The organism is Bacillus sp. SD075 (genome assembly GCF_017355165.1).
Lineage (GTDB): Bacteria > Bacillota > Bacilli > Bacillales > DSM-1321 > Peribacillus.
Genome location: NZ_JADILK010000023.1, coordinates 1 through 57,671, shown reverse-complemented (window position 1 = coordinate 57,671; position 57,671 = coordinate 1). Strand labels below are relative to the sequence as shown.

43 protein-coding genes (1 of these 43 running past the window's edge) are annotated in these 57,671 nt (G+C 42.1%); 30 read left to right on the top strand and 13 right to left on the bottom strand.

Annotation, left to right across the window (positions count from 1 at the left end; genetic code table 11):
* The 8 genes from IOC57_RS15770 to IOC57_RS15735 all read left to right on the top strand — a co-directional run.
* On the top strand, nt 1-1,422 hold the 3' portion of the coding sequence (locus IOC57_RS15770; protein ID WP_207439616.1) for a Na+/H+ antiporter. The gene continues 615 nt to the left of window position 1, outside the view; the window shows 1,422 of its 2,037 coding nt (coding positions 616-2,037); its start codon lies beyond the left edge, outside the window; it ends in the stop codon at nt 1,420-1,422.
* Nucleotides 1,423-1,993: 571 nt separating this feature from the next.
* Complete coding sequence (locus tag IOC57_RS15765) at nt 1,994-3,379, top strand: protoporphyrinogen oxidase (protein ID WP_207439615.1); 1,386 nt, start codon at nt 1,994-1,996, stop codon at nt 3,377-3,379.
* Nucleotides 3,380-3,548: 169 nt separating this feature from the next.
* A complete protein-coding gene (locus IOC57_RS15760) occupies nt 3,549-4,091 on the top strand; it encodes a helix-turn-helix domain-containing protein (protein WP_207439614.1) in 543 nt (180 codons plus the stop codon).
* A gap of 63 nt (nt 4,092-4,154) precedes the next feature.
* A complete protein-coding gene (locus IOC57_RS15755; RefSeq protein WP_207439613.1) occupies nt 4,155-5,264 on the top strand; it encodes an ABC transporter ATP-binding protein in 1,110 nt (369 codons plus the stop codon).
* Entirely contained in the window at nt 5,254-6,057 is an 804-nt protein-coding gene (locus tag IOC57_RS15750) for an ABC transporter permease (protein WP_207439612.1), read from the top strand. Before IOC57_RS15755 ends, IOC57_RS15750 begins: the two co-directional genes overlap by 11 nt.
* 1 nt (nt 6,058) lies before the next feature.
* Nucleotides 6,059-6,862, top strand: coding sequence for an ABC transporter permease (locus IOC57_RS15745; protein ID WP_207439611.1), 804 nt, complete (start codon nt 6,059-6,061; stop codon nt 6,860-6,862).
* A complete protein-coding gene (locus IOC57_RS15740; protein WP_207439610.1) occupies nt 6,859-7,932 on the top strand; it encodes an ABC transporter substrate-binding protein in 1,074 nt (357 codons plus the stop codon). The genes IOC57_RS15745 and IOC57_RS15740 overlap by 4 nt, the downstream gene beginning before the upstream one ends.
* Nucleotides 7,933-8,232: 300 nt before the next feature.
* Nucleotides 8,233-9,123: a peptidylprolyl isomerase gene (locus tag IOC57_RS15735; protein ID WP_207439609.1), complete on the top strand. Its 891-nt coding sequence runs from the start codon at nt 8,233-8,235 to the stop codon at nt 9,121-9,123.
* 68 nt (nt 9,124-9,191) lie between these two features.
* On the opposite strand, the gene IOC57_RS15730 is transcribed toward IOC57_RS15735, so the two are convergent.
* Nucleotides 9,192-9,716 (bottom strand): YtxH domain-containing protein, encoded by a 525-nt coding sequence (locus IOC57_RS15730; protein WP_207439608.1) that lies wholly within the window; start codon nt 9,714-9,716, stop codon nt 9,192-9,194.
* Nucleotides 9,717-9,887: 171 nt separating this feature from the next.
* Here IOC57_RS15730 and IOC57_RS15725 point away from each other — a divergent pair, with 171 nt between their 5' ends.
* A complete protein-coding gene (locus IOC57_RS15725) occupies nt 9,888-10,352 on the top strand; it encodes a MarR family winged helix-turn-helix transcriptional regulator (protein ID WP_207439607.1) in 465 nt (154 codons plus the stop codon).
* Nucleotides 10,353-13,469 (top strand): MMPL family transporter, encoded by a 3,117-nt coding sequence (locus IOC57_RS15720; protein WP_207439606.1) that lies wholly within the window; start codon nt 10,353-10,355, stop codon nt 13,467-13,469. It abuts the gene before it with no gap.
* A gap of 118 nt (nt 13,470-13,587) precedes the next feature.
* Here IOC57_RS15720 and IOC57_RS15715 read toward each other — a convergent pair whose 3' ends face one another.
* From IOC57_RS15715 to nagA, 4 genes are all read right to left on the bottom strand, one after another.
* The gene (locus tag IOC57_RS15715; protein WP_207439605.1) at nt 13,588-14,310 is read right to left on the bottom strand and encodes an SIS domain-containing protein; all 723 of its coding nucleotides are present in this window, start codon (nt 14,308-14,310) and stop codon (nt 13,588-13,590) included.
* Between the two features lie 63 nt (nt 14,311-14,373).
* Entirely contained in the window at nt 14,374-15,096 is a 723-nt protein-coding gene (locus IOC57_RS15710) for a GntR family transcriptional regulator (RefSeq protein ID WP_207439604.1), read from the bottom strand.
* Between the two features lie 15 nt (nt 15,097-15,111).
* Nucleotides 15,112-15,846 carry a glucosamine-6-phosphate deaminase gene (nagB, locus tag IOC57_RS15705; protein ID WP_207439603.1) on the bottom strand — a complete coding sequence of 245 codons (735 nt, stop codon included), beginning with the start codon at nt 15,844-15,846 and terminating at the stop codon, nt 15,112-15,114.
* Nucleotides 15,843-17,024, bottom strand: coding sequence for an N-acetylglucosamine-6-phosphate deacetylase (gene nagA / locus IOC57_RS15700; RefSeq protein ID WP_207439602.1), 1,182 nt, complete (start codon nt 17,022-17,024; stop codon nt 15,843-15,845). Before nagA ends, nagB begins: the two co-directional genes overlap by 4 nt.
* A gap of 311 nt (nt 17,025-17,335) precedes the next feature.
* On the opposite strand from nagA, the gene nagE reads away from it, so the two are divergent.
* A complete protein-coding gene (gene nagE / locus IOC57_RS15695) occupies nt 17,336-19,246 on the top strand; it encodes an N-acetylglucosamine-specific PTS transporter subunit IIBC (RefSeq protein WP_207439601.1) in 1,911 nt (636 codons plus the stop codon).
* A gap of 203 nt (nt 19,247-19,449) precedes the next feature.
* Here nagE and IOC57_RS15690 read toward each other — a convergent pair whose 3' ends face one another.
* From IOC57_RS15690 to IOC57_RS15675, 4 genes are read right to left on the bottom strand one after another with little or no spacing between them, the layout of a single operon-like run.
* Complete coding sequence (locus IOC57_RS15690) at nt 19,450-20,271, bottom strand: ABC transporter ATP-binding protein (protein ID WP_207439600.1); 822 nt, start codon at nt 20,269-20,271, stop codon at nt 19,450-19,452.
* A 15-nt stretch (nt 20,272-20,286) separates the two neighbouring features.
* Nucleotides 20,287-21,309: a FecCD family ABC transporter permease gene (locus tag IOC57_RS15685; protein ID WP_207439599.1), complete on the bottom strand. Its 1,023-nt coding sequence runs from the start codon at nt 21,307-21,309 to the stop codon at nt 20,287-20,289.
* Nucleotides 21,302-22,309: a FecCD family ABC transporter permease gene (locus tag IOC57_RS15680; RefSeq protein ID WP_207439598.1), complete on the bottom strand. Its 1,008-nt coding sequence runs from the start codon at nt 22,307-22,309 to the stop codon at nt 21,302-21,304. Before IOC57_RS15680 ends, IOC57_RS15685 begins: the two co-directional genes overlap by 8 nt.
* Nucleotides 22,310-22,331: 22 nt before the next feature.
* Nucleotides 22,332-23,300: an iron-hydroxamate ABC transporter substrate-binding protein gene (locus IOC57_RS15675; RefSeq protein WP_207439597.1), complete on the bottom strand. Its 969-nt coding sequence runs from the start codon at nt 23,298-23,300 to the stop codon at nt 22,332-22,334.
* Between the two features lie 474 nt (nt 23,301-23,774).
* Between IOC57_RS15675 and IOC57_RS15670 the strand changes: the two genes are divergently transcribed.
* From IOC57_RS15670 to IOC57_RS15625, 10 genes are all read left to right on the top strand, one after another.
* Nucleotides 23,775-24,629 (top strand): alpha/beta hydrolase, encoded by an 855-nt coding sequence (locus IOC57_RS15670; RefSeq protein ID WP_396020840.1) that lies wholly within the window; start codon nt 23,775-23,777, stop codon nt 24,627-24,629.
* Nucleotides 24,630-24,843: 214 nt separating this feature from the next.
* Entirely contained in the window at nt 24,844-25,629 is a 786-nt protein-coding gene (locus IOC57_RS15665; protein ID WP_207439595.1) for a 2,3-dihydro-2,3-dihydroxybenzoate dehydrogenase, read from the top strand.
* Between the two features lie 54 nt (nt 25,630-25,683).
* Nucleotides 25,684-26,907: an isochorismate synthase DhbC gene (gene dhbC / locus IOC57_RS15660; RefSeq protein WP_396020837.1), complete on the top strand. Its 1,224-nt coding sequence runs from the start codon at nt 25,684-25,686 to the stop codon at nt 26,905-26,907.
* A gap of 19 nt (nt 26,908-26,926) precedes the next feature.
* Nucleotides 26,927-28,552 carry a (2,3-dihydroxybenzoyl)adenylate synthase gene (locus IOC57_RS15655; RefSeq protein ID WP_207439594.1) on the top strand — a complete coding sequence of 542 codons (1,626 nt, stop codon included), beginning with the start codon at nt 26,927-26,929 and terminating at the stop codon, nt 28,550-28,552.
* Between the two features lie 28 nt (nt 28,553-28,580).
* The gene (locus IOC57_RS15650; RefSeq protein ID WP_207439593.1) at nt 28,581-29,495 is read left to right on the top strand and encodes an isochorismatase; all 915 of its coding nucleotides are present in this window, start codon (nt 28,581-28,583) and stop codon (nt 29,493-29,495) included.
* Nucleotides 29,496-29,525: 30 nt separating this feature from the next.
* Nucleotides 29,526-36,722 (top strand): amino acid adenylation domain-containing protein, encoded by a 7,197-nt coding sequence (locus tag IOC57_RS15645; RefSeq protein ID WP_396020836.1) that lies wholly within the window; start codon nt 29,526-29,528, stop codon nt 36,720-36,722.
* The gene (locus tag IOC57_RS15640) at nt 36,722-36,943 is read left to right on the top strand and encodes an MbtH family protein (protein WP_207439592.1); all 222 of its coding nucleotides are present in this window, start codon (nt 36,722-36,724) and stop codon (nt 36,941-36,943) included. Before IOC57_RS15645 ends, IOC57_RS15640 begins: the two co-directional genes overlap by 1 nt.
* Nucleotides 36,940-38,391, top strand: a complete 1,452-nt coding sequence (locus tag IOC57_RS15635) for a DHA2 family efflux MFS transporter permease subunit (protein WP_309487715.1) — start codon at nt 36,940-36,942, stop codon at nt 38,389-38,391. The genes IOC57_RS15640 and IOC57_RS15635 overlap by 4 nt, the downstream gene beginning before the upstream one ends.
* Nucleotides 38,392-38,493: 102 nt before the next feature.
* On the top strand, nt 38,494-39,207 hold the full coding sequence (locus IOC57_RS15630; protein WP_207439591.1) for a 4'-phosphopantetheinyl transferase family protein: 714 nt from the start codon (nt 38,494-38,496) through the stop codon (nt 39,205-39,207).
* Nucleotides 39,208-39,314: 107 nt separating this feature from the next.
* Nucleotides 39,315-40,667: an MFS transporter gene (locus IOC57_RS15625; RefSeq protein ID WP_207439590.1), complete on the top strand. Its 1,353-nt coding sequence runs from the start codon at nt 39,315-39,317 to the stop codon at nt 40,665-40,667.
* A 417-nt stretch (nt 40,668-41,084) separates the two neighbouring features.
* On the opposite strand, the gene IOC57_RS15620 is transcribed toward IOC57_RS15625, so the two are convergent.
* A complete protein-coding gene (locus IOC57_RS15620; protein ID WP_207439589.1) occupies nt 41,085-42,818 on the bottom strand; it encodes an AAA family ATPase in 1,734 nt (577 codons plus the stop codon).
* A gap of 242 nt (nt 42,819-43,060) precedes the next feature.
* On the opposite strand from IOC57_RS15620, the gene def reads away from it, so the two are divergent.
* Entirely contained in the window at nt 43,061-43,639 is a 579-nt protein-coding gene (gene def / locus IOC57_RS15615; protein ID WP_207439588.1) for a peptide deformylase, read from the top strand.
* A 42-nt stretch (nt 43,640-43,681) separates the two neighbouring features.
* Here def and IOC57_RS15610 read toward each other — a convergent pair whose 3' ends face one another.
* Together IOC57_RS15610 and IOC57_RS15605 are read right to left on the bottom strand one after the other, a co-directional pair.
* Nucleotides 43,682-44,383, bottom strand: coding sequence for an SGNH/GDSL hydrolase family protein (locus IOC57_RS15610; RefSeq protein ID WP_207439587.1), 702 nt, complete (start codon nt 44,381-44,383; stop codon nt 43,682-43,684).
* A gap of 135 nt (nt 44,384-44,518) precedes the next feature.
* Nucleotides 44,519-46,033: an MDR family MFS transporter gene (locus IOC57_RS15605; protein WP_207439586.1), complete on the bottom strand. Its 1,515-nt coding sequence runs from the start codon at nt 46,031-46,033 to the stop codon at nt 44,519-44,521.
* Between the two features lie 130 nt (nt 46,034-46,163).
* Here IOC57_RS15605 and IOC57_RS15600 point away from each other — a divergent pair, with 130 nt between their 5' ends.
* The 4 genes from IOC57_RS15600 (at nt 46,164) to IOC57_RS15585 (ending at nt 50,804) form a co-directional block, all read left to right on the top strand.
* Nucleotides 46,164-46,643, top strand: a complete 480-nt coding sequence (locus IOC57_RS15600) for a MarR family winged helix-turn-helix transcriptional regulator (RefSeq protein WP_207439585.1) — start codon at nt 46,164-46,166, stop codon at nt 46,641-46,643.
* Between the two features lie 184 nt (nt 46,644-46,827).
* Entirely contained in the window at nt 46,828-47,676 is an 849-nt protein-coding gene (gene efeO / locus IOC57_RS15595; RefSeq protein ID WP_207439584.1) for an iron uptake system protein EfeO, read from the top strand.
* Nucleotides 47,677-48,963 (top strand): iron uptake transporter deferrochelatase/peroxidase subunit, encoded by a 1,287-nt coding sequence (gene efeB / locus IOC57_RS15590; protein ID WP_207439583.1) that lies wholly within the window; start codon nt 47,677-47,679, stop codon nt 48,961-48,963.
* A gap of 86 nt (nt 48,964-49,049) precedes the next feature.
* On the top strand, nt 49,050-50,804 hold the full coding sequence (locus IOC57_RS15585) for an FTR1 family iron permease (protein ID WP_207439582.1): 1,755 nt from the start codon (nt 49,050-49,052) through the stop codon (nt 50,802-50,804).
* Nucleotides 50,805-50,846: 42 nt separating this feature from the next.
* Here IOC57_RS15585 and IOC57_RS15580 read toward each other — a convergent pair whose 3' ends face one another.
* Nucleotides 50,847-51,272 (bottom strand): DUF4395 domain-containing protein, encoded by a 426-nt coding sequence (locus IOC57_RS15580; RefSeq protein ID WP_207439581.1) that lies wholly within the window; start codon nt 51,270-51,272, stop codon nt 50,847-50,849.
* A 485-nt stretch (nt 51,273-51,757) separates the two neighbouring features.
* Here IOC57_RS15580 and IOC57_RS15575 point away from each other — a divergent pair, with 485 nt between their 5' ends.
* The 4 genes from IOC57_RS15575 to IOC57_RS15560 all read left to right on the top strand — a co-directional run bounded on the left by IOC57_RS15575 (nt 51,758) and on the right by IOC57_RS15560 (nt 57,651).
* Nucleotides 51,758-52,192, top strand: a complete 435-nt coding sequence (locus IOC57_RS15575) for a MerR family transcriptional regulator (RefSeq protein ID WP_396020839.1) — start codon at nt 51,758-51,760, stop codon at nt 52,190-52,192.
* Nucleotides 52,193-52,337: 145 nt separating this feature from the next.
* Complete coding sequence (locus tag IOC57_RS15570) at nt 52,338-53,681, top strand: hemolysin family protein (RefSeq protein WP_396020834.1); 1,344 nt, start codon at nt 52,338-52,340, stop codon at nt 53,679-53,681.
* A gap of 307 nt (nt 53,682-53,988) precedes the next feature.
* Nucleotides 53,989-56,790: a response regulator gene (locus IOC57_RS15565; protein WP_207439580.1), complete on the top strand. Its 2,802-nt coding sequence runs from the start codon at nt 53,989-53,991 to the stop codon at nt 56,788-56,790.
* Between the two features lie 27 nt (nt 56,791-56,817).
* Entirely contained in the window at nt 56,818-57,651 is an 834-nt protein-coding gene (locus IOC57_RS15560; RefSeq protein ID WP_207439579.1) for a CheR family methyltransferase, read from the top strand.
* Nucleotides 57,652-57,671 lie beyond the last annotated feature (20 nt).

Sequence of the window (57,671 nt, the reverse complement as noted above, 5' to 3'; positions counted from 1 at the left end):
TTATTTCTTCGCCGTTTAGGGATGGAAGACGTCACGATGCATATGCTGATCCAAATCCTAACTCCTTTTATTATTTTCCTCGCTGTGGAACATTTCCACCTTTCTGGGATTTTAGCGGTCGTGGCCGGGGGAATCGTCCATGCCATTGAACGGGATCGGGAAATATCACCAACTGTAGAACTTCAAGTCGTTTCGAAGAGTACATGGTCCGTCATTTTATATGTATTGAATGGCCTCGTTTTCGTTTTGCTTGGCTTGCAAATCCCAAGCGTTGCGAAAACGATCTTTCAGGATCCAGCCTTCAATAATGGACAAGTGATCCTTTATATTGTGATCATTACACTTTTCCTCTTCGCTTTACGATTCATTTGGCTTACGGCTGCCTGGTCGATTGGCTGGGTGATGAGAAAAGCAGGCGCCCAAAAACCAGACCTCAAAGCGGCCGGAATCATTACCATTTCCGGTGTTCGCGGAGCTGTAACGTTAGCGGGTTCGTTCTCGATTCCGTATGTGTTGGCAGATGGAAGTCCTTTTCCTGAACGTTCGTTAATCATCTTCATTGCAGCAGGTGTCATATTGCTGACCTTGATTGTTGCGAGTGTGTTTCTGCCAATCGTGGCACGTTCGGAAGAAGAGGAAGTACTGGACAATCAGGCTGATAAAACGAAAGCTGCTGCCATTCACTCCCATCAAGCGGCGATTCGGGTGATTGAGTCCCAAATGACAGATGAAAACCGGGAAGCGGCTTTATCGATCATTTCTAGGTACTGTAACAAGATCAATGATTTGTCCTATGTAGAGCAGGAGAAAGAACCGGCTGCATTAAGGGAAGAAGAGAAGGACCTTCGCTTCAAGGCCCTTGAAGCAGAGCAAAGATTCCTGGATAAGCTAATTAAGGATGAAAAAGTGGACCGGGAAACGGCGTATATATGCAAGGAATACATCCAGCGGATGGAAGGTGCCGTAACAAATCGACTGAAGTTCCGTTTTTTCAGGTCTGTAACGCTTTTCAGAAGAAGTATGCTGAGGGTTTTAAAATTATTTTTCCCTAATAAAAGAGAAATAAGAAAAATCAATCTTGAGAGATTGGAAAAGGTCAGGGACCTTAAAATCAGGATGTATAAAGCTGCCATCCAAGAGATACAAGCCGGTATTACACCTGATAATCATGCGACATCCTCGATGATCATAGAAGAGTATAAAGTGTTGATTTTAAAATGCAAACGTGAAAATGGAGGCCGTATCCCTAGTAAAATGGTCGATTATGAAAGAGAGTTGTTCTTTAAAGCGATCCAGGCAGAACGGGATGAAGTGCAGGATATGTTTGAAAAACGACAAATTTCCCGTGATGTTGCCAACATACTTCGTCGGCAAATCAATTTACGAGAAGCACTAACAATCAATGAAAATACACATGGATAACTTAAGGAGCACTGCCGATATATTCGGCAGTGCTCCTCCCGGTTTGTGAAGGGAATATCGGACGGTTGGCTTTTTCGTCCTACACATCGGTGAGAACATCACCTTCTTCACCATCTATAAAAAAGCGATATTACTCCGTGGCTTTTTTGTTGATCAAAAGCATCAAGGTAAAAAGGGTGCGAAGAAAGCCTTGCAAGTCCTTCAGGCATTCGCAAAGGGGATTTTTCGGATTCGATCATTCTGGCAGTGGTCGTCATGAGCGGGATTGCCAAAATGCTTTATACGAAATCGGGATCAGGATACAGGGATTCAGAAGGTAGGCAGAAGCTGGTTGATGGAGATAATGGAATATAGATTAGATACGATGAACAAGGATATGGAATAAGGAAGTAAATAACAAATTCTATATGATGGCTTGTGGATTTTTCGAACGGGGGAGGTCTTTTTTTTGTCTAATTTGTTACAGGCTGCATTATGAAACCAATGATTTAGAAGGGCCGCTTTTAATAATGCCGCTGCCTTATGGTACACTTTACTTAATGCAAAATTCGTTAATCGAGGTGTAGTCCTAATGAAAACAGTCGTAGTCATAGGTGGAGGCATTACCGGTTTATCAACCATGTATTTTTTACAAAAATCAGTTAAAGCGAGGAGCCTTTCCGTACGATTAGTATTAATAGAAGGAAAGGAGGAACTTGGCGGTAAAATAAGGACAGTGCACAATGGTCCTTTTAAAATTGAAGCGGGTGCCGATTCGATTGTCGCCAGAAAACAAAATATAAAACCATTTCTTAAGGAATTGAACCTAGATGATCAAGTTGTCTATAATGCCACGGGAAAATCATTTATCCATACAGATGGGATGCTGAAGGGAATCCCGGAAGATACCCTATTCGGAATCCCGATGAGTCTGGAGTCGCTGGTGAAAAGTGATCTGGTTTCCGCCCAAGGGAAGGTTGACGCCTTAAAGGATTTCTATACAAAAAATGAGACGTTTACAAAGAATGATTCAATCGGTTTATTTCTTGAAAGCTTCTTAGGTAAGGAATTGGTGCAAAAGCAGATATCGCCTGTCCTATCGGGTGTTTACTCAGGAAATTTGAATGAATTGACCATTGCCAAAACACTGCCAGAGATGCTGGATTATAAAAATGAATATGGCAGTATAATACGCGGTCTGAATGAAAATAAGCAGAAATACCAAAGCAAGGGAAATAAGAAGTTTCTTTCGTTTAAAAATGGCTTATCAACCTTGGTTGAACGAATTGAGGAAAGCCTCGATAAGGTGGAGATTTTAAAAGGGGTCAGTGTAGGTGAAATTAGAAGAAATGATGAGGGGTATATCCTTTCATTGGCAAACGGTGAAATGCTGGAAACGGACTTTATCGTATTGAGTACACCGCATACTGTTGCCCAGAAATTATTGGGTGATCGGGAGTTGGATGAGGACTTCGACGGCTTGATCAATAGTTCGATGATTAGCGTTTATCTTGGATTCGATATCCCGGACAGCATGCTTCCAAAAGACGGGACAGGTTTCATTGCAGGTGATAATAGTGATTTGATCTGCAATGCATGTACCTGGACAAGCCGGAAATGGGAGCATACTTCTGAAAACAGTCAGCTTTTGGTAAGGCTTTTTTATAAAAGCTCAAATTCGGACTATGAACGATTACGGTCCCTTACAAAACAGGAATTGATCCAGGTGGCATTACGCGACATTAAAAACAGTCTAAGCATTTCCGGGAATCCAATTACGAGTGAAGTGACGAATTGGCATGAAAATATGCCGAACTACCATATTAAACATCCTCAAATCGTCCAATCACTTGAGGAGAAAATCTCTGAGAATTATCCGAATGTTTTACTTGCGGGCTGTTCATATAATGGTGTCGGAATACCGGATTGTATTGCTGATGGGGAGAAGAAAGCGCAAGAGATATATCTGAAGTTGTAAAAGGGGGACTGCCAGGTGGCGGTCCTTCCTTTATGCATGCCGGAAATTCCGTTTGAAGTTTCCGGCAATTCATGTATAATGATATTCGTAAAATTAAACTGAAAGTTTACTTATATAAAACTTTATCTACTGTGGGTTTACTATAAGTAAACCGATTGAGGGTAATGGGATGCAAATTGGAAAAAAAATAAAGAACCTTCGCTTGAAAAAAGGATTGACCCAGGAAGAATTGGGGGAAAGAACGGATTTAAGCAAAGGATATATTTCACAGTTGGAAAGGGATCTTAGTTCCCCTTCAATTGAAACTCTTTTCAATATTTTAGAAGTACTCGGGTGCAAGCCGAAGCATTTCTTCGATGAAGAGGACCAGGTCCAAAAAGTGGTGTATGAAGAAGAAGCACAAACATTTTTCATCGATGAAGAACGCGGGTATCAAATTCAGTGGCTCGTGCCTGAGTCGAATGAGAAGGAAATGGAACCTATTCGACTGACTCTCCAGGAAAAAGGGGAGTTCAAACAATTTGAACCATCCCTGTCGGAAACATTCGGTTATGTATTAAGCGGAAGAGTCATTGTAAAGCTTGGTACACATACGTATTTCGTCAAGGCAGGGGAATCGATTTATTTTCATGCTTCAGATGAACATCAAATCATCAATGATTTTGAAGGTCAGTCCGAGTTATTACTCGTGGTGACGGAATCATACTTATAGAATTCAAAACAAATGCAATCGTTGAAGATTGATGAGTAAGGTAATGGAAAGAGGGAAGAAGCTATGGCAAACGGGAATATAATACGCTTCGATCAGGTTACGAAGCAATTTGATGATGAAACGGTAGTTCTCGATAATGTTAGTTTTGAAATCGAGAGAGGGAAGTTCTATACGCTTTTGGGTCCTTCCGGATGTGGGAAGACCACCATCCTTCGCTTGATTGCTGGATTTACGGAAGCCTCCAAAGGTGATATTTACTTTGAAGGAAAAAAGATCAATGATGTGCCAGCCAATAAAAGGCAAGTGAATACGGTATTTCAGGATTATGCACTTTTTCCGCATTTAAATGTGTTTGAAAATGTGGCATTTGGTCTTCGGATTAAAAAAATGAAGAATTCGGAAGTGGAAATCAAAGTGAAGGAAGCCCTAAGCTTTGTTAACTTGGAGGGATATGAAAAACGGGAAATCAGGGAAATGTCCGGCGGTCAGCGGCAACGGGTAGCGATTGCCAGGGCGATTGTTAATGAACCTGAAGTCATCCTTCTGGATGAACCGCTATCTGCCCTCGATTTGAAATTACGTACAGAAATGCAATATGAATTGCGGGAACTGCAACAGAGACTTGGAATCACGTTTATCTTCGTCACTCACGACCAAGAGGAAGCATTAGCGATGTCAGATGAGATTTTTGTCCTTAACAAAGGGAAAATTCAGCAAAGTGGGACCCCTACGGATATTTATGATGAACCGCTGAATCGGTTCGTTGCTGATTTCATCGGTGAATCTAATATTGTAAAAGGAAAAATGATTGAAGATTACCGTGTGGAATTCGTCGGCAGACAGTTTGAATGTGTCGACCAAGGGTTGAACCGTAATGAAGCTGTCGATATTGTCATCCGCCCGGAAGATTTAGAGATCACTTCCGTCGAACGTGGAAAGCTGCAAGTTCGGGTGGACTCACAGCTATTTCGCGGTGTTCATTATGAAATCAGCTGTTATGACCATGATGGAAATGAGTGGCTTGTCCAATCAACGAAAAAAGTGGCAGTTGGAGATGAAATAGGTCTTTATTTCGATCCAGAATCGATTCATGTCATGAGATTGGGTGAAACTGAAGAAGAATTCGATAAGCGTCTGGAAGCGTATCATGATGGGGAAAGTCATGAAGAATAAAATATCCCGGAATATTTACTTCATACCTTATGTCTTATGGATTGCTTTATTTGTGATCGCACCCATTTTGTTAATCCTTTACTATTCCTTCTTTGACATTGAAGGCAATCTATCTTTGATAAACTATCAAAAGTTTTTTACGCAAGTATATTTAAAAATGACTTTAAGCTCATTTTGGTATGCTTTCCTGATAACGGGAATATCCCTTTTAGTCGCCTACCCGACCGCATATTTGTTAACGAAAACCAAGCATAAGCAGTTGTGGCTTTTGCTGATTATCGTGCCTTCCTGGATCAATTTACTTTTGAAGGCTTATGCCTTCATTGGTATTTTTGGCACGTATGGTGTGGCGAATGGTTTTCTAGAGGCTGTAGGAATCGGAAAGCAGCAGATTCTCTTTACGGATTTCAGCTTCATATTCGTTTCGGTTTATATTTTCATCCCGTTTATGATCTTACCGATATTCAATGCGCTTGATAAAATGAGTCCAACCCTTTTGGATGCGGCCAATGACTTGGGAGCGTCCCGCTGGATGACATTCCGCCGTGTCATTTTTCCATTGACGTTAAATGGTGTAAAGACGGGATGCCAGGTGGTCTTCATCCCGGCACTTTCATTGTTCATGCTTACAAGACTGATTGCCGGTAACCGCGTGATTACGCTTGGTACAGCTATCGAGCAGCATTTCCTTGTGACACAGGATTGGGGAATGGGTTCAACAATCGCGGTATTTTTGATTATTATAATGTTCCTGATTATGTTTGTAACGGGAAACCGAAAGCAGGGTGTGTAAATTGGGCAATAAATTATCACCAATATCAAAAGCGTTTCTCGTTTTGATTTTTCTCATACTCTATGCACCGATTTTCTTTTTAGTCTTTTACTCTTTTAACAGCGGCGGAACGATGTATGACTTTAAAGGGTTCACGATGGAGTGGTACAAGGAGCTGTTCCAAAATACAAGGCTGTTGATCATTGTATTGAATACACTCGTGATTGCTTTATTATCTGCACTGATCGCAACGATCATAGGGGTGATAGGGGCGATTGGAATTCGGACCTTTACGAGCAGTAAAGCTAAGAATACGGTATTGTCATTAAATAATGTATTGATCGTCAGTCCCGATGTGATCATCGGTGCTTCCTTCCTGATTTTATTCACAATGGCCGGGATCAAGCTTGGATTCTATTCGGTATTGTTGTCGCATATCGCCTTCAGTATCCCGATCGTTGTGCTGTTGGTCCTTCCGAAACTTCAGGAAATGAGCCCTACTTTAATTGATGCGGCCCGAGATTTAGGTGCAAGCCGGTGGGATGTATTGACGAAGGTCATCCTTCCATACATCTTACCAGGTATCTTTGCTGGTTTTTTTATGGCATTGACTTATTCACTTGATGATTTTGCGGTTACGTTCTTTGTGACCGGTAATGGCTTCTCCACTCTTTCTGTGGAAATCTATTCCTTGGCCCGCCGAGGGATTTCATTGAATATCAATGCACTATCGACATTGCTGTTCGTCGTGACGCTGCTGCTGGTTATCGTATATTACTTTATAACCCAACGTGTAAGGCAAATGGGAATGGGGGGGAAACGATGAAAAGGCTTGTCCAAATGTTATTGATCATTTCCCTCGTATCCGCTTTGCTGCTATATGCGATTTCAAGATTGAATTCATCGCAGGGGTTTACGAGCAGCAATACGCTTACCATCTATAATTGGGGCGATTACATCGATACGGATCTCATCGAACGTTTTGAAGAAGAAACAGGAATAAAGGTCATTTATGAGACGTTCGATTCGAATGAGGCAATGATGACTAAAATCGAACAGGGCGGTACGACTTATGATATTGCCATTCCGTCTGAGTATATGATCGATAAGATGAGGCAAGAAGACTTATTGGTTCCCTTGGATCATTCCAAGCTACCGAATTTGAAAAATATCGATGAGCGATTCATCGATCTGCCATTCGATCCGGAGAATAAATATTCCGTGCCATATTTCTGGGGAACGGTTGGAATTGTTTACAATTCCAAGATGCTCGGTGGCAAAGAAATAACAGCCTGGGCGGATTTATGGGATAAAGATTTAAAAAATGAAATCCTTTTGACGGATGGGGCGAGAGAAGTGATGGGCATGGGTCTGAACTCTTTGAATTATTCATTGAATGACATGGATGAAGACCACCTTCAAGAGGCAAAATCCAAACTTGATGCCCTCACCCCGAATATTAAAGCGATAGTAGGAGATGAAAGCCGCATGCTATTGGAGGCCCAGGAAGCGGCGATTGGCCTTGTTTGGTCGGGAGTTGCTTCTGAAATCATGGCTGAAAATGAAGATCTCGAATACGTTGTTCCAAAAGAGGGTTCCAATTTATGGTTTGATAACATGGTCATTCCGAAAACAACCAAAAATGTCGATGCGGCTCACCAGTTCATCAACTTCATGCTTGACCCGAAAGTTGCGGCACAGAATGCTGAATATGTAAGTTACTCGACACCTAATAAAGAAGCACTGAAATATATGCCTGAAGAAGTGGTGAAGGATGAACGTTTCTATCCATCACCGGAACTGACAAAGAAATTGGAAGTGTACGAAAACCTTGGGAAGAAAAACTTGGCCCATTACAATGAACTCTTCCTTGAATTCAAGATGCATCGTAAATAACACAATAAAAAAGCATGGTGGAGGAATTCCCTCTGTATACCATGCTTTTTTTATTGTGTTTTTGGCCCTCTGTTACTTATATATCAAAAGTCGATATAACGGTATAATTTCATCCTTTGGAATGATCAATCAAAATCACAATGTGATTTGGTAAAGGAATGAAATAATCTAAATATCTGCAGGGATATAAATATGTTAGTATAATGATAGGGTTAGTACATATTAAAGGTTACAGTAAAATCTTAAGGATTAATTAATATTTCCAAGCTATCATAATAGAAAAATTAAGGGAGAGTATTCATGAAACTATTAAGAAGCACGAAAGCATATATTTGGGCAGGGAGCATTTTAATCATTTCCGGGATCATGGCATTTGCGATGGTTTCGTCCACGGATAAGACCATGGCCAGTATAGATGGCGAGAAAATCAATAAGGATGAGCTGTATGACGCGCTTGTTACGGGATACGGGGCAGATACTTTAGACCTGTTAATCACCAATAAATTGGTGGAATTGGAAGCGGAAAAAGCAGCAATTAAAATTAAGGATGAAGAAATCCAGAAAGAAATCGATACCATGGTTGAGTCCTATGGCGATGAAAAGTCGTTAAAAGAGCAATTGGAAGCAAGCGGTTCTTCCATGGAAGCCTTAAAAAAGGACATCGTGGTTTATCTGCAAACGAAAAAACTGGTCGAACCGAGAATAACCGTGACGGAAGATGAAATCAGCACGTATTTTGAAGATAATAAAGATACTTTTGCTCAAGCGGAACAAGTGGAAGCTAGTCATATTTTAGTCGAAGACGAAAAAACGGCTAAAAAAGTCGCGAAAGAAATCGCAGAGGGCGGTGATTTCGCTAAATTGGCAGCGGAATATTCCACAGATTCTGAAACGGCCGATAACGGTGGGAGCCTAGGGTATTTTGGGAAAGGTGATATGGTCGATGAGTTTGAAGATGTTGCCTTTGATCTTGATATAAATAAAGTCAGTGATCCAGTCAAATCCGATTATGGATACCATATCATAAAAGTAACCGGTAAGAAGGAAGCAAAAAAAGCTGATTTAGATGACAGTAAAGATGTAATTAAAGAAACGCTTCTTTCTGAAAGATTACAAGAGGAATATCCCGTTTGGTTAGCTGAAGTAAAAAAAGAGCATGAGATAACGAATAGATTAGAGAGTTCTAACTAAGGTTATCAAGTGAAGTGATATAAGGTACAAAAAAAAGCTGAGGCATAATGTCTCAGCTTTTTTATATATTAGAAGTTGGATGAAATGGATTTTTGGTTGGATAATCCTGATTTTTTAACGATTTCATCACTCTCTTTTTTCCCTTTATTATTATCGGATTTCAATGATTGTGATGGTGTTTCTTTCAGTTGTTTACCGGCAACAACCACTTTTGAACTGATGTCTTTCAATTCACTTGTTGCGTCTTTAGCTGTACCAAGGGCATCAGTGGAGATATCCTTTACCTCGGATACTTTACCCACCACGTCTTCATTGACGGTTTCATATAGTGTTTCAACGTCATTGATTGCCTCTTTAATCGTCTCCGTTGCCCCTTTGACTCCTGATATCATCTGTTCCTTCATTTCGCCGGGATTTTCCTTGACCTGTTCAATCATATTCATGGAGTTGTCTTTTAAAAGGACGGCTGAACGCTTTACTTTATTTCTTGTGTTGGAGTCAAGCAAGGTCAACACACCACCAACAAGCCCCCCGATTAGAATCCCTTTTAAAAGCTTGCTATTCGATTGAGTTTCGATAGTTGATTGAGTCATTTATATTTCCTCCTTTAGAATAGTAGATTGTTTGCTTACTTTGGGTTTTCCCTTATTTACCATAAGTTAAACTGGAAATAATAAACTGTCGGGGGATTGACATAATAAATAGAACAATAGTAATCTACATATAGTTAAATGACTGAACTACTTTTTTTGGGAGGTGCAACGATGGCTAATGAAAAAGTTTCTGGATTGATTGATCGATATATGAAGGTTTCCTTCTATGTCAATAAGATGGGGGAGCTTTTAATAAAAGATCAGATTTGTAATGTGCTGACGAACGAACAATACTATACCTTACGGTTCATTCAACAACAGCGGTTGTGTACATCGACGGAAATAAGTGATGCCTTTTATATTAATAAGAGTGCCGTCACGTCCAACATCAACAGGCTGGAGGGCAAAGGATTGATAGAACGGGAGCAGGACCTGGTTGACCGAAGGGTCTTTCACTTGAAGCTTTCCATAGAGGGGGAAGCATTGTTGCAGGAAACGGAAAATAAGATTCATAAATTGGTAGAGAGCGTCATGACGAAATTCGATTATGAAGAGATTGTTAAATTCCTTGATACATATGAGAGGCTTTCACAAATTTTCATTCAAATGAAGAATGAGGGAAGGGAGGAAATATAAATGAGGGGGGTCATAAAGGGAAGATGGCTGGTCATTATCGCTTGGTTTGCAATTACGGCAGGTTTATTGTTCGCGGCACCTAATATGGCGGACCTTGTCCGGAATAAGGGACAGCTGGATGTACCGGCAGAGTATTCATCTGGGATGGCCAATGAGCTAATGAAAGAGATCCAGAACGAAGATGAGTCACAAGTGGCTCTTGTATTTCACGGTGATAAGAAGTTGTCTTCCTTAGAATTGAAAGAGATTGAGATAGCGATCCAAAAGCTTGACAAGAATAAGTCAGAGCTTGGCATCAAAGAGATCATGACCCATTTTAAAGAGCCCTCGCTTAAGGAACAGTTGGTCTCGGAGAATGAATCAACCGTTTTGACATCCATCACGATGGTTAAGGGGGACCGGGAAGCTAAGGAAGTGATCGATGCCCTTTATAAAGAGTTGGAAAAAGTGGATGTCGAGCATTATTACACAAGCAGCTGGATGATCGATGAAGATCTTAATACCAATTCCCAAGAGGGGCTGAAGAAAACTGAAGGCATCACGCTTGTCTTCATTCTGGCTGTATTGCTGATAGTCTTCCGTTCAGTGGTGACACCGGTCATTCCGTTAGTAACAGTAGGCTTCACTTATTTATGTTCACAATCCATCGTCTCATTCCTGGTGGATAAATGGGACTTTCCGATTTCGTCTTACACCCAAATATTCCTGGTAGGCATTTTATTTGGAATCGGGACGGATTATTGCATCCTGCTGCTAAGTCGTTTCAAGGAGGAACTATCGTCACAAGAGTCCTTGCCTGAAGCCATCGTGGAGACATACCGAACCGCTGGTAAGACGGTCTTCTTCAGTGGGCTGACCGTAATGATTGGCTTTGCGGCAATTGGTTTTAGCACATTTAAGCTCTATCAATCTGCGGCTGCCGTTGCCATAGGGGTTTTCATTTTAATCATCGCCCTCTATACAATCGTTCCATTTTTCATGGCGGTTCTTGGCAAGAAACTATTCTGGCCGGCAAAAGGCAAGCTTAGGCATAGTGACAGTAAACTATGGGGAATTCTGGGTAACTTCTCCATGAACCGCCCATTGTTGGCGCTAATGATCGTTGCAGTCGTCTGTGTTCCCTTTTTGTTTATGTATGATGGGAAGATTTCTTATAACTCTCTTGAAGAAGCGGGTGATGATGTTCCTTCCATCATGGCATTTAATATCATTTCCGATGAATTTGGCCCGGGACAATCCATGCCAACACAGATTGTCATAAAAAATGACGAACGTATGGATTCGGAAGATTACATCGCACTTGCTGAAAAAATCAGTCAGGAAGTCGTCAAGGTGGATGAAGTCGATGTAGTTCGATCGATGACCCGTCCGACAGGTGAACCCATTAAGGACTTATTTGTCTCCAACCAAGCCGAAACTTTGGAAAAGGGAATAGGGGAAGGAAATGAAGGCATTAAACAAATCAGTGATGGATTAAAAATGGCAGGCAGTGAGCTTTCCGATTCAGGACCGCGCTTGAAGCAGGCAACGGACGGAATAGGGGGTCTCATTTCCGGGACCAATGAAATAAAGAGCGGCGTAGGTCAGGTGGAGATGGCGTTAACAAGCATTGAAGCAGGCATTCGCGAGGGGGCTTCAGGGACTGGGGATATAAAAACCGGATTGAATGAGGTCAAGGCAAACTTGGAGAAGCTCGTCACCGGAAGCGAACAACTCCTCGAAGGGTATAAACAATCAGCTAATGGGTTAAGTGAGCTCACAGGCGGATACAAAGAGATTCAAACTAACCTTACGGGCGTATCCCAAGGTCTTGCTGGTTTAAATCCTTCCTTTGAGCAAATGGAAGCCAATCATCCAGAATTACAGGCGGATGAATCCTTTCAAACGATCAAACAAACAGTACAAGGGGCCCAGGGTGGTTTGGAGCCCATGGCAGTAAGCCTTTCCGAACTCAATAGGAACCTTGGTTCAGTGTCCGGCGGTTTGAATACAATCAATCAAAATATGGAAGAAATTACAAAGGGTCAAACTTCTCTTGGGGAGGGCCTGAACCAATTGATTTCAGGTGTTGACACCTTACAAAAAGGTCTAAGCACCATGGCCAATGGTCAGGGTGAAGTCATAAATAATCTGTCAGGATTTAAAGGAGGCCTTACTAGCTTAAGTAATGGGCAGCAAGAACTCCTAAATGGTTTTTCAAGCCTAGGGGGGCAACTTACTGATTTGACAGATGGCTTAAATGAAAGTGCAGATGGTCTGAATGAAGTCCATGATGGTCTATCGTCTGCACAGGGGTATTTATCAGGATTGGCAAAAACGGATAAAACGGTAACAGGCATGTACATTCCCAAAGAAGTAGTTGAAAGCGAGGAATTCGGGGAAGCATTGAACGCGTACTTATCCGAAGATGGTAAAATCATGACCATGGATGTGGTATTCAAGGAGAATCCATATTCCAATGAAGCAATCAAGCAAATCGATTCGATTGAGGCAACCGTTGAAAGAGTAACGAAAGATACAAAGCTTGAAAATGCGCAGGTGGCGATAGGGGGAATCACAAGTACACATCATGACTTGGGCACGATGTCTGAGGAGGATTTCTCACGGACAGTCGTTTTGATGCTTTCGGGTATCGCAATCATTCTCTTTTTCATGCTGCGATCTCTGGTCATGCCAGTCTATTTGATTGTGTCGCTCGTTTTGACTTATTATACAGCGGCAGCCATTACAGAGTTGATTTTTGTTAATATTATCGGCTATGACGGCATTGGCTGGGCCGTTCCTTTCTTTGCTTTCGTCATCTTGATTGCTCTTGGCATAGACTATAGCATATTCTTAATGGATCGCTTTAACGAGTGGAAAGATAAATCGGTCAAGGAAGCGATGTTACTCTCCATGAGAAAAATGGGAACGGTGATCATCTCGGCGGCCGTCATTCTGGGCGGAACCTTTGCGGCCATGATGCCAGCAGGAGTTCTATCACTCTTGGAAATAGCCACTTTAATATTGGTGGGACTTGCTTTATATGCGTTTGTCATATTGCCATTGTTTATTCCAGTGATGGTTGCGACGTTCGGAAAAGCGAATTGGTGGCCGTTTTTAAAAAATAAGGAGTAATAGGAAGTACCCCTTAAGTTAAAGAAGGCATCCGAAATGGATGCCTTCTTTAATATTTATCGTGACTGCTTTTATGAGGAACATAAAAGCCTATGTATTCCTTTTTGGCTAAACCGTTTCATAATTGGGGGATTCTTGTTTTATATTTCGCGATGATCTTTTGATTGTGTTCATCTGCCCCTTCGATATTACTGCTTAGGAATACGGGAGGGGTCGCCCCTGATTCAATAATCGTTTGGATGACTTGTGTAAAAATCATATTGAGGAGAACGGCCCCGATCACGGTCGATCCAGAACCGAAAGATATATTATTTGACTTCAGTAATGTGTCACCTTTGGCAATATGATTGTCTATGACCAAATCAACGACGTCGTGGAGATAATGATTCTGTTTATGCCTGGAAGGACAGCTTTTGGCATACTCCGGTGATGTTAGTCCAATGACGAAGGCCCCTTTTTCTTTTGCGATAGTGGCGACATCTATGGGAACGGGATTTACGCCGGATGATGAAATGACGATACAGACATCACCAGGACGGATATTCTCATCATGCATGAATTTCTCTGAAAGGTCATTTTGCCGTTCAAGTTGGGAAGACCTTGAAGCTCCCTTAAAAAGCATCAAATCTTCAACGAAAATGGGACGAATGGCAGCTAACCCACCTGCCCGGTAGAATACCTCTTCCGTCAAAATATGGGAGTGTCCGCTTCCGAATAGATGGATGATTCCATCTGACATCACTGCTTTTGAGATATGTTCCACAGACTCCTTAATTGATTGTTTTTCCTGTTCTCTTACAAGTGTGAGTAATGCCTGCACTTCTTCAAAGTATGAGTTCATATATGTGTTACCCTCCGATTACCTTTGGCAATTAAAAGACTATAGTGATGAAAATATTAAATTTTATCTGCTTATTGTGATAGTGAACTTATACCTGTCCGCACGATAAGCCGATTTAACATATTCAAGGGGAGTTCCATCTATTAGGAACGTATGCCTTTGAATAAATAGTATGGGTGAGTGCTTTGGAATCGCTAAATGGGTGACTTCTAGTTCAGAAGCAATCGATGATTCCAATGTTTGTGTAGCATAGTCTATTTTAAGTTTAATGTAATTCTCTACATATTGGTAAAGGGAAAGGTTTATAATTTCTTCCGTTAATCCTTTAATTAAATTGGCAGACATGTACACGGTCTCGAGTGCCATTGGAACATCATCAGCCAAACGAATGCGTTTTATTTCATAAACGGGAGCATAAAGGGCAATGTTCAATTCACTGGCAATTTTCTTATCAGCCGGAATGATTTCAAAGCTCAGCAGCTTACTGCTTGGATTTAATCCCCTGGCTTTCATGTCCTCGGTAAAACTGGTCAACCCATTGAGCTGCTGCTCCAACTTCTTGTCGGCGACAAAGGTTCCCCTTCCTTTTTGACGGTATAAGTATCCGTCATTCACCAAATTATTGATGGCTTGCCGGACGGTCATCCGGCTAATTTCGAATTGCTCGGCATATTCACGTTCAGATGGAAGGGCATCGTGCGCTTGGAACTCACCGTTTTCTATTTGTCTTTTTATTTGTTCTTCGATTTGAAAATAAATCGGAAGAGGTGAGTTTTTATCAATCATCGACTTTCGCTCCTTTTAGGGTATTATCACTCCGGATAACGCTTTTTGGTCTGCGATAATTGTAACACTATTATGTTTTTTAAGGATAGATGCAGGGAATTCCTCGGAAATGTCACCGTGTATCAATTTCTTCAAGGTTTCGGCTTTTTCATCACCAGATATCAGCAGCAGAATTTCTTGGCTTTTCATGATTGTTGAAATGCCCATCGTAATGGCATGTGTAGGAACTTCGTCAATGGAATCGAAATAACGAGCATTCGCTTGGCGCGTTGAATCTTCAAGTGTTACGACATGTGTACCGGATGTGAAGGAAGTTCCAGGTTCATTAAAACCAATATGGCCATTTTGCCCTATACCAAGTATCTGAAGATCGATCCCTCCCACGGAATCAATCATTTCGTCATACCGTTTACATTCTCCGTTGGTGTCATCGGCTGTGCCGTTTGGTAGGTGAGTGCGCTCTTTATTTATATTGATGTGAGTGAATAAGGAGTCATCCATATAATAATGGTAACTGTTTGGATCATTTGATTTTAATCCGATATACTCATCAAGATTAAAAGACGTTACATTTTCATAAGAAGTATGATTACGCACGTGATCATCAATCAAGTTATCGTACATTCCTTTAGGGGTACCGCCTGTTGCAAGGCCCAATTTGATATTTGAATTTGCTTTGAGTTTTCCGATCACCATTTCTGCAGCTGTCCGGCTCATTTCCATATAGTCCTGCACTTGTATGATTTTCATGATACATTCTCCTTTTTAAAAGCTAAATTTCCTCTGCAGAACGTCATTTCAACGTCCAGGCAGTCATTCAATATTACAAGATCGGCGTCTTTGCCGACCTGGATGCTTCCTTTTCTGTCAAATACCCGAAGCTGTTTGGCAGGGTTTTCTGCTGTCATTTTTATAATGTCAGTCATGGAACAATCGGTATACTCTAATGTGTTCTTGATGGCATCATTCATCTTCAATATACTGCCTGCTAGTGTACCGTTTGAAAGCGTTGCTTTCGTTTCGTTAACATACACAGGCTGACCACCTAAATCATAGGTTCCCTTTTCAAGCCATTTGGCACGAAGCGAGTCCGTAATCAAGATCATGCGTTCACTGGTAATCTGGTTATATGCCAGCTTCACCATTTCCGGCCTGCAGTGAATGCCGTCAGCAATAAGTTCAACATATAGCTCGTCTCGAAGATAAGCAGCTCCCAAAACACCAGGTTCGCGGTGATGGAGTCCACGCATACCATTATAAAGATGTGTAACGTGGGTAGTCCCTGCCTGTATAGCTTCATCTATCTGGTCATATGTTGCATCTGAATGTCCAATGGAAGCGACGACGCCAGTTTCCCTTAAGTGAGCGGCAAGATCTAATCCGTTTGGTTGTTCAGGAGCAAGCGTAACAAGCTTGATTTGATTTTCGGCCATTACCTGCCACCTTTTAAATAGAGTGACATCAGGATCAACGATATACTCCTCAGGCTGTGCTCCTTTACGGGCAGGTGAAATGAAAGGACCTTCTAAATGGATCCCAACTATTTCGGCGGTTGCTTGAGTTTGATTTTTGATATATTTACCAGCATTAAGAAGTGCTGATTCAATGGCTTCGGTAGATTGAGTCATTGTAGTGGCCAGAAAGCTGGTGGTTCCTTCCTTTGGAAGAGTCTCTGCCATTGTGGATAATGCTTCATGTGTGGCATCCATTGCATCGGAATTGGATACTCCGTGGATATGAATGTCGATGGCACCGGGAATTACCTGATAATCCGGTGAAAGAGTAATTACCTTGGCATCATCATCCTGTTTGTATTGGCTGGCAGGACCAATTTCGGCAATTTTTCCATCCACGACTTTAATATATCCATTTTTGTATGTTTCCTTTTCTCCATGAACTATTAGATTATTAATAATGAATGTTTTCATACATAATCTCCTTTATGAAAGTAAAACTTAATGAATGAGTCATGAAATGGTCTCATATATTTTGCCCTCATTTTATCGTTTTTATTAAAAGTTGTCTAGACCAGTTAAGGGGTATTAAGAATAAAAAAGACCTATTTGCTTTATTTTCGAAGAATAGAGTAGATTTTCAAGTGAATTGGTATAGACATCTATATGTTTTCTGTGCTAGTATAAGCCAAAGAAAAGTTATTATATTGATAAAATGAAAACGCTTTATACGTCTTTTCGTTCTGCTGAATTAAAAGAAGTTAGGAACAAGGGAGATGAGTTCGATGTTAAATTTTTTACAAAAGATTGGGAAAGCTTTAATGTTACCGATTGCCGTTTTGCCAGCAGCGGCTTTATTGCTTCGTTTAGGGCAACCGGATTTACTTGATATTCCCTTTATGGCTGCCTCGGGACAAGCGATTTTTGATAACCTTGCCATATTGTTCGCTTTAGGTATAGCGATTGGATTATCTAAAGATGGAAGCGGTGCAGCGGCATTAGCAGGTCTTGTTGGTTACTTTGTTTTAACGAATGGTACACAAGCGATTAATAAAGATATCAACATGGCTGTTTTAGGCGGTATTATATCGGGTATAGTTGCAGCTCTTCTGTATAATAGATACTCCGACATTAGACTCCCCGAATGGCTTGGATTCTTTTCAGGGAAACGATTTGTCCCGATCATCACTTCGCTTATGATGATCATACTTGCGGGAATATTCGGTTTTGTTTGGCCGCCGATTCAAGATGTAATTAATAGTGTCGGCGACTGGATTACAGGTGCAGGGGCATTGGGTGCCGGCGTATTCGGCGTATTGAATCGCTTATTGCTTCCGGTAGGATTGCATCATGTCTTGAATAGTATGGTTTGGTTCGTTTTTGGTGAATACAATGGAGCGACAGGTGATATAAATCGTTTCTTCGCAGGGGACCCGACTGCGGGGCCATTCATGACCGGCTTTTTCCCGATCATGATGTTCGGCCTTCCAGCTGCAGCATTAGCGATGATTGCAGCTGCTAAGAAAGAGAAACGCAAATTGGTGACGGGGATGCTTGTTGGGTTAGCTTTCACTTCTTTCCTTACAGGAATCACTGAACCCATTGAATTTCTGTTCATGTTCATCGCACCGGTGTTATATGTAATACATGCCCTTTTAACCGGGGTTTCTCTGGCATTGGCCGTCATATTGGACATCCATCATGGTTTTGGATTCTCCGCAGGAGCCATTGATTATTTCTTGAACTTTGGTATAGCGCAAAAACCACTATGGTTAATACCGATTGGCTTAGTATACGCGGCCGTTTACTTCGTGATTTTCTATTTTGTCATCAAGATCATGGATTTAAAAACACCTGGCCGTGAAGACGATGAAGAAGTTGTGGAAGAAGAAACTATTGTGAAAACAGGGGATAAATATACCGATATGGGATCGCTGTTCATTCAAGATCTTGGCGGCAGAGAGAATATAATGCTAATTGATAACTGTGCAACACGCTTACGTTTACAAGTGGCCGATTCAGGAGATGTGAATGAAGCAGCCTTAAAAAGGCATGGTGCGCGCGGTGTCATGAAGTTAAATAAATCGAGTGTGCAGGTCATTGTTGGAACGAATGTTGAATTCGTTGCAAATGCGATGAAACAACTTATCAAGAATGGCGTTGACCCAAGCCAAGTAAAAACAAGTCCATCTGCACAAGTGGCAGAGGATAGAATGGAAGAAAATCAAGATTTAGGTGTAAATGACTTTGTCCTTCCAATTGAAGGAAACGTTTTACCGATCGAACAAGTTCCCGATCAAGTGTTTGCTATGAAAATGATGGGGGATGGCTTTGCTATCGAGCCAGTCAACGGAAAACTAGTATCCCCAATCGATGGGGAAGTCCTAAGTATCTTCCCGACAAATCATGCACTGGGATTGAAAATGGATAATGGCCTGGAAATTCTGATCCACGTTGGCTTGGATACAGTTAAATTAAATGGAGAAGGGTTTACATCTCTTGTGCAAGAAGGTCAAAGGATAACAAAAGGAACACCTCTTTTGGAAATTGATTTAGATTTTATAAAACGGAATGCACCATCAACGATTACTCCTATTATATTCACTAACTTACCTGAAGGAACGGCAGTGAAATTGCAAAAGCCAGGGATGCAGCAACAAAATACAGCGGATATCATCCAGTTGGAAAAACTATAAATCTGTAAAAAAAGGGGTGTCGACTTGTCGACATCCCTTTAGACTTTAGACTGTAGACAAACTCAAAAAAAAGCGAGTTGAACTGCAGTTTTTTTATGGCTTACAATTTGGTGTTGAGTACCGCTCAAGAGAATCGCTTTCCGCGGGCAGTCATGGATCCTCCAATCTACTAAGGGTATAAAACGTTTTCCGAACCACAGCTTTTAATGGGATGAAACAGCTTCTTTATATACTTCTTTCTGTAATAAATTGTCATAACCAAAACAAACGGGTGCCCCATTGGCAGGATCTATCATCACCCTTGCATGAATACGAAAGACTTCTTCTAAAACGGCAGGAGTAATGATTTCGCCCGGGGTACCGGTTTTAATGATTTCTCCTTCCTTCATCGTTATGATTTCATGTGAAAACCGAGACGCATGGTTTATATCGTGCAATACCATGACAGTCGTTATTTTTTGTTCTTTATTAAGCTTTTCAACTATTTGCAAAACCTCTAGTTGATGAGCCATATCAAGATAGGTGGTCGGCTCATCCAATAATAAAATCTCCGTTTTCTGTGCTAAAGCCATTGCCAGCCAAACCTTTTGTCTTTGACCGCCGGATAGATTGGCGATTTGCCGGTTTCGAAATGAAAGGGTTTTAGTGATATCCATGGCCCATTCAATCGTTTCTTTATCTTCTTTCGTTAGTTTATTTACATTATTGCGGTGCGGATACCTTCCATATGAAATAAGTTCCTCTACCTTCAATTGGGCTGGTGCAACCGGGTTTTGGGGAAGTAACGCCAGCTGCTTGGCAATCTGCTTAGTATGGATCTTATGTAAATCCTGTCCTTGTAAAAAAACGCTTCCGCTCTTTTGTTTTAGAATACGGCCTATCGTTTTCAGTAAGGTAGATTTACCACAGCCATTAGGGCCAATGATGGTAGTGACCAGGCCTTCCTTTATTTCCAAATTCAAGTCTTTGAATACCGTGAATTTCTCGTAATTCGTTTCTAGATTTTCCATACGGAGAATACTCACTGATCATCGCTCCTTCTACGCTTTAGCTTTAATTAGTAAATAAAGAAAATATGGGACACCAATAATCGAGATGATGATCCCGACTGGCAGTTCAGCCGGTGCAAAAACGGTTTTTGCGATAAAATCGGATACGATCACCAGCAATGCGCCAATTGCTCCCGATACTGGGATGACCTGATTGTGATGGATACCTACAAGGTGCTTCGCTATGTGGGGAGCCATTAAACCTATGAAACCGATATTTCCCGATACGGAAACGGAGGCGCCCACCAATCCGATGCTACAGAGTAAAAGGATGATCGTTTCCTTTTCTACTGAAATCCCCAAACTTTTAACACTTGATTCTTCCAACTGATACAAATCAAGTAAATAAGCCTTTTTCTTAATGATCGGAATCAGGACTATCATCCATGGTAACATGGATGCGATGTATTTCCAGTTGGCATCATAGATCGTTCCTGACAGCCAAACCGTTGCCATTTCAAAATCGGTCGATTTCATTTTTAATGATAAATATAAGGAAAGGGCACCAAACGCCGAACCTATGGCAATCCCGGTCAGTAACAGGCGACCCATGTCCAGGGTGCCGTTCTTCCAAGAGAAAAGGAAAATCAATAGGGCTGCCAAAAGTCCGCCCACCAAACCGAATAGAGGAAAACTCATAATGGAGAACCAATCCGAGCCGCTGTTTTGACCTTGATAGAAAAACATGAAAATGACAATGGCTGTCCCAGCACCGGCATTAATACCGAGAATACCGGAATCGGCCAAGCCGTTTTTCGTAACCCCTTGAATGACAGTCCCTGCAATTCCTAAGCTCACTCCCACCAAACCGGCGATCACAATGCGGGGGAGCCTGAAATCAAAGATGACCAAATCGAAATCGGACACTGGATTCACCCTGAATAAGGTCTGAAGGACAGCTTTGACGGTCATGTCGAATGTACCGGATATCAAGCTCAAATAACTTGAAACAGCGATTAAACATAAAATGATGGTCATCGTGATGGTGAAGCGAAACCGTGTATTCTTATCCATTCTTTTCTCCTCCTCTCGTTCTTATTAAGTACAGGAAGAAAGGAATGCCGATTAGGGAAGTAACGACTCCGATGGGGGTTTCGAATGGATAATTAACAAACCGGCTCAAGACATCGCACAGAGCTAGAAAAACCGCACCAATTACCCCTGCACATGGAACGATCCACCTATAATCGATCCCAATTAAAAACCGGGTGATGTGGGGGATGATAAGTCCAACAAAACCGATTTTCCCTACAAGCGCCACTGCTATTCCCGTTAAGCAGATGACGGAAAGGAGGGCGATAGCTTTTACTAATTTTGTGCGCTGTCCTAAATTGATGGAAATTTCTTCGCCTAAAGATAATATCGTAATAGATTTTGAGATGAATAAGGCGAGGATGATTCCCAACATTCCACATGGTAACGCCAATTTTAGTACATTGGGATCAATCTGGTGCAATCTCGAATTGTACCAAAAACTTACACCCTGGGAAACTTGGAAATAGGATGCTATGGCAGCCGAAATACTGCTTAAAAATGTCCCGATCACAGTTCCAATAATGGCCAATCGAACGGGTGATAATCCATTTGGAAGCAGCGACCCAAAACCAAAGACAATTCCGGCTCCCAATGCAGAACCTAGCATGGAAAAGAGGATCATTTGGAATGAAGACATACCCGGAGCAAATACCATACAAAGTGTAATCACGAACGCAGAGCCATCCGTCACTCCCATAATTGAAGGGGATGCAAGATAATTTCTTGTCATCCCCTGCATGAGTGCTCCTGATATGGCTAAAAATCCCCCGACGAGAAGGGCACCCAAAACTCTAGGCAAGCGAGAGGCCATAATGATCGTATGGTCAACGTTACTAGAGTCATAGTGGAAAATGGCATTCCATACCGTTATGGAATCTATATTTTTGGCACCATATAAGATCGATAATACGATGGAGAAACAAATCAATAGAGGTGCCATACAAAGAATTATTATTGGTAATGAATTTGTTTTTGCCATATCAATCAACGCACCTTACTGTTTATTTAGCTAATTCTTCCGTTGCAGCCTTAAGGAAAGCCGTTTTACTCCAAGCCGTTCCACCTTGAGCAAGAGGATCAACCGAGTTTACAAACACATGATTGTCTTTTACTGCCGTGACGCTCTTCCAAATGGAATTGTTTTCTAAATCTTTTAACGCTTCCGGTTTTTGTGCATTTTCACTTTCCGAGAATTGCAAGAAGACATAATCTGGGTCAAGTTCTGCAAATTTTTCTAATGAAATCATTTCTTGTGCTTTAACAGGCTTAATTTCTTCAGGGACAGTCAAGCCTAAATCTTTATATATAACTGGGTTGAAATACACATCCTCAGGATATAGGAAGAGGCTTCCGTTCCTGATTCTCACCACTAATACCTTTTTATCCTTCAGCTTTTCACCGATTTCCAGTTTAGCTTTTGTGGCATCATCATTATAGGTATTGATGATTTTTTCAGCTTCATCTTTTTTACCTGTAAGGCTGGCCATTAAACGCAGGTTGTCTTCCCAATTTGTCGAAATATGTGAATAAGGGAATGTTGGCGCCACTTTTTCCAACTGTTCCGTCACATTAGCCGGAGATTTGGAAGACCACATGATGACATCAGGCTTCATTTCCAGAAGGGTTTCATAGTTCGGCTGCATTTTTTCACCGATCGACTTAGCACCTTCGAGGTCTTTAGCTAAATATTCAGGTATTTCCCCACCAACAGTAACAACACCGGTAGGTTTAATCCCTAATATGGCCGCATCCTCCATTGATTCCAAACTCGCTGTTGCGATATTGGTCACCTTGGATGGAATTGTATATTCTTTATCCAAATAGGATATGGTCTGTGTTTCTTTTTTAGACGAATCCGTCACTTTGCTTTCTTCTGAAGCATCGCTTGAAGTCTTGTCGGCATTGCCGCAAGCGCCAAGTCCAAAACTGAATACTGTTGCCATACCAAGTACGAATAATTTCTTTTTCATTTGTCAATTCCCCTTTTTAGATTCATAGAATATAAATTTAATGGTTCCCACAGAAAAACCTCTATATGATGGTTCTGACCGACTTTTTCACTTCCTTTACCAGCTGAGTTGCAAAATAAAGATTAATGCTTATATGCAGTGTATGATAACGATTATCATTATCACTATAACATGCTATTAAATATATAATTAATTCTCTATTATTTCAAGAATAATTTTCCAAAGTAATGTTTTTATGAAAATTAGAGTGAAAAGGGAAGGGGAAGCTCCCTTTGTAAAATAATAGAAAAAACAATCGATGTATGGTTGATATATCCATTGAGAAGGATTATCATTATCGATGTCGTGGTAATCTTTCTCAAGTACATTCTTTTAAACTGATATTAAGAGAGCTTAAATTATTTGAGAAGTAAAAATGAATAAAATTACTAGTATTAAAGGTTGGAGGGATTCATTTAGATGATGCATAAAAAAATGGACAAAAGCGTAATGGACAAAACTACTGCCAGTACAGAGGTTACAATCAAGGGAACTCAACAGATTCTCATGCATTCGAGTACTGGGAAACGTGAATACCAAATTTTTGTTTCAAAGCCATTGGAAGAGCCGCCACCCTCGGGATATCCGGTCATTTATTTGCTCGATGCCAATTCTGTATTTGGAACGATGGTTGAGGCGGTACGATTGCAATCGCGCCGGCCGGAAAAGTCAGGAGTGGTTCCCGCCATCATTGTGGGTATTGGATATGCCACCAATGAACCATTTTCTTCTGAACGTTATTATGATTTCACTCTGCCTGTTGCGGATAGCGAGTTACCTGTAAGACCAGGCGGAAGTCCATGGCCTTCGCATGGAGGAGCGGAAAACTTTCTGAAGTTCATGGAAGAGGATTTAAAACCGGAAATCGGTAAAAGATTTAAGGTCGATCACAATAGCCAAACACTCTTCGGGCATTCCCTTGGCGGCCTTTTCACTTTATATGTCCTGTTTGAAAATCCGTATGCTTTCCAAACTTATATAGCTGGAAGCCCATCTCTCCATTGGAACAAAAAGTGGTTCCGTGAGGAGGAGGAGAGGTTTCTTTCCCGATTAAATCAAGGAAATGGTGATATTTCGATATTGCTTGGCGTGGGGGAGCTGGAGGGCACCCATAAAAGCGGCATGAACGAAAATGCTTTGGAATTATCAAAACGATTATCCATGAAGGATAGCAGAGTGAACGTTCAATTCAAGGAGTTTGAAGAGGAAGGGCATCTTTCGGTTTTACCACCTTTGATTAACAGGGCCATACGTTTTGCTTTGAAGAGAAATATGCCTGGTAAGAAATAGGTCTTTCTCAGTAAATCCATGGAAGTCCCTTGACCATTAAGTTATAAATAGATATCATTACCTGTAGATTCCAATTGATAATGATTATCATTATTGGTTGGTATTTTACTTTTTGACAATCGTAAAAGCCATGTACCCCCTGTTTGCCATGGGATTGTATCTGAGCTTCTATACATTGGATTTTTGGATTTTGATTAGGAAAGGGAGTGTCAAGGTGGACTTTTTGGAATGTAAAGGGAAAGTTGCTCTTGTAACGGGAGGTGCTCAAGGTATTGGAGGTGCCGTGGTTCAGGCTTTAGCCAAGCTCGGCCTTATTGTGGCGGCCATTGATCATAATGCCGAAAAGCTTGATAGGTACGTAAGTGAATTGAAGTCTCAAGGCTTGGAGGTCTATGCCTTTTCAGCGGATGTGAGCGACAGTCATGCAATCGATGCCATTGTTGATCAAATTGAGAATGATATCGGTCCTATAGAGACACTGGTCAATGTTGCCGGAGTGTTACGCACAGGAATGGTCGAGTCATTCAGTGGCCAAGATTGGTCTAAGACTTTTGCCGTGAATTCCACCGGTGTATTTAATGTATCTCGTTCGGTGAGCAAATACATGGTGACAAGAAAAAGAGGATCGATTGTCACGGTCGGATCGAACGCCGCAAGTGTACCGCGAGTCTCAATGGCTGCCTATGCTGCATCCAAGGCAGCGGCCGTCATGTTTACGAAGTGTTTAGGGTTGGAATTGGCCCAATATAATATCCGTTGCAATATTGTTTCCCCCGGATCTACGGACACGGAGATGCAATGGTCCCTGTGGAACGGCGAGAATGGTGCCGAAGCTGTCATAAATGGTATGCCTGAAGCATTCAAGGTAGGAATCCCGCTGAAAAAAATAGCCATGCCTACTGATATAGCGGAGGCTATCCTATTTTTCATATCCAATCAATCGAATCACATTACAATGAGTAATTTGTGTGTAGATGGTGGCGCCACTTTAGGTGCGTAACACGACCATTCACACGTTAGTCTGAATATTAAGTGAATTTGGAGGGGTTTTAATATGATGAAGTTTAAAGGTAATTCTGCCGTATTGGAAAAACAGCCGTTGGATGAGTATGAGGTTGGTGACTTTTTCCTTGCATCTCCATACCGAACACTACTGGGAAAAGGTTCCTTCATTACGGTTCCAAGAGATGAAGAAAATGCAAATCAAATGGAAAGTCTCGCCGCAAGAGTGGTTGCTGCATTAAAAAAGGCAAAAGAACAAGGGTACGAAAATCCTGTGGTAACAGGTGCTGTACCATTCGATAACAAAAAGGACGCTCAACTTATTGTACCTGAAAACATAAGTTCTTCAGTCCCTCTGCAAGATAATCTCACCAGCTTTTCAATGGAAACCAAAAAGCCAACTTATGAAATGAAATCGGTACCCGAGCCTTCCCTGTATAAAGAGGGTGTGGAACGCGGCCTTACGTATATTAAAAGCGGCCATCTTGACAAAATTGTCCTATCAAGAACGTTGCATCTTACTTCTTCAGAAACTGTGAATATCAGTCCGTTACTTCATAATCTAGCTCAACATAACAAGAACGGTTATACCTTTGCCGTTGATTTACCTCAAAAGGTCAAGGGGAAAGGTGATACCCCATTCTCGAAAACGCTGATTGGGGCCAGCCCGGAATTGCTTGTTTCAAGATCGGGATTACAGGTTTTGGCAAATCCTTTGGCAGGTTCCAGGCCACGGAGTGATGACCCTATCGAGGATAAGAGGCGAGCGGATGAGATACTTTCTTCCTCTAAGGATTTACATGAACATGCTGTTGTTGTCCATGCCGTAGCTGAGGCTCTGAGACCATTTTTCAAAACGATGGATGTACCGGAAAAACCAACAGTGATACATACCGAAACCATGTGGCATCTGTCGACGGAAGTAAAAGGTGAGCTTAAGGATCCTGCAACTTCGTCATTGGAGCTAGCGATTGCACTTCACCCGACTCCTGCTGTATGTGGATCACCGACTGACCTGGCACGAGAAGCCATCCAGGAAATCGAACCATTTGATCGTGGGTTCTTTACAGGGATGGTTGGCTGGTGCGATGCAGAAGGAGACGGGGAATGGGTCGTTACCATCCGGTGCGCGGAGGTAGAGCGGCAGGTTCTTCGCTTATTCGCTGGAGCTGGGGTGGTTGCAGAATCCAAACCGGAAGAAGAGCTTGCGGAAACATCAGCTAAATTTCAAACCATGCTGCGTGCAATGGGAATAGATGCAAAGTTACTAAATTAAAAGTGTGGAGGGAAAAAGGATGTTAACAGGGTGTACTTCGTGGCCTAGGGAATTTGCGGATTTGTATCGAAAAGAGGGGTGCTGGAAAGGGGAAACCTTTGGGGGGATGTTACGTGAACGTGCCAAGGAGCATGGGGAGCGCATCGCCATCACAAGCGGGGAGAGAAATATGAGCTATGCTGAATTGGATAATAGGGCCGATCGGTTAGCATCTGGATTTCAGGAAATGGGAATAAAGAAAAATGATCGAGTGGTGGTCCAGCTGCCCAATGTAATCGAATTCTTTGAGGTTTGTTTTGCACTATTTAGATTAGGGGCATTGCCTGTATTTGCTCTACCGTCGCATCGAAGTAGTGAAATTAACTATTTTTGTGAGTTTGCTGAGGCAGTAGCCTACATCATCCCGGATAAGCAGGCCGGTTTTGATTATCGTGATCTTGCAAGAGGCGCAAAAAGCAAGAATGATACCTTGTTAAGCGTGATTGTCTTGGGTGAAGAAGAAGAATTCGTGAATTTGGCGGATTTATACATCAACCCAAATAAGAAGGAAACAAAAGTAGATTCATGTGACATTGCCTTTCTTCAATTATCAGGGGGAAGTACTGGATTATCAAAATTGATCCCAAGAACACATGATGATTACATATACAGTTTGAGGCTTAGCGCTGAGATTTGCCAAGTGGATATGGATAGTGTTTATCTCGCAGTTCTTCCTATTGCCCATAACTATCCACTTAGCTCGCCAGGTATTCTGGGTACGCTTTATGCAGGCGGTAGAGTAGTCCTTTCGCCAGGTCCCAGTCCTGATGAGGCATTTCCGCTTATTGAAAAACAAGGTGTGACGATCACCGCTCTTGTACCGCCTCTTGCTTTGAGGTGGCTTGATGCAGTGTCTACTCGTAACTATGATTTATCCAGCCTCCAAGTGCTTCAGGTAGGGGGGGCTAAGTTCAGTGCAGAAGCTGCCCGTCGGGTATATCCCGCCTTCGGATGCAAGTTGCAGCAAGTTTTTGGCATGGCTGAAGGTCTAGTTAACTATACGAGATTAAATGATCCTGATGAAATCATCATCAACACACAAGGCAGGCCGATGTCGGAATTTGATGAAATCCGAATAGTCGATGAGGAAGACAGGAATGTTCAACAGGGACAAGTGGGACATTTGTTAACGAGAGGACCCTATACCATTTGCGGTTATTATAAAGCCGAAGAACATAATGCGAAGGCATTCACCATAGATGGATTCTATCGGACTGGTGATTTGGTCAGTATGACCGAGTCGGGCTATATAGTTGTGGAAGGCCGTGATAAGGACCAAATCAATCGTGGCGGTGAAAAAATTGCCGCTGAGGAAGTTGAAAATCATCTCCTGGCTCATGATGCAGTACATGATGCAGCCATCGTTTCTATGACGGACGATTATCTAGGGGAGAGATCATGTGCATTTGTGATACCGCGCGATCAGGCGCCAATGGCAAAGGAACTTAAACATTTTTTGAAGGATCGAGGGCTTGCCGTCTTTAAAATTCCTGACAGGATTGAGTTCATTGATTCCTTCCCAAAAACGCCGTTAGGTAAAGTGAGTAAAAAAGCATTGCGACAAATTATATCAGATAAACTTAACAATCGGATTACGATGAAGTGAATAAAAAAATCATAGAAGGAGTGATTTGATGGCTATTCCTGCTATCACACCATATGCAATGCCTGTTGAATCGGAGTTACCAAAAAATAAAGTTGCATGGAAAGCGGATCCAAAGCGTTCAGTGCTTCTCATTCATGATATGCAACAATATTTCCTTAATTACTATACAGCAAGCGAATCACCGATAACTGAACTGGTGGCACATATTCAGTCCATAAAAAGCCGCTGTGTAGAACTGGGGATCCCTGTCGTTTATACAGCACAACCTGGTAATCAAAACCCAGAAGATCGTGCACTGCTAACAGATTTTTGGGGGCCAGGACTTGATGATGATATCAATCAAACGAAAGTGGTGGATGAGGTCGCTCCAAGCGAGGATGACATTGTACTGACTAAATGGCGATATAGTGCATTTAAAAGGACAAATCTTTTAGAAATGATGAAAGAACAAGGCCGTGATCAACTGATCATTTGCGGGGTATATGCCCATATTGGATGTTTGTTGACAGCAAGTGAAGCATTTATGCAGGATATAGAACCATTTTTGGTATCTGATGCAGTGGCAGACTTTTCATTAGAAGAACATAAAATGGCGATTAAATATGCAGCTGAACGCTGTGCTGTAGCGACAACAACATCTCGATTACTTGAACAATTGAAAAGCGAAAAGCAGTCATTCGCTGAGCCTGTTGAAGGAAATTATGAACAAGGTTTGACTTTGCAAGGCCTAAGGCATCAAATCGCTGATCTTTTGGGTGAATCTCCATCAGATATTGATGATAACGAGGATCTAGTGGATTTAGGAATGGATTCGATTAGAATGATGAGCCTTGTTGAGATCCTAAGGGGAAAAGGCGCTGAGATTAATTTCATGCAGATGGCTGAAAAACCGACAATCGCAGCATGGTGGGAGCTATTGTCTTCACAAAAGGCGTTAGTATGACTGATTCCAAAAAGAAGGAGGTAAAAAGGAGTGCTTAATATTCAGGACCAAGATGTGCACTGGCAATTGACCGGCGCGCAAACCGGTATCTGGTTTGCCCAGCAGCTAGAGCCGGATAATCCGATTTATAACACAGGGGAATACATAGAAATAGAGGGTCGGATTGATATAGAACATTTTGAACGGGCGCTGAAACAGACAGTCATGGAGGCGGAGTTTTTACATGTCCGCTTTGGTGAGGATCATAATGGGCCGTTTCAGGTCAGCAGGGAATCGAGTGAATTTCCTTTTGAATTCATCGATATCAGTGGAGAGGAAAATCCACAGGAGAAAGCTATACAATGGATGAAAAAAGACCTGGCTCAACCGATTGACCTGAAAAATGATCCACTCTTCAATCAAGCCTTGATCAAAGTGGATTCAGATCGCTTTTTCTGGTATCAGCGGATTCACCACATTGTAATGGATGCTTTTGGATTTTCACTTATCTCGCAACGGGTAGCCAAACTATATACGGCCCTTCAAAAGGGTCAAAACCTGGAGGAAGGTGCCTTTGCTTCTTTACGTTTACTTTTAGAGGAAGATAAGGCGTATAGGAAATCCGAGAAGTTCGAATCTGATCGCCAGTTTTGGCAAGACCGTTTTGCTGATCAACCAGAGGTTATGAGCCTAGCTGATCGTGCTCCTCGAACCTCTAAAGGATTCATTAGTCAAACGGGTTATCTATCATCTGCCGCTACACAATCTTTAAAAGCGAATGCACATAAATATTCAGGAAGCTGGCATGAAGTGGTGATAGCGGTAACGGCTGTTTACGTAAATCGATTGACAGGATCGGAAGATGTCATCCTGAGTTTACCGATGATGGGCCGGCTGGGATCTTCTTCATTGAACATCCCCAGTATGGTCATGAACCTGTTGCCACTCCGGTTGTCTGTAAATCCTGAGATGAGTTTTAAAGAGTTAGTGAAGCAATTGTCCAAGGAAGTCCGGACTATCCGCCGCCATCAAAATTACAGACATGAAGAATTGCGTCGGGACCTTAAACTGCTGGGTGACAACCAGCGATTATTCGGGCCTCAAATTAATGTTATGCCGTTTGATTATGGTCTGGACTTTTCAGGAAGTAAAGCGATCACACATAAGCTGGCAACAGGTCCTGTCGATGACTTGTCAATTAACATTTATGACAAGTCTGATGGTAAAGGGCTAAGGGTTGATTTAGATGCAAACCCAGAGGTATATACTATTGAAGATTTGAGTACTCACCATAAGCGTTTCCTGAGTTTTCTTGAAAAGGTGGCAGCTGCAGAGAAGGAGGAATCAATTGGGGAAATCGAACTTCTTCTACCTGAGGAGCATGAGCAAGTCTTGCATCAATGGAATCAAACGGAAGAAGAGCTCCCTTCTTTACTTTTACCAAAATTATTTGAAGATCAAGTTTCCAAAACCCCTGATTTGACGGCGGTGATGGATGGACATACCGTCCTTAGTTATATGGATTTAAACAAGCGAGCCAATCGCCTTTCCCACCTCCTTTTGGAGAAGGGGATAGGACCTGAGAAATTCGTTGCTATAGCCCTGAACCGTTCAGTGGATATGGTCATTTCCATGTTGGCCGTGTTAAAAACGGGAGCGGCCTATTTACCTATAGATCCGGATTATCCAATTGATCGGATCGATTTCATGCTTAATGATGCACGGCCGTCTTCCATCATAACAAGTGAAGAATTAACATCAAAACTTTCTGGCCATGTAACAGAGCGCATTGTTTTGGATGAGGCAGAAACCATACTTGAAATTGGGAGTTATCCGGATATAAATGTGGAAGATGAAAAACGTATAGGATCAGTCTCACCACTTAATCCTGCTTATATGATTTACACTTCAGGCTCTACCGGAAAACCGAAAGGTGTCTTGATACAATCGGCCAGCCTTATTAATTTCCTTTCTTCCATGCAAAGCCAATTTTCTTTGAATCATCAGGATCGGCTCTTGGCGGTAACGACAATAGCTTTTGATATATCCGGTTTAGAAATCTTCCTGCCGCTTTTGAATGGGGCAAGTTGTGTCATAGCCGCTAAGGAAACGATTCAAGACCCTAGGACTCTGTCGGATATGATCGTTCACCATGATATAAGCATCATGCAGGCAACACCAACGCTTTGGCATTCGCTGGTAACGAACTACCCTGATGTGATAAAGAATCTAAGAGTGCTTGTAGGAGGAGAAGCCCTTTCGATTAGTCTGACCAACGCCTTACATGGACTGGGGTGTGAAGTGACTAATCTATACGGACCTACGGAAACGACAATATGGTCATCTTCCATTACGCTAGATCCGCATCAAAGCGGCATGCCTTCCATAGGGAAACCCATCTGGAATACACAGCTATATGTGCTCGATGCAGCATTAAAGCCCGTACCAAAAGGAACTGTAGGGGAATTATATATTGCCGGTACAGGCTTGGCCCGTGGTTATTTAGGACGGCCAAATTTAACCGCTGAGCGATTTGTCGCTAATCCTTATGGTTCAAAGGGGAGCCGGATGTATCGAACGGGCGATCTTGTTCGTTGGAGAGAAGATGGCACACTGGATTATATCAGCCGGGCAGATCATCAAATTAAAATTCGGGGTTATCGTATCGAATTGGGGGAAATTGAAGCGAAACTTGCCCAACATCCTGACGTTAACCAGGCTGCAGTCATTGTTCGTGAAGATCAGCCTGGAGATAAACGTATCGTTGCCTATATCGTCCCTTCTTTGAAAACGACACCGGAACCGGTTGAACTCCGGGAATTTGTGGGCAGCGGTCTACCGGAATACATGGTGCCGTCCGCAATCATTACCATGGACGAGTTGCCATTAACCCCAAATGGAAAGCTTAACCGAAAAGAATTACCTGTGCCTGACCTCACTGCACTTGTATCAGATCGGGCTCCTGGAACACCGCAGGAGGAAATATTAAGCGATCTTTTTGCCGAGGTTCTTGGTCTTTCCCGGGTCGGTATCGATGATAGCTTCTTTAATTTAGGCGGTCACTCCCTTCTTGCTTCAATACTGATGGCACGAATCAGAGATACATTCGGTGTCGAAATAGGTATTGGTAAACTCTTTGAGGCACCAACTGTTTCGGGCCTTGTAAAACAGCTCTCCAATGGGAAAAGTGCAAGGTTACCTGTAAAGAAAGCCGATAGGCCGGAAGCGGTGCCGCTTTCCTTTGCTCAGAGGCGATTATGGTTCCTTCACCGTCTTGAAGGACCTAGTCCAACTTACAATATTCCACTGGTTATTGAATTGTCTGGTGAAATAGATACCAGGTCACTAGAGGCTGCGATTAATGATGTAGTTGAACGTCATGAAACTTTACGTACGCTTTTCCCTGTTACCACGGGTACAGCTCATCAATATGTGTTGGATCCCTCAGAAGCACAAGTGGAATTGTTAGTATCGCACATCAAGGAGTCCGAACTTGAAGCAGAAATCGCTACAGCGGCGCGATATAGTTTCAATCTTGCAAAAGAACCGGCCATATGTGCCCAGCTTTTCACAATAGCCCAGGACAAGCATGTTTTGGTTTTATTATTACATCATATTGCAGGAGATGGATGGTCCCTGACACCGCTTACTCGCGATCTAACCGCAGCTTATATGGCGCGATGTAAAGGTGAAGAACCTAACCTGCCTCCATTACCTGTACAGTACGCCGATTATGCGCTTTGGCAGGAAAGCCTTTTAGGGAGTGAGGGTGAAGAATCCAGTTTAGCTATTGAACAAATGGAATACTGGAAAGGGACATTGGCTAATCTGCCAGATCAATTGGAATTGCCCACTGATTATCCGCGTCCCCTTGAAGCTAGTTATAGAGGTGAAACCGTAGACATTTCAATTCATCCTGAAATGCATCGTCGTTTACTGGATTTGGCCCGTGATAATGGTGTCAGCTTATTCATGGTCTTACAATCTGGACTGTCGGCGCTTCTCACTCGCCTTGGGGCAGGTAACGATATCCCTATCGGAAGTCCGATAGCAGGTCGAAGTGACGATGCCTTAAGCGATCTAGTAGGGATGTTCATCAACACATTGGTGTTACGGACGGATACTTCCGGTGATCCCACTTTCCGTGAACTTCTTGACAGGGTACGAAAGGTTAATTTAAATGCCTATGAGCATCAAGACTTGCCTTTTGAGCGTTTGGTGGAAGTGATGAATCCAGTCCGCTCTCGATCTAGGCATCCATTATTCCAGATTATGCTAGCGTTGCAGAATACGCCTGACCCCAAATTGGAGCTTCCAGGGATTCAATCCAACCTGAAGTTATATGGAGTAGGCGCATCAAAGTTCGATATGACGATCGAATTACGTGAAGAGCATGCTGAAAATGGCAGTCCAGATGGGATAAATGGCTTCCTTGAATATAGTACAGATCTATTTAAGCGAGAGACCGCCGAGATGTTAATAAATCGATTAATAAGATTGTTGGATGGCGCCATTTCGGAACCGGATCAGCCTATTGGACTTTTGGAAATAATGGCACCTGAAGAGCGCCAAGAAATCCTTGTGGATTGGAATGGAAGTTCCGAAGAAATACCGCATAAATGCTTACCTGCATTACTGGAAGAACGGGTAAGCCAGTATCCTCACAATATTGCATTGGTATATGAGGACACTTCCTTGACTTATGAGGAGTTAAACAAACGAGCGAATCAGCTAGCCCATCTATTGATTGCTAAAGGCGTAGGGCCAGAGCAGTTCGTCGCATTGGCCATGCCTAGATCATTGGATATGGTTGTAGGATTGCTGGCTGTACTCAAGGCAGGGGCGGCATATTTGCCTTTAGATCCCGAATATCCAAATGATCGGTTAACGTTCATGCTTCAAGATGCTCAGCCCGCTTGTGTTCTAACGATTTCAGGTGTAGCTTCCAAGCTTCCTGAGATGCACGATATCAGGCAAATCGTAATGGATGATGCCAGTACCATGGAAGAATTGGCATATCACTCAATTCTGAATCCAACGGATCGTGACCGCATTCACCCGTTATCACCTTTAAATTCGGCCTATATCATATATACTTCCGGGTCCACCGGTTTACCAAAAGGGGTCGTGGTTCCTCACCAGAATGTAATCAGACTTTTTGGATCGACGGAACATTGGTACCATTTCAATTCCGGAGATGTATGGACCATGTTCCACTCTTATGCTTTTGACTTTTCGGTTTGGGAGATTTGGGGAGCTTTACTTCATGGAGGCAAGCTTGTGGTCGTCCCTCATTCTATCAGCCGGTCACCGGAAGAGTTTTTACAACTGCTTGTTAAAGAAGGAGTAACGGTACTGAACCAGACGCCATCAGCATTTTATCAATTAATGCAGGCGGATAGGAAAATGCCGACACTAGGGCAGGAGATTAAATTACGCTTCGTGATTTATGGTGGGGAAGCACTTGAACTAAGCCGTTTGGAGGATTGGTACAGCCGCCATCCGGAAAATGCGCCATATCTCATCAACATGTATGGAATTACGGAAACTACCGTTCATGTCAGCTATCTTGAACTTAATCGGACCATAACATCCATAAAAGCAAATAGCCTCATTGGCTGTGCCATACCTGATCTGGGTGTGTATGTGTTAGATGCAAGCTTACAGCCAGTTCCGCCAGGGGTAGTTGGGGAACTATATGTATCAGGATCTGGTCTGGCCCGTGGTTATTTAGGCCGCCCGGGTTTGACGGCTGACCGTTTTGTGGCCAACCCATTCAGTTCAACAGGTAGCAGAATGTACCGCACTGGCGACTTGGCCCGTTGGCTTGCAGATGGATCTTTGGACTATATAGGCCGTGCCGATCATCAGATTAAAATCCGTGGATTCCGTATTGAATTGGGTGAAATCGAGGCATTGGTTGCTCAGCATCCCGATATTGAACAAGCTGCGGTGGTGGTTCGTGAAGACAATCCTGGTGATAAGCGTCTGGTCGCATATGTCGTATCTGCGTCAAATGTCACCTTCGATCCGGCGCATGTACGTCAATTTGTTGCAAGCAGCCTTCCGGATTATATGGTGCCATCAGCTTTCGTTGAAATGGATGAATTGGCTTTGACACCGAATGGTAAGTTGGATCGCAAGGCATTACCGGCGCCGGAATTCGGTACTAATCAAACAGGGCGTGGACCGAGAACCCCGCAGGAAGAGATTCTGTGCGACCTTTTTATGGAGGTTCTCGCTTTGGCCCATGTCGGAATAGATGATGGATTTTTTGATCTCGGCGGCCACTCGCTGCTTGCCGTCCATTTGATGAGCAAAATCCGTGAAGCACTTGGCGTTGAATTGAGTATAGGTAATCTATTCGAGGCTCCGACTGTTGCGGGGCTCGCTGAACGACTTGAAATGGGCACGAGCAAAAGTGCTTTGGACGTCCTGCTGCCGCTTAGGAAAAATGGTCCGGAACTTCCGCTGTTTTGCGTACATCCGGCTGGAGGGCTAAGCTGGTGCTACGCTGGATTGATGAATGCACTGGGACCTGACTATCCAATCTATGGGTTACAAGCACGAGGAATATCACAGCGGGAGCAACTTCCGAAAACGCTGACTGAAATGGCGGCGGACTATATCGATCAATTACGGACAATCCAGCCAGAAGGACCTTATCATCTATTGGGATGGTCTCTCGGAGGTAATGTCGTCCATGCAATGGCCACTCAATTGCAAAATGAGGGAGAGGACGTTCGCCTGGTGGCAATCCTCGATGCTTATCCAAGTCATTTCTTGCCAATAAAAGAGGCTCCGGATGATGAGGAGGCTTTAATCGCATTGCTGGCATTGGGAGGTTATGATCCTGATAGTTTAGGAGACCAGCCATTGGATAATGCCAGTGCCATAGAAATTCTCCGTAGAGATGGCAGTGCATTGGCTAGCTTAGAAGAAGAAACGATCCTGAACCTTAAAGAGACATATGTAAATTCAGTTCGAATCATGGGTGAGTATCAACCTGAAATCTTTAAGGGGAATGTGCTGTTCTTCAGATCGACGATCATTCCGGATTGGTTTGATCCCATCTATCCTGATTCATGGAATCCATATATCCATGGAATGATTGAACAGCATAATATTGAATGCCGCCATAAGGATATGTGTCAGCCGGGACCGCTTGCTGAAATTGGCCAGGTGATCGCTAACAAACTATCGACCATGAAGAAGTCGGCAAAAAATAATGAAGGAGGACTTACCTGATGACCAACCCTTTCGAAAATGAAAATGGCATCTACAATGTATTGATAAATGAAGAAGGTCAGCATTCCCTTTGGCCCGCCTTTTTGGTTATTCCAGAAGGCTGGTCCGTCATATATCGGGAAGAAAGCCGGCAGGATTGCTTGGAATACATCAACAAAAACTGGACGGATTTGTTGCCCAATAGTTTAAAACTAGTTGCCAGCAGTGATGGAACAAAGTGAAATCCAGGATACAGCTAGACCATAAAATAGTAGTGTGCATCGTTTATGTCATAGCGATGTTCATGGTTTCTATGGACGGGACGATTGTCAATGTGATCCTGCCGACGATCAGTAATGAATTTAACCTTAATCCTTCGTCAACCAGTGGCATTAATGTTGGATATTTAGTTAGTCTGGCTGTCTTCCTACCGGTAGCAGGCTGGCTTGGGGATCGTTTTGGGACCAAGAAAATCTTCTTGATTGCATTGGGTGTCTTTACGGCTGCCTCCCTTTTATGTGGATTCGCTAATAATCTGCAAACATTGAACTTGTTCAGGATTTTGCAAGGGGCAGGTGGTGGGATCCTGACACCGGTGGGAATGGCGATTTTATTTAGAACGTTCTCTCCAGAAGAACGGCCAAAGGTTTCCCGTTCCCTTGTGCTGCCCATTGCACTCGCACCAGCCATCGGTCCGATCGTTGGCGGATTCTTTGCGGAGCAGCTGTCTTGGCGTTGGGCATTTTATATAAATGTTCCTTTCGGAGTTATGGTCCTGTTAATCGGTGTATTTTTATTAAAAGAACATAAAGAGCCCACGGCTGGCAGGTTGGACCTTCCAGGATTCCTGCTGTCAGCTGCAGGCTTTTCCATGCTGATGTATGCAATGAACATAGGCCCATCTAAAGGATGGGACTCCCTTGTTATCATGTATACAGGAATTATCGGTGCCGTTCTTTTTCTCTTATTCATTCTATTGGAACTGCGAGTGGAAAAACCGATGCTTGACTTGCGTTTATTATCCGATCGATTATTTCGGACATTGGGCATCATTTCATTATTTTCAATGGCCGGCTTATTGGGGATGCTCTTTGTGTTCCCGTTAATGTATCAAAGTTCGCTTCATGCTTCAGCTTTAGAAAGCGGGCTGACCACTTTCCCGGAAGCAATAGGTTTGATGGTGGCATCCCGGATGATGCCTTTGACTACAAAAAAACTGGGCATACATCAGGTGATCCGGATGGGGCTGCTTAGCACAATCATCATTTATACCTTGATTAGCCTCTTGGGGCCGACAGCCAATCCATGGTTCCTTCGGGCCTTATTGTTTAGCGTCGGTGTATGCTTGGGACATACTGTTGTGGCCGTACAGTTTTCCACTTTCACTAATATCAACTCGGCTTCGATGGGAATGGCAGCCACATTATTCAATGTACAGAACCGGATTGGCTCTGCTATGGGTGTAGCCATCCTAGCCAGCATCCTGGGGGCAGTGGGTACTGTCACGATGGGGACGAATGGGAATCATGTTAATTTATCATCCTATCAATTCGCTCTCCTTGGTTCTGCAGTTTTGCTCGCCATAGCCCTATTTTTTGCGATGTGTTTGAGGGAGGATGATTTTAAGGCCATCATACCGAAACAGGACATGGCTAATTCCCTTGATGTAAAACCGGTCAAAAGCGGGTAAGTTACTCATTTGGTTAATTTTTTTGGGTAGAGGGAGGTCACTGTGATTTTACCAGTGACCTCCCCTTCAATTTGCTGGAAGTAAGGGGAAGGGGCAGGGGAATTGGTTGAATTATATATTTGTAGATTACCTGTAAAGAAAGAGGAGTCCGACTTAAATAAACTGCTTGTCCATGTTTCAATAGAAAGGCAAAGTCGGATAAAAAGGCTCGTCAAATTGGATGATGCATACCGCTCTCTTATAGGGGATTTGATGGTACGGTTTGTTCTTAAAGAACGTTACGGTTCGGTTAAGGAAGGACTGGGATGGAGGACCAATTCATTTGGGAAGCCTTTTTTATCCAAATATCCAATGTTCCATTATAATATTTCCCATTCTGGTGAGTATGTGGTTTGTGCAATGCATGATGCAGAAGTGGGAGTGGATATAGAGAAGATTGGGCCGTTTGATTTACAGCTGGCCAAAGGTTTTTTTACGGAAGAAGAGTATAAGCAAGTATTGGAAGCAGAGGACGGGCTTTCTTCCTTTTATGATATATGGACATTGAAGGAAAGCTATATCAAGGCAATAGGTAAGGGGTTATCCATACCGTTGCATAGCCTTAATGTGAGAAGGCAAGGCATGGAATCCATTCAATTAACTGATGTACATAGCAATGTACCAATAACGGACTTCACCTGTAGGCAGTATATGGTAGACAGCGAGTATCGGCTTGCCGTTTGTGCCTATCAGGTGAGTGCCGAAAGTTTTAAGGATCAACACAGATCAGTCACTTTTCATCAAATTTGTGAGGGTCTGAACATCATTCTTGAATGAGCGACCGAGGGTTCCTTAAAGATGATTCAAATGATAATACGGTGGTTTCCACTAGCTTTTTGCGGCTTGGCCTTGCAGTGGATGCTATCGAATAGGGAGGTATGAAATTGCGAAATATTAATATAGCACACATTATTGAAGGTAGTAAATTTAACTCCTTTCATCTTTCCATTTTACTATGGTGCATTTTTCTTATTCTTTTTGATGGCTTTGATCTTGTAGTTTATGGAGCGGTCATACCGAGTTTAGTTGAAGAATGGGGTACAGCACCAAGTGTTTTGGGGCTGATTGGAAGTTTAACCTTGGTAGGTGGCCTAATTGGTTCACTTTTTTGTGGGATTTTAGCAGATAAAGTGGGCAGGAAGAAAGTGATCATTTCATGTGTCGCTCTTTTTGGCACCTTTACGTTAATGACTGGCTTTGCTCAAGGACCAACCGACTTTGCCATTTACCGGTTTACGGCTGGGTTGGGCCTAGGCGGGATTCCTCCATTGTTGGTCGTTCTTACTTCGGAATATTCACCTAAGTCCATTAAAAATATAATGGTGGGCGTCATGTTTAGCGGTTATTCAATCGGTGGCATTTTGGTGTCGTTATTAGGAATGAAAGTGATTCCGGATTTAGGTTGGCAGTGGATGTTTTTCATAGGTGCCATTCCGCTATTATCGATTCCCATATTAATTAAATGCTTACCAGAGTCCCTCTATTACTACGTTGAAAATGGAGAATATAAAAAAGCTAAAGCGATAGTGAAGCGCTTAGACCCTTCCTATGTCCCTCATGAACATGATAGATTCAAAAATGATTTAAAATCAGTGCCGGGCGTTCCTGTAGTCAAGCTATTTGAAAACCGGCGCGGAAGAACTACCATCATGTTCTGGATTGCCTGTTTCATGGGATTATTAATGGTTTATGGATTGGGAACATGGCTGCCTCAATTGATGGTTGAAGCAGGTTATCCACTAAAGTCCAGCTTGCTATTCCTTTTTTCCTTGAATATCGGGGCGATAATTGGGTCGATATGTGGAGGATGGTTAGCCGATCGGATTGGATCGAAAAGAGTTCTCATCAGTTTATTTACGTTTGGCGCCATTTGTTTAATTTTACTTGGTTTTAAACCGGGATCAATCGTTTTATATTTCTTGGTTGCGGTAGCAGGTGCGGCATCCATAGGATCGCAAAATTTAAACAATGCATATATTTCAACTTTCTATCCAACTTATATTAAATCCACAGCCCTTGGCTGGGCACTTGGAATCGGTAGGTTCGGTGCCATTCTGGGACCTTCGATTGGCGGAGTATTAATAGAGTTAAAGTTGCCCATTTATATGAATTTCATCAGTTTTGCCATTCCAGCCTTAATTGCAGCAGTAGCGATAAGTTTCATTCAGGATAAATACAATAGTTCCAGGAGTTCTTTTAATGGGGGGTTCCAACAACAGTACAAAAAGATAGATTGATAGAAGGCTAATGTAAGTTAGCATAATATGGAGGATATATAATGCCCAATTTCGTTTGCCAGATATGTGGTCGTGGGTTTAAAAGTTATAATGAAAATGCTAAATACTGTTCCCAGACCTGTAAAGGGACAGCCTACATAAAATATGAATTAAAGAAATGTGGACAATGCGGGAAGAAGTACAAACCAAGAAAGGCAAATAGCAAATATTGCTCTTTGGATTGCAGCACCAGGGGCAGGAAAAACCGTAAAGGAACATACCGCGTTGAAAGAGGTTGAGGAATTCCCATCTGGTTAATTTCCCTGCTTTCCATTCCACTTTGCGGCTTGCTTTCATGTATGATCAAAAAAGAGCCTGTTCGATTGAAAACAGGCTCTACATATTATATTAGGTCTTAAGACTCATCGGAAAAGAATATCAAGCTTTCGAGCATATGCCGGTTATTTCTGATGCATCGACGATACGCTGAATCACTGATCCCTCGAGTGTCTCTTTTTTCAATAACTCTTCAACGAGCTCTTCATACTGAAAGCGATTCGAGTCAATCAACATTTCCGTTTCCTGAATCGCTTTCGTGAATAATGCTTGCATCTTTTGCTCCTTCTCACCTTTATTAAAGGTGAGGGTAAATCCATCTTGAAGCATTCCGGTATCGACCATTTGTTCAAGTAGATGTTTCGCCTGTTGTACATCTCCGCCTACACCTATGCTATGTTCTCCTAAATACATTCTTTCCGCCACGCCACCTGCTAAGATCATTTTGACTTGATCAAGCAATTCACTGGCTGTTGCCAGATGGAGTTCTTTTGGTATTGGTGCGACATATCCAAGGGCTTCCCCACGAGGAATGATGGTCGCCTTTCGAACGGAACCGGGCTTTGTCAAAGCTGCAATCAGGGCATGTCCACTTTCGTGGATGGCCACGCGCCGCTTCGTATCCACATCATTCAAAGTGCGTGATGTCGCTCCAAGTATCGTACGGTCAATGGCGTAATCAAGATCCTGTTTACGAATCATATCCTGTTCATTCCTCAGGGCATGACGTGAGGCAGTATCGAACAGGGAGCTTAAGTCAGCACCGGAGAAACCGGAAGTACTTTCAGCCAATTCATCCAGGGAAGCAAGGACATCTGTAGCCAGACGCTTTCCCCTCGTATGGATATCGATGATTTCCTTTCTTCCTTGTGTATCTGGAAGTGGAACTTGGAAAGAAAAGTCGATCCTGCCCGGACGCAGAAATGCCTCATCGAGCATATCTTTCCGGTTGGTCGCTGCAATGAATAAAATGCCTTCATTTGGATGGCCTCCATCCAATTGCACAAGCAGTTCAGTTAACGTTTTTTCGCCTTCTTCCCCGCCGTGAGCTTTCCTTTTACCAGCCAACGCGTCCACTTCATCAATGAAAATGACAGCTGGCGATTGCTTACGTGCATTTTGGAAAAGGCTGCGGACACGGGCTGCACCGACCCCAACAAACATTTCGTTGAAGGCTGAACCGCTCGTAGAGAAGAAGTTTGCACCAAGCTCTTTTGCGATGGCCTGTGCAAGCAGCGTTTTCCCCGTTCCAGGGGGGCCGTATAATAAAATGCCTTGAGGCGGCTTAATTCCAATTTTAGCTGAACGTTCAGGTTCCTTTAGTGTAGTGAGTGTCTGCAGGATTTCCTGTTTGATTTCGGATTGCAAACCGCCTACATCATCCAAAGTTATCTCTGGCAGTGGCTTTGGGGTGGAAAGGCTTTGCTTTTTACTGCCGATCCGCAATCCGCCCTTTGATTTTTTTTGTATAATGATAGCGGTTGTGACGAGAGCCGCCATTAATCCGCCTAAAATCCATAATGCTGATTTATTAGTTGATGAAAAAGAATATTGAACGTTATAAGTTTCGACAAGTTTATTGATCATTTGACTGTTGGGGGGAATACTGGAAACGTATTCTCCATCTGGTGTGGAGATGTGAAGAGTGCCATTTCTTTTTTCCTCAATGGTGACAAGGGCTCCATCTTGGGCTTTAATCGTCTTTTCCACCAAAGAAAAAGGAATGACCATATCCTTTGACTGAGCAACAACATACCAACTGATTCCAGCAATTATCACAATGAGAGCCGTCAGGAACGGCAGCAATTTCGAAACTAATTTAGAGTTCGAGTTCAATTTTTCATCTCCTTTAAGAATATATATTCAGTATAAAATTTTTAAACATGTAATCTATAGGTCTTTATACCTTAAATTATAGGTAAATAATGTTAAAGACAAAAATTATTTATGGTAGTTTGAAGAGTCTGAATTTTAGAAATATTTAATCTAACCAGCACATTAGACTTTTTAAATGTGAAATGCTAAAGTGAAATGGTCCGAGTCATGAAAAAATAAAATGGTAGAAGAGTGTGAGTTCTATGAGTAAATTTATAAAAGACTATATGATTACGATGAAGGATATCGTTAGAGAAGGGGATCCCATTCTGCGTCAGGTAACGGATGAAGTGAGCCTGCCGATTTCAGATGAAGATCGTGAAACGTTGGAATGCATGATGCAATACCTGAAAAATAGCCAGGACCCAAAACTCCAAAAGAAGTTCAATCTACGTGAAGGAGTGGGGTTGTCTGCCAATCAGATAGGCTTGAATAAACGCATGTTCGCCATGTATTTTCCCGATGAAAAGGGGAAGCTGTTTGAATATGCTCTTGTGAATCCGAAAATCATCAGTCATTCGGCCACAATGATCTATTTGCCGCAAAGTGAAGGCTGCCTTTCTGTCGACCGTGATATCAAAGGATATGTACCGCGTTATGAACGGGTTAAAATTAAAGCGATGGATGGTAATGGTGAGGAAATAGTGATGCGGCTGAAGGGCTTTGCCGCAATCGTGTTTCAACATGAGTTAGATCATTTAAACGGGATGATGTTTTATGACCGGATCAACACCGAAAACCCTTTCAAGCTTCCGGAAAACGTGGAAGTGAAAAGTCTGTAAGGAAAGAAAAGGCAAAGCGCCATGCTTTGCCTTTTTATTGTTTTATGGCTGCGGAAGCATATCCTCTTCCATATACTTCCGCAAATCATTGAATATGGCCAGGCCCATTTGCTGGTACCCTTCTGAAGTGAGGTGGATGCCATCATCGCTAATCAAACGATCCAAGTCGCCGGAGGACTTAATATAGGAACGTACATCGATCAAAGGCACCTTTAGTTCCGATGCAAGGTTTTTCAATTGGCGGTTATACATCCCATGCCAATGTTCAATACCGCCGACATGGGAAACGAAATGCCCGATCGAATGACCGAACTTATCAGCGATAGATCTGTAATATCTGGCAGGATCAAGTGGCGGGAGAGTTAAAAGGAAAGGTGTTACATGCTTGTCCTGTACCTGCTTGACAAGTTGTGTGATATTTACCAGGTAGCGTTCGATTGGAACGATGGGCGTATGGTCACCTTCTGGATTCTTGGCCACTTCGTCCCAATGGAAGTTACAGTCGTTTCCACCGACCTCTATTAATACGATATCGGGATTTTCCGACATGACGTCTTTCTCGATCCGGCTAACCAACAAGTCGGAGTTGTCATTGAAAACCCCTTTATTCAAAACTTCCACGAATGGCAAAGATTCTGTTAGCTTTGATAAAGAGTTTGGATAATTTTCTTTAATGATGCGAAGGCGCCCCCTAACATAAGAAATGCCTCTGGTTAAGCTGTCTCCAAAACATACGATCTTCAAACTTCTCACCTCGGTATGTGAATGTGTTACTTATATTTTAGTAGTGGAATGATTTCTTGGCAATCTTCACCTTCACATCCTTTCATAGAAGGGAGATGAAAAAACAGAAAGCGCTGGAAGTGCAGCGCTTTTTGTTTATTGCAATGATTCCCTTTTTGAAGGTGTTTCCACTCTTGTTTTTCCCATGAAGAACACAGTGATTGCTGCAAGGCCGATTGGGATGAGAGCCAAGGTGAATATTAATGAAATCGAATCGGACATCGCATGAACGATTTTATCCAGGATAAAGTCCGGAATCTCCGCACGTGCTTCCGATTGGAAGAGCTGACGTGGGTCCTCCAGCAATCCGGCTGTATCCGGACTTCCTTGCATCCCTTTAAATGCGTCAGTCATTTTACTTGTGAATACATTGGTTTGAATCGCTCCATAAATCGTTACACCAAGTGTCATCCCAAAAGAACGGAGGAATGAGTTTGTTGAATTGGCCGACCCCCGGAATTTAGGTTCCAAGTTGTGAATGGATGCAATAGGCAAAAGGGAGAAGGAAAAGCCCATGCCAAATCCAGTCAGAATCATATACAAAGTTAATAAAGTCCTGCTGGTATCAGGGGTGATGGTCCCTAATAGAAGCATTCCCGCAAAATAACAGATGACGGAAATCGTCATTAAGTTGCGAAAGCTCGTCTTTGTATTGAATATCCCGCCAACTGCACTGCCGAATACAGAACCAAGCATCATGGGAGTGAGGATCAATCCGGCATTTGTTGCGGAACCACCGTAAACTGCCTGCACGAAAATCGGGATATAGACGGTTAAAATAATGAATGTACCGCCATAAAGAATGGCTAAGATCTGAGAAGTGGCAAATAATCGCCTTTTAAAGAGCCATAATGAAATGATTGGATCTTTTGCTCTTTTTTCGAAAAAGAAAAATGAAACGAAGAAAACGACAAAACTGGCAAACAGTCCTATGATAGGAGAGGAACTCCAGCCATACTCGCCGCCCAGTTCGAGAGCGAACATTAAGCTGATAACGGCAATGACGAGAGTTGCTGCGCCACCCCAATCAATTTTTTGCTCTTGGGTGTTGGGTGACTCCTTGTAATAATTCCAGATGAAAAATAAAGAAATGATCCCAATCGGAACATTGACGTAGAAAATCCAGTGCCAGCTGGAGTATTCAGTAATATAAGCACCTAAAAGTGGTCCCAATACGCTTGAGGCCCCAAATACAGCGCCGAAAAGTCCAGTTAATTTTCCGCGTTTTTCAGGTGGGAAAATATCAAAAATAATCGTAAAGGCTATAGGCATCAAAGCGCCTCCGCCTATCCCTTGAATTGCACGGAAGATACTTAACTGCACTATGCTCTGAGCCATACCGCATAATGCGGAACCGATTAAAAAGACTATAAGTCCAAAAATAAAAAACCTCTTTCTTCCATACATGTCGGAAAGCTTCCCGAATATAGGCATACTTGCCATCGTGGCGACCATATAGGCAGATGTCACCCACACAAACTTATCAAATCCGCCTAAATCAGAAACGATCGTTCCCATTGCAGTTGCAACAATCGTATTATCCATTGCTGACATCAAGATACCCAGCAGTAAGCCGGCAACAATGAATTTTTGTTTTTTTTGAACGTTCATTTTATTTTCCTCCTTCGTCTCAACCAGTCAATGAAATTCCTTTACATGGTTGAAGGGTAAACGTTAAGATTAAACAAAATATTTATCTTGAAAATCAAGATAAATTCAAGTGTAAAAGGGGTGGCATATTATGTCAAGCGATAATAGGGTGAGTGCAGATCAGTTAGAGAGTTTAACACACAGATTGCAGCGGTATGGAATGAGATCCGTTTTATTTCAACAAAATATGGCCCAGAAAATTGGAGTTTCCCATACGGACTTAAAGAGTGCTGAAATATTGAATGAAACAGGACCGATAACCGCTGGCGAATTATCCAAAATTACAGGATTGAGCACGGGCTCGGTGACTGCACTGATCAATCGCCTTGAGAAATCCGGTTATGTTAAACGAGAACGAGATCAATTGGACGGAAGAAGGGTAATGATTGTGCCGATACCGGAAAGACAGGAACAGATTAAATTGCACTATCAATCGCTCTCCGGGGCCACAAAAGATTTATGCTCCGCTTATAATGAGCAAGAATTAATATTGATCAACCAATTTGTTGAGGATATCACAAAAATCATGGACAAAGAAAATGACAAGTTAATGAGTGAGCGTGAAAGGTAGCTGATATGTAGGCTGCCTTTTTTATTTTTAGCCAGCAGGCAGCTACTTATCCTACGAAAGCAAAAGGGATAGAGTTGATTTTATTTAAAGAGAATGAATAATTCACTTCCCAAATATATATTGATAATGATTTTCATTATCTGCTAATATGAATCTATAAATCATATCAAAGGGAGAATATCATATGAAGAAAACAAAGGCGTCATTAGCAGTCTTACTATCAACCAGCCTATTATTTGGCTGTGCGCAGGAAAAGGAAGGAACTGAACCGGCAGCAGATGATAATTCCAAAGAGGCAAGTGCGAGTAGGCTTGATGATGTATCTAGTGAGTACCGTGAATATGCCATTGGTGAAATAGAAGAGTTCGTAAACGCAACGGAAGAATTCACTGCGGCCGTATCTGCCGGTGATATTGAAAAGGCGAAGGAATTATACGCACCTGCCCGCATGCATTATGAGAGAGCGGAACCCATTGCTGAAGTATTTGGGGATCTTGATCCCAAAATCGATGCACGTGAAGGGGATGTCAAAGATGAGGAATGGGGCGGATATCATCGGATTGAAATGGGGTTATGGCAAGAAAATACAACGAAGGGATACGAAAAGTATGCAGATCAATTAATGAGTGATGTCAAATTGCTTCGAGCCAAAGTTGAAACGGTTGAGGTAACAACCGATTTGTTGATCACGGGTGCGGTGGATTTATTGAATGAAGTTTCCACGAGCAAAGTGACAGGAGAAGAGGACCGATACTCCCATACCGATTTATATGATTTCGTCGCAAATGTTGAAGGTGCAGAGAAGATCTATGAACTGCTTACTCCAGCCCTCAAAGAAAAGGATGCGAAGCTTGCCGCGGAAATCCAACAACGTTTTGACGATGTATACGGCTTGCTTGAAAAGCATAAGGATGGGAATGGCTACATCTCATATACGGATTTAAAGGAATCTGAAGTCAAAGAGTTAAGTCAAGCAATAGATGCATTAGCTGAACCACTTTCGCAAATTGGGATTGTAACGGAGGAATCTTAATTGAAAGAACATACGCCGAAGGATGAAACCGGACTTTTCACAAAAAAAGTGAGTCGTCGAAATATGTTGAAAACGGCAGGAGTCGGTGGAATCGGAGTCGTGATAGGAGCATCTGGATTTGGCGGTTTGCTGACACTTTCTGAACAAAGGGCAAAGGGACAAACTAAGGATATTGTTCCTTTTTATGGAGAGCATCAATCCGGTATAACCACTGAAGTGCAAGATAACCTTTACTTCGCATCATTGGAAGTAACCACAGATCAAAGGTCCGACTTAATCCAGTTATTTAAGGATTGGACAGAGGCTGCTGCTCAGATGACAGCGGGAAAATTGATTGGTGAAGCATCACTTAATACTAATATGCCCCCAAAGGATACGGGGGAGGTAAAAGAATTATCACCTTCCAATTTAACGATCACTTTTGGAGTGGGTTCGACCCTGTTTTCGAAGGATGGCAAAGATCGATTTGGTTTGAAATCGAAAAGACCTGCTGAATTAAAAGACCTGCCAAAATTCCCCTTAGATGCGTTAGAGGATGAATGGAGTGGTGGGGATATTTGTATTCAAGCATGTGCAGATGATCTTCAAGTGGCTTTTCATGCCGTCCGGAACTTAGTGAGGATCGGAAGAGGGAAAGCGATCATTCATTGGGCACAAACAGGTTTTCAACGGACCAAGCAAGCCGATTCACAAAAAACGACTCCACGAAATCTGTTCGGATTTAAAGATGGAACGGTCAATCCGGATACGAATAATAACAAGGAAATGAATGAGCATGTTTGGGTGAAGGCAGAGGATGGTCCTGGATGGCTGGTTGGAGGCAGTTATATGGTTGTGCGCCGAATCCAGATGTACATTGAGGTTTGGGACCGGACAATATTGAAAGAACAAGAAAATACGTTTGGCCGTCATCGCGACAGTGGAGCTCCACTAGGGATGAAGAATGAGTTCGATACCGTGGATCTAGAAGCTAAAGATCCTACTGGAAACCGGATCATTCCTGAAGATTCACATATGAGTCTCTCCAGGGGGGACGGAAAAGCAAAGATATTGCGGCGTCCTTATTCTTATGCTGATGGAATGGACCCTAAAACAGGGAGCTTCAATGCCGGCTTGTTATTCATTTGTTTTCAGCGAAAGCCAAGTGAACAATTCATACCAATACAAGAGCGACTAGCGAAAAATGATAAGCTCAACGAATATATCGTTCACAGGGGCAGTGCCATGTTCGCTTGTTTACCAGGTGTGAAAAAGGGTGGCTATATTGGGGATTCCCTTTTTGGATAAATGTAATTTCAAATGAGGACGTGTAAATCGCCAGCATGGATATTATCCGGTTGGCGATTTTAGTTCATGAATAAGGAGGGAACAGTATGACCGTTTCTAGATGGAAGACTGGGATATTGGTTTTAATACTGAGCCTTTTATTTCTTTCGACTGATATTAGGGTGGTTTCGGCGGGTGAAAACCATGATCAGCTTTTTGTTTATATTGGCGATAGTCTAATGAAGGTAAAATCCGGAGACCTTGAGGAAGTATCGAAAAATATCGATCAATTCGAGAAAGATTGGAAAGCGATAAAAACGGACGGCGAGAGTGCGAGGAAAGTCGATGAGAGGCTTTCCTCGGTAAAAAGTGCGGTGAGGGACCAATCCTCCACAGATGAAATCAAAAAGCGATTATCGGCATTATCAAGTACTCTTGTTATTTATGATACCAAGGAAAATCCTGTTGATAAGACGGAATATAAAGAACGGTTAGAAGCAATACTTCCTTTAATAGGTGAGTTGGACGCTTCCATAACCGAAGGTGACTTTGAACAATCCAAAGCTCTATATACCGACCTCCTGAATCAATGGACCGACGCTGAGGTCATTGTCAGAGAGAAAAGTGTTGCTGCCTATGGTGAATTTGAAACGAAAATGGCATTTACACGGATAGCGATTACCCAAGATCCCCCTGATTCCGAAAAAGCAATAAAAAATCTAACTGAATTGAAGGGTCTAATCGAGGATTTCCTGGTTGGTAAAGTGGAAGGAGGAAGTCAGAAGAATACCCATTCACTTGCGGACGTAACGCAACTCTTACAAGGCAGTGCAACGGATATTGAAAAGGATGACATCGATTCTGCTGTTGATCAGCTAAATGAAATTTTAACAATTTGGCCTAATGTCGAAGGTGAGGTCTCCACAAGGGACAGCCAGCTTTACAGCGATATGGAAACGAAAGTCCCTACCGCTATCAGCCTATTGCAATCGAAAAAGGTAAAGGCGGAAGAGGCGAAGGGGATCGTATCCGATTTAAACACAAGGTTACTCCCCTTAATTGAAGATACGGGTTATACAACGTGGGATGCTGCTTTGATCCTTTTACGCGAAGGGTTGGAAGCACTCTTGATTGTAGCTACCTTATTGTCTTTCTTAAAGAAAATCGGGCAAGCGGACAAACAAAGATGGATTTGGACAGGGGTTTGTGCGGGTTTAGTTGCCAGTTCCATATTGGCGGTCATAATCAATATCGTTTTCTCTGAAATCACGGCTGCGTCAAGCCGGGAATATATTGAGGGAATTACTGGGATAATAGCTGTATTGATGATGTTGACAATTGGCCTTTGGCTTCATAGTAAATCGAATGTCCATGCATGGAACCGGTATATCGACAAGCAAATGAACCATGCCATTGCAACGGGAAGCATCATTTCTTTCGCTTTAATCAGTTTTCTATCCATATTCCGTGAAGGTGCCGAGACCATTATCTTTTATGCTGGAATGGCTCCTTATATGGAAATAAAGCAGCTGCTGAGCGGGATTTTCCTTGCATTCCTCATATTAGTGGTATTCGGTTTCGTCATGCTGCGGTACAGTGTGAAATTACCGATGACCCTATTCTTTAAAGTGGCAACGATTCTCATATATGCCTTGGCATTCAAGATTCTTGGGGTATCCATCCATTCACTTCAGGTTTCGCAAGTGATACAGACAAATACGATCAGCTCCTTCCCGTTTGTAGAAACGATAGGTCTTTATCCAACAATGGAAACGCTGGTTCCGCAAGCTGTATTAATTTTGCTGATTGCATTGGCCACTGTTTGGGTCAAAAAGAGTAATTCCTTACGTGCAACCGAATAATAAAAAGGGACTGATGCATGTCAGTCCCTTTTATGTGCAGTTTTAGCGAATAGATCGGCGATAGGAATATTGCTTCCATTGATAAAGGATAAAGCAGCCGATGCAAAATCCAAGAATGGCTATGAGAGAAGCCATTCCGACCATCAAGGTGAATACATAACCGGTAACATTCCAACCCAGCAAAAAAGAGGTGAATCCAATTCCTAAGCAAACGACTGCAATGGCCTGGTTGAATTGTTGCTGTGAATGATCTTCAGGAATATAATCGGAGTTTTTCTTTTTGAGAAAGAGCTTAGCGAGACGCATCACTGGATTGAAATTAAAGAGAAGACCTAAAAGTCCTGCTGTTAAAGGAATAGCCAATATCCAATTTTGTCCCGTTAGTAAGGCAGTGGCTACGCTTAAAAAAATGAACCATTGATTCGTTCGTACTAAGGGACGGGGGATGGAGCGAATCTCACTCGTCATACTAATACCAACCTTCCTGATAAGTTTTGTTTTATATATTATCTTTATTTTAATCACTTATGATGTGAAAAGCTAATAAAACAAAATAAAAAACTCCTTATTTATAATAATTTTAATTTAGTATTGACTATTATTATAGAAGTAGTAGAATATATATATAACAATAAAATGAGGAGGACAGTATAAATGGTAGCAAAAGTTTGTGAAACATGCGGAACACCAATAAAAAAGTTAAAGCATTCTTCCCTATGCCAATGCGGTCCTAAGATATTGAGCAGTCAATTCTCGGTTAAAACAAAAAAATAAAATCCTGTTGATTAGATCATATATTAAGCCGATTATTCAATTAATCGGTTTTTGTTTTTTCAATGAAGGGTAAAGAGGATAATAAATATTTTTCATTTCAATTAAAATAATGTACGATTATGGAATAGAATAAAACGTCATGGAGGAAAAGACATACTTCCATTTTGTCAAACCATCACGTGACGGTTAGGAGGGGTTATGTTGGGAACGAGACTTTAAAAATTGGCGAGTTGGCGGAAATGGCTAACGTTACGAAACGAACCGTAGATTATTATACGAACCTAGGCTTGCTAAAAGCAGAACGTTCCGCCTCTAATTACCGCTATTATTCATTTGGTGAACTTGAAAGGCTTCGCCGTATCGAGGGATACAAAAGAGAAAACCTTTCATTGGAAGATATTAAAGAAAAACTTAAAAAGGACAAGGAAGCCGCATCATCAGCAATTGAGGAAAAAGGTCTTCAGCTCAAGAATAAAATGGATGGCCTGAACGATGAACTTCAGGAATTCATCAGCTTGATTGAAAAGGACGGAAAAAGTGAACTGCTTCTAAAAAAACAGATATCCCGTGAAAGCATGGCCTTGATCCAATCATTACTAGTGTTGCTGGTATGATTAAAATTTATCTCTATAGTTTTATGCACAAAGGTGCATATTAACGGTATAGGCTAAATGGTTGTGGTTCATGTTACAGAGCGAAAATCGCTTTTTGAAACGAAAATAACCATTTATACAGGAGGTGCTTGGGACTAAGCCGTACATGTCTAATCCGAAGGATAGGCACTATATGGAAAACCCGCACATATTGGAGATTTTTATAAAATTATTAGCAGTAGCTGTATTAATAGCATTAACAGCATTTTTCGTTGCATCGGAATTTGCAATCGTGAAAGTCAGAAGTTCCCGAATCAATCAATTGATTGAAGAAGGGCATAGAAATGCCCTCGCGGCCAAGAAAGTGACATCACATATCGATGAGTACTTATCTGCCTGTCAATTGGGGATTACAGTAACCGCCTTAGGTTTAGGGGTGTTGGGTGAACCGACGGTCGAGGCGATCTTAAAACCAGTATTCACTAAATGGGGATTAGAGGAATCCGTAAGTCACATCATCTCGTTCCTGATCGCGTTTGGTTCTGTAACATTCCTTCATGTTGTAGTCGGCGAGCTGGCACCGAAAACGGTTGCTATTCAAAAGGCAGAAGAGGTAACCTTACTTTTTGCAAAGCCGTTAATTCTCTTTTACCGCATTTTGTACCCCTTCATCTGGTTACTTAATGGTTCTGCGCGTCTCCTGACGGGTATATTCGGATTAAAGCCTGCATCTGAGTCCGAAATGGCCCATTCTGAAGAAGAGCTGCGCATCATTTTATCGGAAAGCTATAAAAGCGGTGAGATTAACCAATCGGAATACAAATATGTAAATCAAATATTTGAATTTGATGAGCGTATTGCCAATGAAATCATGGTTCCACGTACGGAAATGACCGTTATCGAAAAGGGCATGCCATTATTGGAAGTTGTTGAACTGATTCAACAAGAGCAATATACAAGGTATCCGGTCATAGACGGCGATAAAGATAATGTCGTGGGAATGGTCAATATCAAGCGACTTTATACAGCGACGATTACAGAAGATAATGTAACAGCTTTGACGGTGGATTCTTTTGTAACACCCATCATCCGTGTTCTTGAAACGATCGCCATTCATGATCTGCTGCTGAAAATGCAGAAAGAACGGATTCATATGGCTGTTTTGACTGATGAATATGGCGGAACTGCCGGTCTTGTTACGGTCGAAGACATTCTTGAAGAAATCGTTGGGGAAATCCGTGATGAATTCGACCAGGATGAACGTCCGCTCATTCAAAAAATTGATGAAGGTCATTATGTATTCGACGCTAAAACATTGGTTGAGGATGTCAATGATACCCTTGCGATCGATTTGCCGGAAGAAGATATCGATACATTGGGAGGCTGGTTCCTGACAGGCAGATTTGAGATTGCTGTCGGGGATAAGATTGAATACGCCGGATATGAATTTACTGTAAAGGAAATGGACGGCCACCATGTTTTATATGTTGAAGTGAAGAAGGTTAAATAAAGGATCACTATAAGAGCCGAAGGTGAAAACTTTCGGCTTTTATTAATGTTCTCAAGTGCAAACAATTCAAATGGTTGTTTATAACAATGGTTTAGGCAGACTATTGCTTAATTGGAAAAGGAATTCATTTTAAATAACACTGTAGGTAACTATTTTAGTTTGGAAAATGTTAAAATTGACATTAAGCAACGAATCTATATATCATTTTAAATTTCAAGGAATATAAAGGGAATTCTCTATTAAGTCATATTTTGCAATTCCGTTTATTTCAGGCAAGTATAAATAAGTATTGAAGGTGGGCGGGAAAATGGGTTTTAAGAAGAAGCAAATGTTGGGATTTGGTTTGATCTTGCTTTTCTTGGCTATTTTACTTTCTTTCATGATGTTTACGCTTAGCAGTTTAAAGAGCAGCATGACTGAAATAGTTGAAAATCGCTATGAAAAAGTTCAAGCTTCGATGGAAATCCGTCAGCTGTTTTCTAGGTCAGACCGTGAGATCCTGTTTGCAGCTAATGACTCAAACAAAGAAGAAAGAGAAGAGAGCCTCGAAATCATCAATGAGAATCATAGTTTGATTGAATCAAAAATTGCTAAGTTATCAGGTTCGTTAAATAAGGCGAAAGCAAAGCAATTATTGAAAGAGTTCGAGACCCAATATGCATCATATTCCATAACAGAGGCTGAGATCATCCAAAGGGTAAAATCGGGAAACTCTTCGGATAATCTAGCAAGCCTGATGGACGACCAGAGGGAAAAACGCACGAAAGTCATCAGTACGATGGATGACTTTAAGGATTTTCAAGAAGGTGTCATGAAAGATACATTAAGTAATTCGAAACAAGCCTATGAAGATATGATCAGTTTTGTAATTTTCGCTGTTATTCTCAGCATTTTGGTTATTTCCGTAACGGTTGTTTGGATGATTCGCAGTACATCGAAAGATCTGCAATCGATTACGAAGGTCATCAAAAATATCGATTTTAAAAATTTATCGGTCATACCAAGGATTCCGGTTCGGACTACTGATGAAATTGGTGATATAGCGAGATCGTTCAATGATATGGCGGAATCGCTTGAAGCTTATAACCAAAAAGAGAAAGATTTCACAGAAAAGATCAGTGAACAGAACTGGATCCAGACACGTGTTGCGGATATAGCTACCATGTATCAGCGGATAGTTGATGTGGAAGTTCTGGCCGACCGGTTCATTACAAGACTTGCACCGATGATGGGAGCTTCAATTGGAGCTTTTTACGTTAAACGGGGTGAGGGTGTGGATATGCGTTTTGTGAAGCTTGCCAGCTTTGCAGGAGATGGCAAAGATTCGGGCAGACGTGAATTTCGTCTTGGCGAAGGTTTGATCGGTCAATGCGCCCTTGAAAAGAAATCTAAAGTCATTGACGATATCCCTGAGGATTTTCAATTGGTTACGACAGGATTGGGGGGAGTCAACCCGAAAAGCATTGTCATTGCACCAGTCGTTTATGAGGATGAAGTGATCGCAATGATTGAACTGGCGAGTTTGGAGGCCTTTACGAAGCTGCAAAAACATTTCTTGAACCAAGTTCTTGATACTCTGGGCATCACGATAAATAGTGTAGAGGGCCGGATGGAAATAGAGCGTTTATTGAAAGAATCACAGGCACAGACCGAAGAGTTGCAGGCTCAATCGGAAGAATTGCAATCACAGTCAGAGGAAATGCAAGCCCAATCAGAGGAACTGCAAACACAGGCTGAAGAGTTGCGAATGATCAATGAACAATTAGAAGAGCGAAATCGTGAAACTGAAGAAAAATCGAAAGAACTTCAAGTCGCTAAACTAAATCTTGAAAAACAAGCGGAAGAATTAAAGTTAAGTTCAAAATATAAATCCGAGTTCATGGCAAATATGTCCCATGAATTGCGGACACCGCTCAATAGTATTCTGATTTTATCAGAAATGCTTTCAGATCCGAATGATAGTAAATTAAATGAAGAGCAACAGGAATTCGCTCGTGTCATTAATTCATCAGGCCAAGACTTATTAACGTTGATCAATGACATTTTGGATTTATCAAAAGTTGAAGTCGGAAAGCTTGAAGTTGTCTTTGACGAAATGAATTTGAGTGAACTTCCTGAGTTATTGCACCGTAACTTCGATCATGTAGCGAAGAAAAAGAACATTGACTTTATAATAGAAAAGGGTAAAAACGTTCCGGATATTTTCTTTACGGATGAACAGCGCTTCCAGCAAATTTTGAAAAACCTATTATCCAATGCATTTAAATTCACGGAAAAAGGTTCTGTGTCTGTCCAAATCCAAAAAGCTGATGAAGAAAATGTAGCACAATGGATACAGACAAAAGGAGCTAGCAATTGGGTTGAAATTAAGGTGACGGATACGGGCATCGGAATTTCAAAAGAGAAGCAAAAACTTATCTTTGAAGCGTTCCAGCAAGGTGACGGAGCTACAATGAGAAAATACGGCGGTACAGGATTAGGGCTATCGATTTGCCGGGAATTTGCCAAACTTCTGGGAGGCTGGGTCATTGTAGACAGTGAAGAAGGACAAGGCAGTACCTTTACTTTCTTTATTCCAAGCATGCCAGAGGGCTTCAAAAATGTCGGCGAAGCAACAGCTGCTTCTCCGGAAGTGGCAGCAGCTAACCACGATGATTCTGCTGCGCCTTTTGGCGGTCAGGGTGAACCGGATGTAGTTATAATGGATGAAGAAGATCGGGATAAGGCCAAACCATTCTGCAATAAAACAGTACTGGTCGTCGATGATGATCACCGTAATATATTTGCTCTGAAAAATGCGCTGAAGCATGAGGGGATGGAAATCCTTACAGCTGAAAACGGCTACGAATGTTTGGAACTCCTTGAAAAAGGAAATGATATAGATGTTATTTTGATGGATATCATGATGCCGGGCATGGACGGTTACGAAACGATGACCAGAATTCGCGAGCAAAGTAAGTTCGAGGATCTTCCAATCATCGCGCTAACTGCGAAAGCGATGAAAGGCGATAGGGAAAAATGCCTGAAGGCCGGCGCTTCCGATTATGTCAGCAAACCATTAAAATTGGATCAGCTACTATCCGTCCTAAGAGTATGGCTGACTAATTGATTATAGTATGGTTAAGGAAGGTTTTGCATGAAGGATACTTTAACGATTGAAGAAAGAGAAGATTTAGAACTCGAATTATTGTTAGAGGCCATTTATTCCGTATCTGGCTTTGACTTTCGCAAATATATGCGTTCTTCAATAAAAAGAAGAGTTGAAAATAGAATGAGACTGGACCATATTCGCAGGATTAGCGGAATGATAGAAATGGTTTTATATGAAAAGGGGTATGTTGAGAAGCTTTTGAAAGATTTTTCAATAAATGTCACTGAGATGTTTCGAGATCCGGAGTTCTTCAAAGCCTTTCGTTTAAATATTGTACCGCTCCTGAAAAAACTTCCTGAAATCAGGATTTGGCATGCAGGTTGTTCGACCGGTGAAGAAGCCTTTTCCATGGCGATCATCCTCAAGGAAGAAGGACTTTATGATAAGGCGAGGATTTATGCCACTGATATGAATGATGAAGTGCTCCATCATGCGGAAAAAGGGATTTTACCTTTAAATAGAATGCAGTCTTATACGAAAAACTATTTGCAAGCTGGAGGTAACCAGGAATTTTCGGAGTATTATACAACCGATTATCAAAATGCTTATCTTGATTCGAATCTCCTTAAAAACATTGTGTTTTTCCAGCATAATTTAGTCACTGATGGTTCGTTCAATGAGTTTCATATCATCATGTGTCGGAATGTGATGATTTACTTTACCGGTGAATTACAGACTTATGTTAATCAGTTGTTTTATGACAGTCTTTGTAAAGACGGCTTCCTTGCGGTTGGCAGCAAGGAAACACTTCATACATCATCCTTTTCGGAAGATTATGAGGACTTTGATTCAAAGGAACGAATTTATCGGAAATTGTAAAAAGAAAGAGTCCGCATATA

What these genes read in the sequence shown, in the direction of transcription:
- IOC57_RS15570 (WP_396020834.1), top strand. Translation starts at nt 52,338, where the DNA reads ATGTCTAATCCGAAGGATAGGCACTATATGGAAAACCCGCACATATTG.
- IOC57_RS15725 (WP_207439607.1), top strand. Translation starts at nt 9,888, where the DNA reads ATGGCTAATGAAAAAGTTTCTGGATTGATTGATCGATATATGAAGGTT.
- IOC57_RS15735 (WP_207439609.1), top strand. Translation starts at nt 8,233, where the DNA reads ATGAAACTATTAAGAAGCACGAAAGCATATATTTGGGCAGGGAGCATT.
- nagE (WP_207439601.1), top strand. Translation starts at nt 17,336, where the DNA reads ATGTTAAATTTTTTACAAAAGATTGGGAAAGCTTTAATGTTACCGATT.
- IOC57_RS15675 (WP_207439597.1), bottom strand. Translation starts at nt 23,300, where the DNA reads ATGAAAAAGAAATTATTCGTACTTGGTATGGCAACAGTATTCAGTTTT.
- dhbC (WP_396020837.1), top strand. Translation starts at nt 25,684, where the DNA reads ATGATGAAGTTTAAAGGTAATTCTGCCGTATTGGAAAAACAGCCGTTG.
- def (WP_207439588.1), top strand. Translation starts at nt 43,061, where the DNA reads ATGAGTAAATTTATAAAAGACTATATGATTACGATGAAGGATATCGTT.
- efeO (WP_207439584.1), top strand. Translation starts at nt 46,828, where the DNA reads ATGAAGAAAACAAAGGCGTCATTAGCAGTCTTACTATCAACCAGCCTA.
- IOC57_RS15650 (WP_207439593.1), top strand. Translation starts at nt 28,581, where the DNA reads ATGGCTATTCCTGCTATCACACCATATGCAATGCCTGTTGAATCGGAG.
- IOC57_RS15750 (WP_207439612.1), top strand. Translation starts at nt 5,254, where the DNA reads ATGAAGAATAAAATATCCCGGAATATTTACTTCATACCTTATGTCTTA.
- IOC57_RS15560 (WP_207439579.1), top strand. Translation starts at nt 56,818, where the DNA reads ATGAAGGATACTTTAACGATTGAAGAAAGAGAAGATTTAGAACTCGAA.
- IOC57_RS15565 (WP_207439580.1), top strand. Translation starts at nt 53,989, where the DNA reads ATGGGTTTTAAGAAGAAGCAAATGTTGGGATTTGGTTTGATCTTGCTT.
- IOC57_RS15755 (WP_207439613.1), top strand. Translation starts at nt 4,155, where the DNA reads ATGGCAAACGGGAATATAATACGCTTCGATCAGGTTACGAAGCAATTT.
- IOC57_RS15670 (WP_396020840.1), top strand. Translation starts at nt 23,775, where the DNA reads ATGGACAAAAGCGTAATGGACAAAACTACTGCCAGTACAGAGGTTACA.
- IOC57_RS15585 (WP_207439582.1), top strand. Translation starts at nt 49,050, where the DNA reads ATGACCGTTTCTAGATGGAAGACTGGGATATTGGTTTTAATACTGAGC.
- IOC57_RS15640 (WP_207439592.1), top strand. Translation starts at nt 36,722, where the DNA reads ATGACCAACCCTTTCGAAAATGAAAATGGCATCTACAATGTATTGATA.
- IOC57_RS15605 (WP_207439586.1), bottom strand. Translation starts at nt 46,033, where the DNA reads ATGAACGTTCAAAAAAAACAAAAATTCATTGTTGCCGGCTTACTGCTG.
- IOC57_RS15715 (WP_207439605.1), bottom strand. Translation starts at nt 14,310, where the DNA reads ATGAACTCATACTTTGAAGAAGTGCAGGCATTACTCACACTTGTAAGA.
- nagB (WP_207439603.1), bottom strand. Translation starts at nt 15,846, where the DNA reads ATGAAAATCATACAAGTGCAGGACTATATGGAAATGAGCCGGACAGCT.
- IOC57_RS15680 (WP_207439598.1), bottom strand. Translation starts at nt 22,309, where the DNA reads ATGGCAAAAACAAATTCATTACCAATAATAATTCTTTGTATGGCACCT.
- IOC57_RS15730 (WP_207439608.1), bottom strand. Translation starts at nt 9,716, where the DNA reads ATGACTCAATCAACTATCGAAACTCAATCGAATAGCAAGCTTTTAAAA.
- IOC57_RS15655 (WP_207439594.1), top strand. Translation starts at nt 26,927, where the DNA reads ATGTTAACAGGGTGTACTTCGTGGCCTAGGGAATTTGCGGATTTGTAT.
- IOC57_RS15710 (WP_207439604.1), bottom strand. Translation starts at nt 15,096, where the DNA reads ATGATTGATAAAAACTCACCTCTTCCGATTTATTTTCAAATCGAAGAA.
- IOC57_RS15685 (WP_207439599.1), bottom strand. Translation starts at nt 21,309, where the DNA reads ATGGATAAGAATACACGGTTTCGCTTCACCATCACGATGACCATCATT.
- IOC57_RS15765 (WP_207439615.1), top strand. Translation starts at nt 1,994, where the DNA reads ATGAAAACAGTCGTAGTCATAGGTGGAGGCATTACCGGTTTATCAACC.
- IOC57_RS15720 (WP_207439606.1), top strand. Translation starts at nt 10,353, where the DNA reads ATGAGGGGGGTCATAAAGGGAAGATGGCTGGTCATTATCGCTTGGTTT.
- nagA (WP_207439602.1), bottom strand. Translation starts at nt 17,024, where the DNA reads ATGAAAACATTCATTATTAATAATCTAATAGTTCATGGAGAAAAGGAA.
- IOC57_RS15600 (WP_207439585.1), top strand. Translation starts at nt 46,164, where the DNA reads ATGTCAAGCGATAATAGGGTGAGTGCAGATCAGTTAGAGAGTTTAACA.
- IOC57_RS15760 (WP_207439614.1), top strand. Translation starts at nt 3,549, where the DNA reads ATGCAAATTGGAAAAAAAATAAAGAACCTTCGCTTGAAAAAAGGATTG.
- IOC57_RS15580 (WP_207439581.1), bottom strand. Translation starts at nt 51,272, where the DNA reads ATGACGAGTGAGATTCGCTCCATCCCCCGTCCCTTAGTACGAACGAAT.
- IOC57_RS15740 (WP_207439610.1), top strand. Translation starts at nt 6,859, where the DNA reads ATGAAAAGGCTTGTCCAAATGTTATTGATCATTTCCCTCGTATCCGCT.